The organism is Flavobacterium ustbae (genome assembly GCF_003946915.1).
Lineage (GTDB): Bacteria > Bacteroidota > Bacteroidia > Flavobacteriales > Flavobacteriaceae > Flavobacterium > Flavobacterium ustbae.
This window is the reverse complement of sequence record NZ_RPOC01000003.1, coordinates 288,358-346,028: the sequence shown is the minus strand read 5'-3', so window position 1 is coordinate 346,028 and position 57,671 is coordinate 288,358. Positions and strand designations below refer to the sequence as shown.

Sequence of the window (57,671 nt, the reverse complement as noted above, 5' to 3'; positions counted from 1 at the left end):
CAGATGGAAGTTACACACTAAGAAATCCGTTTGAGAATATTTTTGCCAATCCGATCGCGACTTTAAACGAGCGTCAAAATCAATCTATAACAGATCGTATTTTAGGAACAATTTATGGCGAATATGACATTTTGAAAAGCTTGGTTTTAAAAGTTTCTTTTGGAACCGATATGATTTTCAATAAAGAAAAAAGCTATTTGCCATCTAGTATTTACGAAGGTTCGATTAAAAATGGAGAAGGAAAAATTGGAACAGCAGATTCTAGAAGCTGGCTAAACGAAAATACACTGACGTACACAACTGTATTTGGCGAAAAACACCGTTTAAACGCTTTGGCGGGTTATACACAGCAAAGTTCTACAAGAGAATATGTTACATCTGGATCACAGCAATATGTAAATGATATTACGGGTTATTACAGTTTGCAAAGTGGAAATATTGCTTTAATGCCAACTTCTGGAGAAAGCACTTGGGCATTAAACTCTTATTTAACGAGGGTAAATTACAACTACGATTCGAAGTATTTTTTAACCGGAAGTTTGAGAGCCGATGGTTCTTCTCGTTTCGGAAAAGACAATAAATGGGGCTACTTCCCTTCTGTTGCGGCAGCGTGGCAAATTAGCTCAGAAAATTTCTTTGCTCCTGTAAAAGATGTCATTAACAGTTTGAAAATTAGAACTAGTTGGGGAGCTACTGGAAATCAGGAAATCGGAGAATATCAGTCTTTGTCTACTTTGACAAGTGTGAAATATCTTTTTGGCGATCAGATTTATACTGGTTTTACGCCTACGCGAATTGCAAACGACAATCTAGGCTGGGAATTAACCAATCAGTTTGATGCTGGAGTTGACGTTGGATTTTTTAATGATAAACTGAATTTAACGGTTGATGTATACCGCAAAACGACTAAAGATTTATTGCTAGATGTTCAGCTTCCATACACTACTGGATTTACTTCTTCTTTGCAGAATTTTGGTTCTGTACAAAATCAGGGAATTGAATTTGGTTTGAATGCTTCTCTTGGAAATACTGCTTTTTCTTGGACTTCAAACTTCAATATTGCATTCAACCAAAATAAAATTATAGCGCTAGGAAATGGTGCCGAATTTTACACTTTCGGAAATTATATTTTAAAAGTCGGTCAGTCTCTTGGAACTTTTTACGGAGCCGTTACAGACGGAATTCTGCAAACTGACGAAGACGCAACAAAAGGCGTTTATACTGGAAATGCAACTCCAAAAGCCGGTGATCGTTTGTATAAAGATATTAATGGAGATGGCGCTTTTACCACTGCGGCAGATAGAACAAGCATTGGCGACGCACAGCCAGACTTTGTTTTTGGTTTCTCGAATAACTTCACTTACCGAGGTTTTGAATTAGCAATTTTGGTAAATGGTTCTGTTGGAAATAAAATCCTTAACGGAAACTTACAAGCGCTAGAATTGTACAACGGACAGCAAAATGCCTCGACTTCAGCTTTAGATGCTTGGACACCAACAAATCCGAGTAATACAACGCCGAGAGCAAAATTAGATCCTGCACCAGTTTTCTCAAATCGATTTGTGGAAGACGGTTCATTCGTTCGTGTAAAAAACATCACGTTAAGCTATAATCTTCCGAAAAAAATATCTGAAAAATTAAGATTGACGGCAGTAAAATTCCGTGTCGTTGGAGAAAACTTATTGACATGGACAAAATACACAGGTTACGATCCCGAAGTTACCAACGGAACAACGATTTCTCCAGGAACAGATACTGGAATTTATCCAGCATCTAAAACAATTTCAGGCGGTTTAAGCGTAACATTCTAAAAGATTTATCATGAAAAAGACCCTTATATTCAGTTTCGCGGCGCTCGTTTTAATAAGCGCCTGCAATTCTCTAGACGAAGATCCAAAAGCTTTTATTTCGTCTACCAATTTTTATAAAACAACCGAAGATGCAGATGCAGCGGTTATTGCCATTCATAATGCGATCAACAGTTCTACGCATACTTTATACAATCGATTAATTCAGATTTCGACCGAAATGGCAACCGACGATTATGAAGCGGGACCAAGAGCTAGAAATGCGCATGTTAGAGCTTTATCTAACTTGACTCACGATGCATCCAACGATCGTATGATTGAGTTATGGAGACAAAGTTATGACGGAATTAATAGAGCCAATGTTGCGATTGATAATATTGGCAAAAACCCAAATCTGAACTCACAAAAAGACAAAGATCTGATTAATGAAGCGAAGTTTTTAAGAGCACTTTTGTATTTCAATTTGGTAAGATGGTTTGGCGATGTGCCGCTCGTTTTGCACGAAACTACCGTTTTATCGTCTGAAGTTATCAATGTAAGCAACACGCCAGAAGCAGAAGTTTACACCCAAATTGAAAACGATTTGATTGATGCAGAAGCCCTTCCTGTAGTGCAGCAAAATAAAGGCCGAGTTACCGCTGGAGCTGCAAAAAGTATTTTAGCGAAAGTGTATTTGACAGAAAAGAAATGGCAGAAAGCAGCCGAAAAAAGTAAAGAAATCATCGATAGTAAAGTTTATGATCTATTCGAAAATTATGCTGATGTTTTTAATGTAGCCACTAAAAACGGAAAAGAACATATTTTTTCTGCTCAGTTTAAAGGTTTAACCAACTGGAACGGAAATATGCTGGCTTCTACGGCTGCACCAACTTCTGTTCCTGGAATTGCTGGCGATCAAGCCGATGCTTTGCACAAAGAAGGTGGACTTTTTGAAGCTTTCGCTGAAACCGACAAAAGAAAGTACATCACTTTTGCTGTAGAATTTGTGAGCCCGACCGACGGAAAGACGTATAAAGTTACACCACATTTCAATAAATATTTTGATCCTGCAACGCCAACTTCGCCTGGGCAATCTTCTAAAAATACACCAATTATACGATTTGCAGAAGTGTTGCTGATTTACGCAGAAGCGCTAAACGAGCAAAACAACGGACCAACTCCAGAAGCTTATGCGGCGGTTGACCGCGTGAGAACAAGAGCAGGAATTCCGTTGTTAGCAGAAACTTCACCAGCATTAAGTCAGGATGATTTTAGAGAAGCAGTTTTTGAAGAAAGAAGAAAAGAATTGGTTTATGAATATCAGCGCTGGTTTGATTTGGCTAGAAGAGGTTCTGATTATTTTGTAGCAAAATTAAAAGCAGCAGGAAAAACCAATGCACAGCCCAAACACGTTCACTTTCCGATTCCACAAAGAGAATTGGATTTGAATCCGAATTTGAAGCAGGTTCCGGCTTGGAGGCAATAATTTTTTTGCCACAGATTACACGGATTAAATGGATTAAAAAATCTGTTAAATCTGCTAAATCTGCGAGAGCAAATTTAAACACATAGAAACATAGATCATAATCCTGCGTAGAGGCGTTTCACTTGTTTTTAATGCACATAGATTATAAAGATTAAATAGATAAAAAAATCTGCCAAATCTGCTAAATCTGCGAGCGAAAATTTAAACACATAGAAACATAGATCATAATGCTACTTAGGGGTGTTTCACTAAAGATTAAATAGATAAAAAATCTGCCAAATCTGCTAAATCTGCGAGAGCAAATTTAAACACATAGAGACATAGTTTATAATGCTGCGTAAAGGCGTTTGACTTGTTTGAATGCACATAGATTATAAGATTAAATAGATAAAAAAAATCTGCTAAATCTGCGAGAGAAAATTTAAACACATAGAAACATAGATTATAATGCTGCATAGAGGCGTTTGACTTGTTTGAATGTACATAGATTATAAGATTAAATAGATAAAAAAAATCTGCGAAATCTGCGAGAGAAAATTTAAACACATAGAAACATAGATCATAATGCTGCATAGAGGCATTTCACTAGTTTGAATGCACATAGCCCAATGATGAAAAATAAATCCAAATGAGATTTAGCTAACAGATCTATGTGTGGAGAAATGAATTTCTCTTTTGTATTCTTTTCAAAAGCAAAAAAATCTATGTCTCTATGTGTTTCAAAAATATTTTAACGAATTAAAAATATACAAACAGTAAATTATAAAATAAGATGAATAAAAAATTAAACATTTTATTCTCAGTCTTGCTGACGGGAATAATAGGTGCTGTTGAAATCGATGCCCAAAACGCATCTTCAAAACCAAACGTAATTTTAATCATGGTTGATGATATGGGTTATTCAGATTTAGGAAACTACGGATCTGAAATTAAGACTCCAAATCTAGACCGTCTAGCCAAAGAAGGAACACGTCTTCGTGAATTTTACAACAACTCGATTTGTGCGCCTACAAGAGCTTCTTTATTAACGGGACAATATCAGCACAAAGCGGGTGTGGGTTATTTTGATGTCAATTTAGGTTTGCCGGCTTATCAAGGTTATCTAAACAAAGAATCTCTAACTCTAGGAGAAGTTTTCCGTTCGGGAGGTTATAGCACTTTAATGTCTGGAAAATGGCACGTTGGATCGGAAGATCAAGCGCAATGGCCGAATCAAAGGGGTTTTGATAAATTTTACGGAATCTTAAAAGGTGCAGCAAATTATTTTGATACCAAACCGCTTCCTTTCGGAAAAACGGCTTATCCTGTAAAAATGATTCGCAACAATGAAGAATTACATCCAAAAGATGACTCATATTACTTTACAGATGAAATCGGAAACAATGCGGTTACTTTCTTAGAAGAACAAAACAAAGAAAACAAGCCTTTCTTCTTGTATTTGGCTTTTACGGCGCCACACTGGCCATTGCAGGCAAAACAAGTTGACATTGCCAAATACAGAGGCAAATTTGATGAAGGCTGGGATGTTTTAAGAGAAAAAAGAATTAAAAAATTAAGAGAAAACGGGATTTTACTTCCCAACCAAACCATTGCTCCACGCGATCCAGAAGTTCCAGAATGGGACAAATTAACGTATGACGAAAAACAATTTTGGAAAGCTAAAATGGAAGTTTATGCTGCAATGGTAGACAATATGGATCAAAACGTGGGTAAAATTTTAGACAAATTAAAAGCATTGAAAAAAGACAAAAACACGCTGATTGTCTTCATTGCTGACAATGGAGCTCAAGGCGGATTTAATACTTACAATCCGTTAAAAAGAGGTTTAGTTCGTAACGATGGACCAATTGGTTCTTCTGGATCTTTTGATTATCAGGAACAAAACTGGGCGTATTTATCGAATACTCCGTTACAGGATTATAAAAACAATATGCACGAAGGCGGATTCAGTTCTCCGTTTATCGCTTGGTATCCTTCAAAAATTAAAGCAGGAAGAATCGATAAAGGAACAGGACACATCATTGACCTTGCTCCTACTTTTTACGAATTGGCTGGAATTGAATATCCAAAAACGCTCAACGGCGTAAACTCTAACCCGTTGGCAGGAAAAAGTCTATTGCCAGTTTTATTTGACAACGCTTCTGAAGTAAATCGAGGCGCTCCAATATTCTGGGAAAGAGCTGGAAATAGAGCTGTGAGAGAAGGAAAATGGAAATTGGTTTCGATCTACCCTTCTTACCAATGGGAACTTTACGATCTTGAAGCAGACCGTGGTGAAACAACAAATGTGGCTGCTCAGAACGCAGGAATTGTAAACGATCTTTCGGCTAAATATTTTGACTGGGCAGATAAAACAGGAGTTGTAGAATACAGCAAATTCAAACAAAGAAACGAGCTGATTCCTGGAGCTGCTGCTAAAAAATAATTGCTTTTTTTGATATTTTAGCAATTATGAAAAAAGCGGTTACCGAATAAGTAACCGCTTTTAAAAAAAATGGTGTCTACAAAAAAAAGCAGCAATTGAATTTGCTGCTTTTTCTATTTTAAATCTCAAAAGAGAACTTCTTAGTTTTTAAATTCATTCAAAGATTTCTCGATAATCTCCAAACATTCGTGAATTTGTTCTTCGGTCATTACCAAAGGCGGTGCGAATCTAATTTTGTTTCCGTGTGTTGGTTTTGCTAATAATCCGTTGTCTCTAAATTTCAAGCAAATTTCCCAAGCCAAATCTGAGTCTTCTCCACTATTAATCACAATTGCATTTAATAAACCTTTACCACGAACTAAAGTGATTAAGTCATTTCTTTCTGCAATTTCGTTTAATCCTTTTCTTAAAATAATTCCTAAACGTTCCGCATTTTCTGCCAGTTTTTCATCTTTTACCACTTCTAAAGCAGCAATCGCAACAGCCGCCGCAACTGGGTTTCCTCCAAAAGTAGAGCCATGCTGTCCTGGTTTAATAACGTTCATGATTTCGTTATTACATAAAACAGCAGAAACTGGATAAACTCCGCCAGAAATTGCTTTTCCTAAAATTAAAACATCTGGCTGCACATTTTCGTGATGAACAGCTAACAATTTGCCTGTTCTTGCAATTCCAGTCTGAACCTCATCTGCAATAAAAAGTACATTATGCTTTTCGCAAAGGGCTTTCGCTTTCGCTAAATAACCTTCAGAAGGCACATAAACTCCAGCTTCACCTTGAATTGGCTCAACCAAAAATCCAGCAATATTTTTTGATGAATTTAAAGCGTTTTCTAGCGCTTCCAAATTATCATATTCAATTTTAATAAATCCGTCAGTAAACGGTCCGAAGTTTTTACGTGCTGTTTCATCATTTGAAAATGAGATAATTGTCGTCGTTCTTCCGTGAAAATTATTCTCGCACACAATGATCTGCGCTTGGTTTTCTGGAATTCCTTTTACTTCATAAGCCCATTTTCTAGAAATCTTTAAAGCTGTTTCAACCGCTTCTGCTCCCGTATTCATTGGAAGCACTTTATCGAAACCAAAATATTTCGTTACGTATTCTTCGTAGTTTCCTAATTTATCATTGTAAAAAGCACGAGAAGTCAAAGTCAGTTTTTGCGCTTGTTCCACCATTGCATTCACAATTTTGGGGTGGCAATGTCCTTGATTCACTGCAGAATAAGCAGATAAAAAATCGTAATATTTCTTTCCGTCAACATCCCAAACATATACGCCTTCTCCACGTTCTAAAACTACAGGTAGCGGATGATAATTATGAGCTCCATATTTGTTTTCTTTTTCAATCAAAACTTCAGATTTTGACGAAAGTGTTTTGTCTGTACTTATCATAATATGCTTTTTATTTCTGCAAAAATATCAAAATTAAATTAAAAACAGGTTTTAAATTCAAATTTTGACTTATAAATAACAAATTACAAGTCAAAACATATATTTTTAAACTACAAAAAAGTAAATTTCCTTTAACAGAAATATTCTTTATCTGAATGTTTAAAAAAATAATTACTTTTATGAATCACAAAAACGCAATTTTAAACGATTTTTTACTGCATGGAATTATTAGACGAATTTGATATTAGCATTATTAAAGAACTGGAAAAAGACGGAAGAATGGCTTTTTCTGCAATCGCTGCTAATTTAAAAATATCAAATACAATGGTGCATCAGCGTATTAACAGAATGATTGAACAAGGTGTAATTGGCGGAATCAAACCGATTATTCAAGAAAAAAAAATAGGCTACGATTGGGCTTCTTTCACAGGAATTACGCTAAACAAAGATTCAGATTCTGATCGTATTATTGAAGCGCTTAAAGAAATTCCAGAAATAACAGAATGTTATTATGTAACAGGTTCTTTTACGCTTTACATTAAAATTATTGCCAAAAATCACGAACATATGCGCCGAATTCTTTACGAAAAAATCGACGGAATTCCAGGCATTGCCAAAACCGATTCTATTGTAGAACTGGGTTGCGCTTTTAAGCGAAATATATCGTTATAAAGAAGAAAAACAGTCTTTTAAAATATTCGTTACAAACCTCACAAGAATTTAGTTGTGAGGTTTTTTTGTAACATAATATTTCTGATATTTGTTAAAAATTAAAGAATTCATGAAAAACTCTATAATCATTTTATTCAGTGCAATCTTATTTTCTAATCTTATGAATGCGCAATTAAAACCCGTAAAATATAGCGAAGGAAGCCAGCAGTTAAATGGCTTATTTATAAAATCTACTAAAAAAAGCACCAATAACCCTGGAATCTTATTGTTGCCAGCCTGGCTCGGAATTGACAATGCCTCAAAAGGAATCGCAGAAGAATTATCTAAACTAGGTTATCACGTCTTTATCGCTGATATCTATGGCGAAGGAAACTATCCTAAAAATACAGGCGAAGCGGGAAAACAAGCTGGGTTTTACAAACAAAATTATGAAGCTTATCAAAAAAGAATTGATATTGCTTTACATGAACTTATAAAGCTAGGAGCCAATGCCGATAATATTGTTGCTATAGGCTATTGTTTTGGCGGAACTGGAGTTTTAGAAGCTGCCAGAGGCGATTTAAAACTTAAAGGTGTCGCTTCATTTCACGGCGGTTTAGGAAAAGATGCCAGCAGAAAAACAGAAATCATTAATACAAAAGTTTTAATCTGTCATGGCGCTGACGATCCGTTTGTTTCTAAAGACGAAATTGCATCCTTTCAACAAGAAATGCATGATTCTAAAGCGGACTGGCAAATGATTTATTATGCCAATTCCGTACACTCTTTTACAAATCCAGAAGCAGGAAACGATAATTCTAAAGGCGCTGCCTACAATCCAGTCGCAGCTAAAAGATCGTTTGATCATTTACAGCTCTTTTTAAATGAAGTCCTGAAAAAATAAACCAAAAACTGCCTAGAAAACAAACCAAAAAACCAATGTCACACAGTAAAATTAGAGAAGATAAAACCTGCTTGAACTGCAGGCACGTTGTTGAGCAAAAATTTTGTCCTAACTGCGGACAAGAAAACAGCGATTCTAGAAAGACTTTTCATCATTTATTTGTTCATTTTTTTGAAGATTTAACGCATTATGAAAATGCATTTTGGAAAACCATCAAAAACTTACTTTTTAAGCCTTCAACCTTAACTAAAGAATATCTCTCTGGAAAGCGTTTGTCTTATTTGGCACCAGTTCGTCTTTATATCTTTATCAGTTTTATCACTTTTCTTTTAATTGCTTTATTTCCAAACAATTTAACTGATGAGCTAACAAAAAACGAGAAAGAAATTACATCCAGTTTTGAAAAAGAAGCCGCAAAAGAAAAGAAAAACTGGAAAGAAAAATCATATTTGAAATCGAAAGTAGTAGACAAGTCCTATTTTCAATTAAAACCAATGAAAGAAATTGATTCAATTCAGAAATATGGAAAGGAAAGCGAAAAGCTAAATGCAACATCCTATTGGTTCTATGAAAAAGCCGTTCATGTAACTGAAAAATATACAAAAAAAGAAATCATCATAAAATTCATAGAATCTTTCTTTCATAATCTACCCAAAATTCTATTTATTATTATGCCCTTTTTTGCCTTTTTCTTGTGGCTTTTTCATAACAAAAAAAGATGGTATTATTTTGATCATGGCATTTTTACGCTTCATTATTTTTCGTTCTTGCTTCTTATTTTTCTCATTATGTTTATAATTGACAGAATTATTGGTCTTGCTGGAAAAGGTAGTCCGCTGTTATATATATCTGCAATTACCAACTTTGTAGGAACAATTTGGATGTGCTACTACTTTTATCCTGCCCATCATCGTTTTTATGGCGAATCTAGAATAGTATCGTTTGTTAAAAGCGTATTGCTTTTTATAATAAACTCACTTTTTATTCTATTTTTACTCACCGTTTACGTTCTTTACACATTTATTAATTTACACTAACTATCTAGAATGAAAAAATTACTCATTTTATTTTTAATCGTTACTGCGTACTCTTGCAAAACTACGCAGTCAACAGCATCCAAAGACAATTCGGATCCTTCAAAATACATTAAGGCTATTAGCGAAAAAGATCTTAAAAAAATGCTTTACACTATTGCTTCTGACGAAATGGAAGGCCGCGAAACGGGTTCTAAAGGACAGAAAAAAGCGGGTCTTTACATGATCGAGCAATACAAAAAAAATGGCATCTCTTTTCCTAAAGGAGCTCCAGATTATTATCAGCATGTGCCTGCCGCTTTTTTGAACGCAAAACGTAACGAAAATCTTCCTGATTCTGAAAATATCTGGGCTTATATTGAAGGTTCTGAAAAACCAGATGAAGTACTTGTAATTTCTGCACATTATGATCACATTGGAATTAAAAACGGCGAAATCTATAATGGTGCTGATGATGATGGTTCTGGAACTGTTGCACTTATTGAAATGGCTAAAGCTTTTGCTAAAGCGAAAAAACAAGGGCACGGACCAAAACGTTCAATTCTATTTCTTCATGTAACTGGTGAAGAACACGGTTTACACGGATCTCGTTTCTATTCTGAAAATCCGTTATTCCCTATTGCAAATACAATTGCCGATATTAACATTGACATGATCGGACGTCGCGATGTAGTGCATTCTAATACAAACAATTATGTGTATGTAATTGGTGCAGATAGACTTTCGTCTGATTTACACAATGCTGTTGTAGATCAAAATGAGAAATACATCAAAATGGACTTAGATTACAAATTTAACGACCCTAAAGATCCAAACCATTTCTACGAGCGTTCTGATCACTATAACTTTGCAAAACATGGCATTCCATCTGTTTTCTTCTTTAACGGAGTTCACGAAGATTACCACGGAAAAGACGATATTCCAGAAAAAATTGAATACGACGCCCTAACCAAAAGAACTAAACTTGCTTTTGTTGTAGCTTGGGATTTGGCTAATAGAGAAAATAGACCGGTAGTTGATAAAAAATAAGGTTCTGAGGTACAAAGGTGCAAAGGTGTTTTTGTAACTGTATAAAAAAAGGATGAATTCAGAAATTTCTGAACTCATCCTTTTCTTATTTTTATTAAAACTCTGCATGAAGTTAAGAAACCTTTGCGCCTTTGCACCTCAGTCCCTTAGCACCTTCCCCTAGTCATTCATCGAAATCAAAAACTCTTCGTTGTTTTTGGTTTTCTTGAAACGGTCGTTTACAAAATCCATTGATTCTACTGGGTTCATATCTGATAGATATTTACGCATGATCCACATTCTTTGTAATGTTTTTTCGTCTAATAATAAATCGTCTCGACGTGTACTAGACGATGTAAGATCGATTGCAGGGAAAATACGTTTATTGGCTATCTTACGGTCTAATTGTAATTCCATGTTACCAGTTCCTTTAAATTCTTCGAAGATAACTTCGTCCATTTTAGAACCTGTTTCTGTTAATGCAGTTGCGATAATACTTAAAGATCCACCGTTTTCTACATTTCTAGCCGCTCCAAAGAAACGTTTTGGTTTTTGCAATGCATTGGCATCAACACCACCACTTAACACTTTTCCAGAAGCTGGTTGAACCGTATTATAAGCTCTTGCCAAACGTGTAATCGAATCTAATAAAATCACTACATCGTGACCGCATTCTACTAAACGTTTTGCTTTTTCTAATACAATGTTGGCAATTTTTACGTGCTCTTGCGGCTCTCTGTCGAAAGTTGAAGCGATAACTTCACCGCGAACACTTCTTTGCATATCTGTAACTTCCTCTGGACGCTCGTCAATAAGAAGAACAATCAAATAAACTTCAGGATGGTTGGCTGCAATTGCGTTTGCAATATCTTTAAGAAGCATTGTTTTACCCGTTTTAGGCTGTGCAACGATCATACCACGCTGTCCTTTTCCTATTGGTGAAAACAAATCAATAATTCTTGTTGAAATAGAACTGCCTTTTTCGGCTAGTTTAAATTTTTCTGAAGGAAAAACGGGTGTCAAGTGTTCGAAAGAAACTCTATCTCGAACGACTTGCGGATCGTGTCCGTTAATTTTTAATACACGAACTAAAGGAAAAAACTTCTCACCTTCTTTTGGCGGGCGAACCACTCCTTTTACAGTATCTCCGGTTTTTAAACCAAACAATCTGATTTGTGAAGTTGATAAATAAATATCATCTGGAGAAGCTAAATAATTATAATCTGATGAACGTAAAAATCCGTAACCGTCTGGCATCATTTCTAAAACGCCTTCACTTTCAATAATTCCGTCAAATTCAAAATCTGAATCTCTAAAGTTATTATTGTTCTTTTTATTCTTGTGGTTAGGATTTTGATTATTGTGATTTCCGTTACCATTGCCATTCCCGTTCTGATTTTGGTTCTGATTCGGGTTTTGATTTTGGTTCTGGTTTTTATTCTGATTCGGATTGATCTTTTTAGCAGGAGCTATTGGTGGAGTTTTTTCAGCTGTTTCGGCTGTTGGTTCAGAAACAATTGATTCTGATGGAGCTAATTCTGCAACTTCTTCAGGAGCTACTTCCTTTACTATTTCTTTCTCCTTTTTCAGCGCTACTTTCTTCTCGTATGCCTGTTTATTAAATTTTACAGCTTTAGATTCTCTTTTTGCTGCTGTTTTATTTTCCTGTACTGCTTCTGCTTCAGTTGCCGTTTCTGCAATTGGCTGAACTGTTTCAGCAGTATCGTTATTTTGAACAGTTTCCTCTACTTTATCAAATTCTAAAACAGGAGTATTTTTTGTATTTGCTGCTTTTGGTTTTGCTGGTGCAATTCTAGCGCGTTTTGGTTTTTCTTCTTTAGCTTCAGAAACTGCTGTTGTTTGTGGAGCTTCAGCTGGTGCATTAGATGCTTCTTGGTGTGCTAAAATCTGACTAATTAAAGTCTCTTTTTTTACACCAGTAATCTTTATTGTTTTAGCTAACTTAGCTATTTCTTGAAGCTCAGCAAGCTTCATTTCTTTTAATGCAGAAATATCAAACATGAATGTTCTATGAATTTAATTATTTTAAGGAATACTGTAAAAAGAATAGGTAGATAATTAATTTGAATTGACCGCAGTATGAAGTGCTTACGGTATTATGATGCAATAATACGAATAAAATTTTATCATACAATAGTATTTTAAAAAAAGAAAATATATTTTTGTAAAACATTTTTAGACCATGATACAAAGAATTCAAACTGTATATATTTTTTTGGCTTTTGCTGTAACAGGCATTTTAATGCTTTTTGTTCCGCTTTGGACAACTAGTGCAGGCAAGCCTTTCTTTTTTATGCAGGATCAGCTTTATACTGTTTTATTAGGTTTAACAACCATGCTTAGTATTATTAGTATAATTTCATTTAAAAAGAGACAAAATCAGTTTGTTTTAAACAGACTGAACATCATATTAAATTTAATTTTATTAGGATTATTTGTATATCGATCACTAAATTTATCTGGAGGGACTGAGGTCTCTGAGAAAGGTATTGGGATGTTCATGCCGATTGTTGCTATCGTGTTATTAGTTTTAGCTAATAAGGCCATCAAAAAGGACGAAGATCTTGTAAAATCTGTTGATCGTTTGAGGTAAACCTATAAACTTAGTTTATTTTGTGCGAAGAAAAACCCGAATCTATATTCGGGTTTTTTTTATACCTTATTGTATTACAAATCAAACTTAAAGAGTACAATAAACATTTGATTTACGTCGTAAATTTGTATTTTCAAATTCAAATAATCATGACACCAAAAATAAGGATTCATCTTGCAGATGATCATCAGGTATTAATTGATGGTCTTTCAAACTTGCTGCAAACCGTTTCAAACTTTGAAGTGGCCGGAACTTCTTTGGATGGCACTACTGTTTATGATGATGTTATAAAAGACAAGGCCGACGTTTTAATTTTAGACATCAGCATGCCGAAAAAAGACGGCATTGAAACGCTGAAAGAATTTAATGAAACACAATTACCTTGCAAAGTCATTATTTTATCCAGCTATGATGATCTAAAAATTATTAAAGAGGTAATGAAGTTAGGCGCAAAAGGTTATTTGACTAAAAATTGTGCTGGCGAAAACATTATTGAAGCTGTCGAAGCCGTTTATCAAGGTCAGGAATATTTTAGCGATGCTGTTAGAGAAAAAATTTTCAACACTTTCAAAGACAATCCAAAACTCAATCCGAATGTTATTATAGAAAATCCGATTTTGAGTCCGCGTGAGCTTGAAATCATTATTTTGATCGCTTTAGAATACAGCGGAAAAGAAATTAGCGAAAAACTTTTTATCAGTTCGCACACTGTCGAAACTCATCGCAAAAACATAATGAAGAAACTCAATATTAAAAGTACAATTGGTTTGGTAAAATATGCTTTAAAAAACAATTTGATTAATCCTTAAAAAATTATTTTAATGTTTGGTTTCAATTTTTTTATCTCCTTACTGTTATTTTTTGCCGTTAATGGCACTAGCATAGCGCAGCTAAATGATACCGCAAACATAAAAACGCAGAATACGCAAATTTACAGTACAGCCACACCAAATAATAGTAGTAAATCTGAACAGCTTCAAAATAAAAAAATTGTTAGTTTAACTATTTTACTTACTGTTATTGTTTTTCTTCTATTTTACTTTTTATACCAAAACAATAAACTAAAGCAAAAAATAAAACGCAAGGATACCAAGCAAAAAATCCTTCTCAACATTATTAATTCGGGCATTGATTCTCAAGAAGTAGAACGAAAAAAAATCGCTTCTTTTCTGCACGACAACATCAATTCGCTATTATCTTCAGCTGGCTTACATTTGAATACTTTTACAGCACAGCATGACATAAAATCGGACGAAATACAGAAAGCAAAAACCATCCTATCTGAAGCACATGAACTTTTGCGAGACATGTCTCACGATCTTGTTCCGTCACTTTTGGTTCGTTTTGGATTAATTTACGCTTTAGAAGATTTATGTGAAAAAAACTCCAACTCGGCAATTGAATTTGTTTTTTCAAGCTCTATTCAGACAAGCAAAAGGTATACTGAAAAATTCGAAATGAAAATCTATTTTATTGTAAGCGAATTATTCAGCAATATCACCAAACATAGCAAAGCTAAGAAGGCAAAACTTTCTTTGACTGAAAAAGACAATCTGCTAATACTACGCATTTACGATGACGGAATTGGTTTTAAAACTCAAAAACTAAACGATGTAGAAGGTTTTGGGTTAAACAGAATTAGAGCGCGAATTAAAAAATATAAAGGGAATATATCTATTATATCTAAAGAAAATCAGGGCACAAAAATAAAAATTCAGATTCCGTTGCCACATTAATTATTTTGCTCCTATTTCGACAATTTCTAAATCTTTGATTTTATCATTGTCAATTACAAATCGAAGCATCGTTCTTACCTTGTGAAAACCGCTTTTTCCCGCTGCGCCTGGATTCATGTGCAATAGATTGTTCTTTTTATCAAACATGACTTTCAAAATATGCGAATGTCCGCAGATAAACAGCTTTGGCGGATTTAGAGCCAACTCTTCCCTAACATTCGTATTGTATTTTCCTGGATAACCTCCGATATGTGTAATCCAAACTGAAACATTTTCGCATGAAAAACGATTGTTTAACGGAAATTCTAATCTTGCTTTTGCATCATCGATATTACCGTAAACTGCCCTTAAGGGTTTTAGCTTTTTAATTGTATCAGTAACCGTTAAATCTCCAATATCTCCCGCATGCCAGACTTCATCTGCCTGAGCAACATATTTTAAAATAGTATCGTCTATATGGCTGTGAGTATCGGAAAGCAGTAGGATTTTTTTCATTTTTTTTAGAGAGACAAAGGTTCAAAGTGGCAAAGGTACAAAGTTTTTTTTCTGCCACGAAGATGCAAAGTCACGAAGATTTTTATTGTAGAGACGCACCGCAGTGCGTCTAACATTAGATTAGAAAATGATGGATATCACCAAAAATCCAATCTGGCGTGAGACGCACTGCAGTGCGCCTCTACAATCCAAAACACAAAAAACCTTTGTTACTTTGTTACTTTGAACCTTTGCCACTTAAAGAAAAACCTTAGAACCTTAGCACCTCAGAATCTTAGCATCTTTAAAAAAACCTTTGTACCTTTGTCACTTTGAACCTTTGAACCTCAATTGTGAGATATTTTATTCAATTTGCTTATAACGGAACACCTTATCATGGCTGGCAAATACAGCCAAACGCTTCTTCAGTTCAGGAAACTTTAAATAAGGCTTTTTCGGTTTTATTAAATGAAACTATCAGCATTATGGGGGCTGGCAGAACAGATACTGGCGTTCATGCTACCGAAATGTTTGGCCATTTTGATACAGAAAAAAACTTAGATATTCCGGTTTTAATTCATAAACTAAATTCGTATTTACCGAAAGATATTGCCATTTTTGATATTATTCTGGTTCATGATGAAGCACATTGCCGATTTGACGCAAAAAAAAGAACGTATGAATATCATATTAATATCGTTAAAAATCCGTTTTTACAGGAATTGAGCTGGTATGTTACGCAGAAATTAGATGTTAGCTTAATGAACGAAGCTGCTCAATTGTTATTGAAACATACCGATTTTCAGTGTTTTTCAAAAGTTCATACTGATGTCAACACGTTCGATTGCACGATTTTTGAGGCTTACTGGAAACAAGATAATGGAAAACTGATTTTTACCATTTCGGCAAATCGGTTTTTACGAAATATGGTTCGCGCTATTGTTGGTACTTTGATTAATATCGGTTTAAAGAAAATTTCTTTAGTAGATTTTGAAGATATCATTGCCAGCAAAAGCAGAGAAAAAGCAGGATTTTCGGTTCCGGCACATGGTTTATATTTAACCAAAATAGAGTACGATTACATAAATAGCCCTGATTGAAGTGAAAAGCTTTTTTGAAAAAAATATAGTTTTTGTGTTTTGATAAAGCGACCAACGGAAGCTCTTAGCAAAACAGTACAAAAACATATTTTTGAAAAAAACTTGTAACGGAAAGCAGGAAACAGCTCCTAAAAATAAATGAAAGCAAAAGCATTCGATACTGGATTATTCAAACGAATATTAAAATATACGCGCCCTTATAAATGGCGTTATTATGGCGTAATCCTATTTGCCATTTCGCTGTCTATTTTTGCCGCTCTTCGTCCTTATTTACTAAAAGAAACGGTAGATGGTTACATTAAGACTCATGATAAAATGGGTTTACTGATGTACATAATTTTAATGGGAGTAGTTTTGCTGATGGAGGTTTTTTCTCAGTTTTACTTTGTTTACTGGGCAAACTGGCTTGGTCAGGATATTGTAAAAGATATTAGAACGAAACTTTTTAAGCACATTTTGAGTTTCAGAATGAAATATTTTGATCTCGTTCCAGTTGGTCAATTGGTGACACGTGCTGTTTCGGATATTGAATCGATTGCTAGAATTTTCAGTCAAGGTTTGTTTATGATTATAAGCGATTTGATGAAAATGGTTGTGGTCTTGATTTTTATGTTTTACATGAACTGGAAACTGACTTGGATTGTCATAGTTGCAATGCCGATTCTGGTTTATATTACCAGAATTTTTCAGCGTAAAATGCAGGTCGCTTTTGAAGAAGTAAGAACGCAGATTGCCAACATGAACTCGTTTGTACAAGAACGTGTTACGGGAATGAAAATCGTACAGCTTTTTAACCGAGAAAAAATTGAAGCCGAAAACTTTAAAGAAATCAATAACAAACACAGAGTCGCTTGGATTAAGACGATTTTGTACAACTCGATCTTCTTCCCAATTGCCGATATTATTTCGTCTATTACTTTAGGATTGGTTGTCGTTTATGGTGGGTTCCGAATATTAAACGGCGATCATTTTACGACTTTTGGAGATTTATTTTCATACACGATGTTTATCGGAATGCTGTTTAATCCGTTGAGACAAATTGCAGATAAATTTAACGAGATGCAATTAGGAATGATTGCTGCCAATCGTGTTTTTGACATTATCGACACGCAAGATCACATTCAAGATACCGGAACAATTGAGGCTCCCGTTTTTAACGGAAAAATTGATTTCAAAGACGTTCGTTTCAGCTATATTCCAGAAGAAGAAGTTATTAAGGGAATCGATTTATCGGTTTCGGCTGGACAGACTGTTGCTATTGTGGGTTCTACAGGTGCTGGAAAATCTACTATTATTAATTTACTGAATCGTTTTTACGAAATTAATAGTGGGACAATCTGCATTGACGGTGAAAATATCGAAAACTACACTTTGGCTTCGTTAAGAAAACAAATTGCTGTCGTTTTGCAGGATGTATTTTTGTTTGCCGACACGATTTATAATAATATCACTTTGCACAATCCAGAAATAACAAGAGACAAAGTAATTGATGCGGCGAAGAAAATTGGTGTTCATGATTTTATTATGAATCTGCCAGATAATTATGATTTTGATGTAAAAGAGCGCGGTGTTATGCTTTCGTCTGGACAGCGCCAATTGATCGCTTTTTTACGATCATATGTTAGTAATCCAAGTATTTTGATTTTGGACGAAGCGACTTCTTCTATCGATACGTATTCTGAAGAAATGATTCAGCGTGCGACAGAAACGATTACAAAAGGAAGAACTTCGATTATTATTGCGCACAGATTAGCAACAATTGTAAATGCAGATCAAATTGTGGTGATGGATAAGGGATTGATTGTTGAACAAGGAACGCATCAGGAATTATTGCAAAAAACTGATGGGTACTATAAAAATTTATATGACTCGCAATTTGCCGTAGCAAATTAAGTCATGACGATACTTTTTGAAATTTAGAATAAAAAATATTACTTCTCGACGCGCGTTCTTAATATACGTTATTGTTTCGATTCTGATTACCGTTTTATCTGTTTATATTTTAAGTAATCTGATTACTGATCTAACCGAAAAAGCGAATGAAGATGCATCGCTGCGTACTTTGGTTAAAAAACAGGAATTCATGTCTCAGGAATTTTCAAAATTTCTGGAGCAGGAAAAAAAGATAGCGCATGTTCTAAAAATAAGCAACTCTAATAATCTTGATAATAATCTGCAACTTATGTCTCAGTTGCAAGACAACAGCAGATTGGTCGAGAATACTTGGTTTCAGATTAATGAAAATCCTATTCAGTACGGAAGCAAAACAATTTCTAGCGCGACCAAAAATGATATAAAAACTTTTTTGCAGCAAAATAAAAAAGCACAACATATAAGTACTGTTGTTCGTCATGGAAAAGAATTGGTTTGGCGCATTTACTTCAAACTAATTTCAGATGACAATACTGTTGTCAAATATGGTTACGACATTAATTTAGGATTACTGCATACTTATTTTTCTAAAACAGACAAAACGGCTTCTAACTATGCTTTTGTTTTTGACAAAAAAGGAACTTGTGTCTACCATCCAGAAGTTGCTTTTATTGGAAAAAACATCTTTAAAATTTCTTCGTTCAATCCTTCTGACACTATTTTTAGCGAAAAAGAAGATTTTGTAAAAAGAGTTACAATGTCTGAGTTTTTGAAACTGGATGTTATACGTTATACTCAAAAACTAGATGTTAAAAATTCGAACTGGTTTATCTGCGTTAATTTTCCGAAAATCTTTGTAGACGAAAACGTCGCGGTTATTAAAAAGTATTCAACTTTAACGTATTCGATTACGACTATAATGTTGTTATTGATTTTCTATCTTTTCTCATACGCTAATAGACGCGCATACCGAGAAAAAGGAATTGTGATACAAGAGAAAAACAAACTCTTAGTCGAAAACGAAAAAATCATCAAAGAGAAAGCACTAATCCAGCTGCAACAATTAAAAGAACAAATTAACCCGCACTTTTTGTTTAATTCGCTCAACTCGCTTTATATGCTTATCGGAAGCGATATTAAAGTGGCGCAGAAATTTACATTGAATTTATCTCGCATTTATCGTTATTTAATTGATCCACCAGAAAAGAACATTGTTCCTTTGAAGGACGAACTTTTATTTATCGAAAAATACATCTTTTTACAGCAGACTCGTTTTAAAGACGAACTATTCTTTTCTATAGAAATCGAAAACGAAACTGCTTTAAACAAACACATCCCCTATCTATCTTTTCAGATTGCGGTAGAAAATGCTATTAAGCATAATACTGCCACTCAGGAAAGTCCCTTAACTACAAAAATCCTGATTCAAGAAAACCAGGTAATCATCAGCAACAATCTTCAGAAGAAATTGGCTGCAGAACCGAGTACTAAATTTGGGTTAAACTACCTAAAGAGTATTTACAACTATTATTCGAAAAACGATTTTAAGACATCAGAAAAAGATGGCTATTTTGTTTGTATTCTTCCATTAATAAACATTCACTCCTAAAAAAAAGCCACTCACTCCTTTTTGTTTTTTTCCTTAACTAAAATAAAATAGTTTCGGATCGAAAATTAACCTAAACTTAACATCTGATGAAGGAAAAATCATTCCTGCATAATTTGGTAACAATTTGCATACTTTTATTATTATTATCACCGCTTACTGTTCAATCTCAAAAGAAAAAGAAGAACAAAAAAGAAGATACAACTGAAATTAAAAAAGATTCTACCGATTCTAAAAAAGGTAAAAAATACGGAGACCTTGTAAAAAAAGGCGTTGTTAAAAAAGGACTTTTCAATATTATTCAGGTTAAAACCGACGTTTATTTCGAAATTCAAGACAGTTTATTCCAAAGAGAATTTTTAGTTGTAAACAAATTATCTCAAGTTCCTTTTCAGGTAAACGAAGCCGGTTTAAACAAAGGAATGAATTATGAAAACAAGATTATCAGTTTTTATAAAGATACCATTGCAAAGAAAGTTTGGGTAAAATCGTATGTGCCAAAAGTTTCTTCGCCAAAAGAAGATGCCATTACACAATCGGTTCAAAATAATTTTGCAGAATCTATTATTGAAGTTTTTGATATTGAAACAAAAAATAATGATTCGACAGCTGTTGTAATTAAAGTAAATAAGATTTTTGACGGAAAACAAAAAAGCTTCAATGATGTTTTGAGCAACATTGGTTTTGGCGGTTCTGTAAAATCTGAGCTTTCTTATATTGAAAGTTTAAAATCTTTTCCAAAAAATATTATTGTAAAATCGCAATTGACTACTTCTGTTAGCGAAGGCGGTCCTGCATTGTCTGTAACTCTTGGAGTTACAAGCAACATTATTTTATTGGATAAAATTCCAATGAAACCTCGTTTTTCTGACAACAGAATTGGTTTCTTCACAGAAAAACACTGGTATTTTGCCGACTCTCAACAGGCAATGCTAGAAAAAGAATTAATAACACGCTGGCGTTTAGAACCTAAAAAGGAAGACGAAGAGCGTTATTTAAAAGGCGAATTAGTAGAGCCGAAAAAACCAATCGTTTATTACATCGACCCGTCTACTCCAAAACAATGGAGAAAGTATATTATTGATGGCGTATACGATTGGCAGGCAGCTTTTGAAAAGGCAGGATTTAAAAATGCCATAATTGCAAAAGAACCTACTGAACAAGATTTGGATTTTGATATTGACGATGTACGCTATTCTGTAATTACGTATGCCGCGTCTCCAAAATCAAACGCGATGGGGCCTTCTGTGGTTGACCCGAGAAGCGGTGAAATTATCGAATCTGATATTATCTGGTGGCATAATGTTATGACTTCGCTTCAAAGTTGGATGCGTATTCAGACTGGACCAATCGATCCGAAAGCTAGAGGAAATAAATTTAGTGACGAACATATGGGAGAGGCAATTCGTTTTGTTTCTTCTCACGAAGTGGGCCATACTTTTGGTCTGAAACATAATATGGGTTCTTCTTTTGCTTATGATGTAGAATCTTTGCGTTCTAAAGAATTTACAGCAAAAATGGGCGGAACTGCTCCATCTATTATGGATTACGCACGCTACAATTATGTAGCTCAGCCAGAAGACAGTGTAACGGTCATTACTCCAAAAATTGGAGAATATGATAAATATGCTATTGAATGGGGTTACAGATGGTATTCGCCTAACGAAAACGAGACAGCAAAACTAAACGCCTTAATTACAAAACATCAAAATGACCCCATTTATTTCTATGGCCAGCAGCAGGAAAATATTGTTGATCCGCGTTCACAATCAGAAGATTTAGGAAACGATGCCGTAAAAGCAAGCGAATACGGTTTAAAAAATCTTAAACGCGTTGTCGATAATATCTTAAACTGGACTTACGATAAAGATCAGTCGTATTATGAAACCGGAAAACTATACATCGGAGCTATTGGGCAATGGCAGATGTACAATCGCCACGTAATGAACAATATCGGCGGTATTTACTTGAACACTACTGTTCATGGTGACAATAAACAAAGTTATGTTCCAGTTCCTGCAGCAATGCAAAAAAGAGCCACAGATTATTTAACTAAAAATGTTACCACAATACCTCATTGGTTATTTTTTAATGACATTTTAGACAAAACCAATCCGTTGAAAGATTCTCCTCTTGGGCCTTACGAATATACGCCTTATACGCTTTCGAGAGAGTTACAGTACAATGTTTTATATGATTTATTTAGTGATGATCGTTTGCTTCGAATGACAGAAAATGAATTGTATCAGCGAAATAAATCCAAAGATCCTGTTTTTACCGTAAATGACTTATTTAAAAAAATGCATCAAAGTGTTTTTGCGGGAACAATTCAAAACAAATCTTTGAGCATTTTGGAAAGAATGACACAGAAAAATTATGTAGATGTTTTAATCGTTTCAACCAACAAATTATTTGAAAAAACAGATGGCAAAAAAACGCTGGAAATTCAGCAGACTTTAAACATGCCGCATCTATGCAGTTATTTAGACAATGCTCACATGGCACGAAATATTAATCAATCTTCATTAAAAAGGGTTACCGAAGTGACTTCTGATAAAAAAGGAGAACTCAACAAAATCCTTCAATTATTAAAAACCAAAAAAAGTACTGGGGATCAATCTACCCAAAACCATTACCGCGATTTGATCCAACGAATCGAAAAAGCTCTAAATAATACAACCTTTTAATACACAACCAAAAACATGACAAAAATTTTACAAGCCTTACTGCTATTCCTGGCCATCGCAGGATATTCGCAGGAATCTCGAACTATTTCGGGTATTGTTTTAGACGAAACTGACAAATCTCCAGTTCCAGGAGCATCAATTTTCGTAGAAAACAATTCTATCTCTAATAAAACAGCTATGGCTGGAATTATTCAAAGCTCAAGCATCGGAACTACTTCAGATTTTGATGGTAAGTTTCAATTAAAAGTACCTAAAAATGTTACTGCTTTAAGAATAACATTTATGGGATACAAATCCTATACTTTAGATTTATCTTCTTCTCAAAAAGAATATACAATCAGTTTAAAATCTGAAGTTGGAAAACTTCAGGAAGTTGTAGTAACGGGTTACCAAAAAATAGAAAAAAGAAAGCTTACCTCTGCAATTGCAAAAGTAGACATGGCTTCTATTCAACAAGCAGGAGTTGCAAGTGTCGATCAAATGTTATTAGGACAGGTTGCGGGAGTTGTTGTAACTACGGAATCTGGAGCACCAGGAGCGCCAGCTAAAATTAGAATTAGAGGAACTGCTTCTCTTAACGGTTCACAAGATCCTCTTTGGGTTTTGGACGGTTTGCCATTAGAAAGCCAGGATGTTCCTAAAAACTACGATAAAGACAATATCGATTTATTGGCAAATTATTCTATCGCTGGCTTAAATCCTGATGATATTAAAGATATTACCATTTTAAAAGATGCTGCTGCAACTTCTATTTATGGAGCACGTGCTGCAAACGGAGTAATTGTAATTACGACTAAAAAAGGAAAAAGTGGTAAAATGACAATTAATGTTAACACCAATACTTTTATCAATCTAAAACCAGATTTCGACAAATTGAATTTGATGAATGCTTCTCAAAAAGTTGATTTTGAACTGGGTCTGGCGAGTCGTTCCGATTTGACCTACAGAGATACCAATGGTGAGATCGCTCGTATTTTGAATGGAGCTAATGAATTAAACACTTTCAGAACTGGCGGATTCTCTTCTTTAAGTCCGGCTACACAAAATGCTATCAATACTTTAAGAAACAATAATTTTAACTGGGGGAACTTAATTTACCAAAATGCAATCAATACGCAGCACGGTTTAAGTATGTCTGGTGGTGGCGAAAAATCAGATTACTATTTCTCTGCAGGTTTTTATGATGAGCAGGGAACTACTATCGGAACTGGTTTCAAACGTTACAATTTAACTTTAAAAAACAACTACGAAGTATCAGACCGATTTAAAGTTGGCGTTGGACTTTTCGGTTCAGAGTCTATCAAAAACTCTTACGTGACAGATGTTAGCACAAATACGAATCCTGCAAATTACACCAGAAACGTAAATCCGTACCTGACACCTTATAATGCTGACGGAAGTTATAAATATGACCAAGATATCACTGGATATTCTGATCGTTACATTCCATTTAATATTTTAGAAGAAAGAGCCAATACTTCTTACGATCTAAAAACAAGAGCCATAAAAGCGATTTTAGATGCCGAGTATAAAATTACAGATCATTTAAAAGCAAGTAGCCAGCTCGGTCTTCAGTTGGACCATAATTCTTCTGAGAAATTTGCTGGTCAAAATAGTTACTACACTAGAAGATATAGAGAAACATCACGTTATTTTTCTAATGGCAGTTTCAATTACTTCCTTCCAAATGGTGGTGTAATTGAAAATAATAATAACGACTTTTTTCAATACAATTTAAAGACAACCCTTAATTATTCGAATGTTTTTGCTGATAAACACGAGGTTGAAGTTATGGTTGGTAATGAATTAAGAAGAAATTACCAAACTTCTATTTTTACAAAAGGATTCGGTTTTGATGAAAATACATTGACAACGCAGCAAATTGTTTTCCCAAATGCTGACATGGCAAACAACCCAGAATACAGAACATACCGAAAGGTACAAACTGAAAGTGCATTTGCTTCTTTCTTTGCAACGGCATCTTATACTTACAACAGAAAATATACTGTCTTCGGAAGTGCACGCTATGATGGTTCAGATTTATTTGGTGTAGATCCAAAATACAAATATTTACCGCTTTGGTCGGCTTCTGGTGCATGGTTGGTTTCTCAAGAAAACTTCTTAAGAGACAGCAATGTTGTCTCAAACCTAAGATTACGCGGTTCTTACGGTTTACAAGGAAATATCGACAAAAACACTTCTCCATTTGTTGTAGGAGAAAACAAAACTACAACTATTCTTCCGGGACAGACAGAACCGACGATTGTAGTGGTTAGTCCTCCGAACGAAAAATTACGTTGGGAAAAAACTACAAGTACGAACTTTGGTGCAGACCTAGGATTGTTTCATAACCGTATTAGTATTATTGCTGATGTTTATGGAAGAAAAAGTACCGATTTATTAGGCAATAGAGCATTACCGGTAGAAAATGGTTTTGAATTTACAAACATGAACTGGGCTCAGGTAACCAATAAAGGTTTTGAACTTTCTATTGCAACAAAAAATATTGACCGTCCAAATTTTAAATGGACTACCAATTTTAACCTTGCACAAAACAAAAGCAATGTTGATCGTATAGAAGTTCGAGATACTGATTATATGCCAAGCAGAGAAGGTCGTCCTGTAAATGCAATTTTCGGATTTAAAACAAACGGAATCGATGAAAACGGAAATCCATTATTCGTTAACAAAAAAGGAGAAACTGTAAACAGCCAGACTTTCTTCGGATTGTATGATGTTTTAGCAGACATATTCCCAGGAGAGTTTTCTCAATCTAACTTATCGGCGGCAGAATTTAGAGATTTATTTACTTATTTAGGAGATAGAGATCCTAAATTTACAGGAGGTATTACCAATACTTTCAAAGTAGGCAACTTTGATTTAGCAGTTGTGGCTTCGTTTACTTTAAACCAAACTATGGTAGAAACACCGCCTTATTACGGAGCTGAAGTTGACAGAGGATTTAACTATTCGACTAGAATTTTAAATGCGTGGTCACCAACTAACACCTCTTCAAACCTGCCAGGTATTACAAGCCAGACTTCTGGAACAGGAGATTCTTGGATGGCTTACCAGTGGTATTCGGGAGGAAATCAAATTAAAACAATGAACTATCTGGATACATGGGTTCATGAAATGAGTTATATGAGATTAAATAGCATGCGTTTAGGTTATACATTCCCAAAGGCATTTACAGATCAAATTAACATTTCAAGTATCAGACTTAATGTTGAAGCTAGAAACTTATTTGTAATCAGTTCAGATTTCAAAGGGTACTTTGATCCTGAAACTTACGGAAATATTTATTCTCAGCCAGTTCCTAAATCATTTACGCTAGGATGTAATGTTACTTTTTAATACTATCAAAAGATGAAAAAATACTCAAAATATATATTGTTTTTTATCGCAGCGCTAACCGTAAGCAGCTGCGATGATTATCTGGATGTAACGCCTATTGGTAAAGTAATTCCAGAAACATTACCACAGTTTCGTGCCGTTTTAACAACAGGATATTCCGTTTATCCGCAACATAAATCATTGACTGAAGTTCGTGCAGACGGACTTACAATGAATGAATTTAGCGATGACTTTATCTATTACAAAGACATCTATACTTGGAAAGATTCTAATCCAGACAAGATTACAACTTCTTTTCAATATAAGAATTTATATAATGTCATTTTTTATACGAATGTTTTAATCAATGAAGCTTCTAAAAAAATCGAAACTTCTGCAGAAAGAGATCAATTAATTGGAGAAGCTTACGCTTTAAGAGCTATGGCTTATTTTGATTTGGTTAATCTTTTTGCAAAACCTTACAATGCCACAACTGCAGCAAGCGACAAAGCAGTGCCATTGGCATTAGAGATCGATTTGGAACAGGCTTTTATTCCTGAAACTGTAGAAGTAATTTACAACCAAATTATTTCTGACACCAATGAAGCAGAAAAATTGCTTAATGTCGTATCGCAGCCAAAAGGATTAAATTACCGTTTTTCAAAATCTTCTTTATACAGTTTAGAAAGCCGTATTTACTTGTACCAAAAACAGTGGCAAAAATCTCTTGACGCAGCAAACAAAGCATTGGCAATCAAGAATGATTTAGTTGATTTAAATGCAACAAAAGTTTTGGCTAACCGATATGATGGCTTAGAATCTATCTTAGCGCTTGAAAACACCTTTATCAACAGTTTGAAAGCGACATCATATGCTTCTCCAGACTTAATTGCTACCTACAACAAAACGACAGATTTACGTCATTCGCTTTACTTTTTAGCAAGCGGGAGCCGTTTTAGAATCCAAAAAGGTGGAGAAGATGCTCAAAAATGTTCTTTTAGAACTTCTGAATTATATTTAACAAAAGCAGAAACGTTATTGGAGTTAAATAATGTAGCCGATGCCAAAACTACTGTATTAGATTTTATTTCAAAACGATACAATCCTTCTGGTCTTGCACAGCTTACCACTTCTGTTAATGGAATGAATGCAACTGATCTGGCAACATTTATTGGTGACGAAAGACGCCGTGAATTTGCTGCAGAAGGACATCGTTGGTTTGACTTAAGAAGAACTACTCAAAAACAAATCGTTCATACTGTAGATGGAAACGATTATACATTGATACAAAATGATCCGCGTTACACGATAATTTATCCAGCAGACGCGAGATTGAACAATCCCAATCTATAATACACCTATTTTTTTTTTAAAAGGTTCAGTTTTTACAGCTGAACCTTTTTTTTATAAAATACATACAAGAAAATGCTCAGTTTATTGCGAATACGAATTACTGAAATTATCTTTGCAGCATAACCGGTTCTAATTTCCCTAAAAATGAAAATTGCCATTGTAGAAGATGAGCATCTTGCTTCAAGCTATCTAAAATCAATTTTAGAACAGCAGGACGTTTTATCGATTGCAACAATCAGCGTTTTAAAATCGGTAAAAGAAGCCGTTGTTTTTTTTAGCGAAAACAAAGTCGATCTCGCTTTTATGGACATTCATTTAGGCGATGGAAAAAGTCTCGAAATTTTCGAAAAAACCACTATTACCTGCCCTGTAATTTTCATCACGGCTTACGATTCTTACGCCATTTCGGTTTTCAAACATTTTACAATCGACTATCTCTTAAAACCATTTGAAGAAGACGAATTATTGGAAGCGCTTCAAAAATTCAAAAAAATAAAAGATAGCTTTAACAGCAATACTACCCTTGAATCTTTAGTTGCAATAGAAAATCCAGAAAGCAATAAAATTCAGCGTCATTTCTTAGTAAATCACGGTTATAAAATGATTTCTATTAACGAAAGTGAAATCACCTATTTTTCGGCAACAGGAAAACACCTTTTTATTCATATAAAATCAGGAAACAGCTATTTATACAATAGTACTTTAACGGATATTATAAATAGCCTAGATCCTTTTAATTTCTTTAAAGTAAACCGAAAGTATATTGTTACCCGAAACAGCATTAAAGAAGTACTTAAACATTCTAACCAAAAGATCGAATTGATTTTGACGGTTCCTCCAGCAGAATCTGACGCAATTTTCATTAGTAAAAAGGAAATTAATAATTTTAAAAACTGGCTAGATAAGTAATTTAATCATTATTTGGCTATAAATTTACACTGGTTTCCTAAATTAAAAAACTGCACTATTCACAAATTGTGATTTAAAATCCGACTAAAAACTGTCAAAAACACTTTAAAACGTTAAATTAGCGTTATAGAAATCATAAAATTGACCTTTCACAATCAGTCAGATAGCAGGATTTTTTCGTTTATTATTTATCTTTGAGAATATAGAAATCAAATGTAAAAGAAAATGCCACAAAATAGATTTTATCCTGATGAAAAATTCAAAGAAATAGAAATAAACGCCTCATTACAATTAAGATATGCCATTTCGAACAGAGGTCGATTAATAAGTTTTACCGACGAAATTGAAAACGGCCGCATTCTAAAAGGCGGTTTAAGCGACGGATATCCAACTTTCCGTTTTAAGGTAAAAAAAGACGATAAAATCGTTAATAAATATCTTTTTTTATACAAATTAGTTGCTCATTATTTCATTCCGAAAGAATCTGAAGAGCAGACGTATGTTCTGCATTTGGATTATAATAGAGCCAACGATGACGTACGCAATCTTCGCTGGGCAACCAAACAAGAAATGATGGCGCACAGCCGTAAAAGTCCGCGCGTTATCCAAGCCAAAAAGAACTTAATAGAACACAATCTTAAAGCAGATGGGCGAAAATTAACCACCACAAAAGTGATGTTAATCAAAAAAATCCTTGCAAGACCAGAACAAAAAACGCGTCTTAAAATGATTGCCAAACAATTTGGCGTAAGCGAAATGCAAATCAGAAGAATCGCCAGCGGAGAAAACTGGGGACATGTTAAGATTTAAAAATTTTGTTTCAAAGTTTCAGGTTTAAAGTTTCAGGTTTAAAGTTGTTACGCGAAGTCGAAGTCCACAAAAAAAATAGTTTGCCACGAATTGCACAAATTTCCACTAATTACTATAAAATTCGTGTTGATTTGGTGTAATTCGTGGCAAAAACATTTTAACCTAAAACTTAAAACCTAAAATTTCTAATTCGTGCAATTTGTTGCAAAAAACGTTTTCGGTCAGAAACTTGAAACCTGAAACTTGAAACAAACAAAAACAAACCCGAAAAATTAAAATAAATCCTTAAATTCGCAATCACAAATAACAAAAGAATAAATCGAAATATGAGTTTCGGAAATACAAACTTCATTTTCGATAGTTAATACTAAAAGCAAAAAAAATGAAATACGACGTTATTGTTTTAGGAAGTGGTCCTGGAGGATATGTAACAGCGATTAGAGCTTCTCAATTAGGCTTTAAAGTAGCTGTAGTAGAAAAAGAAAATCTTGGTGGAGTTTGCCTTAACTGGGGTTGTATCCCGACAAAAGCGCTTTTAAAATCTGCACAGGTTTTTGATTACCTTAAACACGCTTCTGACTACGGATTGAAAGTTTCTGAATTTGATAAAGATTTCCCTGCAGTTATTCAGCGTAGCCGTGGTGTTGCAGAAGGAATGAGCAAAGGAGTTCAATTCTTAATGAAAAAAAACAAAATTGACGTTATCGAAGGTTTTGGAAAACTAAAACCAGGAAAAAAACTTGACGTTACTGATAAAGACAATAAAGTTACAGAATATAGCGCTGATCATATTATCATCGCAACTGGTGCTCGTTCTCGTGAGTTACCAAACTTACCTCAAGATGGTGTAAAAGTAATTGGATACCGTCAGGCAATGACATTACCAACTCAACCAAAATCTATGATTATTGTAGGTTCTGGAGCAATTGGAGTTGAGTTTGCTCACTTCTACAACTCAATGGGAACAGACGTTACCATCGTAGAATTTATGCCAAACATTGTTCCTGTAGAAGACGAAGACGTTTCTAAACAAATGGAGCGTTCTATGAAGAAAGCGGGTGTAAAAATCATGACTAACTCTTCTGTAGAAAAAATTGATACTTCTGGAAACGGAGTAAAAGCAACTGTAAAAACAGCAAAAGGAGAAGAAATCTTAGAAGCTGATATCGTACTTTCTGCAGTTGGAATCAAAACAAACATCGAAAACATCGGATTAGAAGAAGTTGGTATCGCTGTTGACAGAGATAAAATCTTAGTAAACGCTTACAACCAAACTAATATTCCAGGATACTACGCAATTGGAGACGTTACTCCAGGTCAAGCTTTAGCACACGTTGCTTCTGCTGAAGGAATTAACTGTGTAGAAAAAATTAAAGGTTTACACGTTGACCCAATCGATTACGGAAACATTCCTGGTTGTACTTATGCAACTCCAGAAATTGCTTCTGTTGGTTTAACAGAAAAACAAGCAAAAGAAAAAGGTTACGAATTAAAAATTGGTAAATTCCCATTCTCAGCTTCTGGAAAAGCAAAAGCTGCTGGAGCTGCTGACGGATTCGTAAAAGTTATCTTCGATGCTAAATACGGAGAATGGTTAGGATGCCACATGATTGGTGCTGGTGTTACAGATATGATTGCTGAAGCAGTTGTAGCTCGTAAACTAGAAACTACTGGTCACGAAATCTTAAAAGCTGTTCACCCTCACCCAACAATGAGCGAGGCTGTTATGGAAGCTGTAGCTGATGCTTACGGCGAAGTAATTCACTTGTAAAATATACGATGTAAAGATTCTTCTTTACGGAGTTATATATAATTTTCAATTTATAAAATCCGATTTGCGAAAGTGAATCGGATTTTTTTGTTTTTGTCATTTCTATTATGCTATTTTTTTAGGAGCTAATCCCGCTATACGTTTCACCCGAGCGATAGCGAACTGACGAAGTAATCTTTTTTATTTTTAAAGAAAAAATAAAAAAGGATTTCCACTTCTATCGAGGCTAGTGCAAATCATTTTCATAAAAAAATATTGTTTAACTTTGATTCTCAGCGAAGTCAAAGAACAATCAAGAAACTCGGTAAAAAAATCAACCAAAATCAGAATTCCAGAGGAATGAAATATTTATGGTTTCATTACATACCAAGTACAAAAGCTCCAGCGGAGCGACACATTCTTTATCTAAATTATGAAGTATGCCGCTCCGCTGGAGCTCTTCAAATCAGGTTAATTATTTCCTATACATATTTCGTCCCGCTGGGACTTTTAAGAATAAATTTTATTGAAGAATTTATTCTACATTTACAGAGGTTCAAAGTAACCCATTATCTAATTGACTAATTTCCAAATCATCTAATTAAAAAATGACCACCGATATAATAGAAGTAAACAATTTCATTGTATTGATTGAGCAGTCCAATTCTGATAAAGAATTTGTGCAAAAATGCGAGATTGATGGCGATGCCGTTGGTTTTGCTTTTTATGGTTCTGGAAATGTCGAATTAGAGATTAAACACAACGACCAGACTAAATACTTAACCAATACAACCGGTTTGGCGATTTCTTTCTTCGGAAATCAGAAAGTTGGTTTTGCTCATAAAATTGCTCCAGAAAAACCTTTGCAGTCGATCAGTGTTTTTGCAAAGCTAAAAACCATTCAGAATTTGCCTCAAACAGAAAAAGAAATTTTCGAAAAGCAATTACCCGAATTGGTCAATCCGAATGCACATTTCGTAAAAGGCCCTACCCTATTTATGAGTTTAGAAATGCAATTGGCTGTTCAAAAAATATTCAATACGACGTATTCTGGCAACACAAGACTTTTGTTTTTGAAAAGTCAGGTAAATGAATTACTGGCACATTTTTTTGCTCTTTTATCTGAAGAAAAGAAAATGGAGCAACTTACAGAAAAAGACAAAGAAAAACTTTTTCAGGCAAAAGATATTGTGTCCACAAACTATTCTAAGCCGCCAACTATCACAGAACTTTCTAAATTAATTGGATTAAACAGCAATAAGTTAAAAAAGAACTTCAAAGAATTGTTCGGTATTCCAGTTTACAAGTTTATTCACGAAGAACGTCTTAATAAAGCTTACGAATTACTCTGCAACAGCGAAAAAACTGTACAAGAAGCGGCTTGGGATGTAGGCTACGAAAGTTTAAGTTCTTTCTCCAATGCCTTTCAGAAAAAATTCGGATCACGACCAAACGAAGTTCGAAAACAATTCCTTTCAAACAAATCTTAATTCTTTTCCAACAAATGATTTGATGATGATTAGCGCAACTTTGTCCTATCATTAATTCAAAAATCATTAATCATGGAAACTAACAAAATCTTATTGATCGGCGGTAACGGAAAAACAGGCCGAAGAGTTGCAAATTTATTACAAGATACTTCCAATGTCGAAGTGAGAATTGGATCAAGGTCTGCCAATATTCCGTTTGATTGGGAAAAACCAGAAACTTGGACTGAAGCCATAAAAGACATCAATACGGTATACATTACTTTTCAGCCCGATTTGGCTGTTCCATTTGCTACAGAAGCTATTCAGAAATTTACTCTTTTAGCCACAAAACTTGGCGTTAAAAAAATGGTGCTGCTTTCTGGAAGAGGCGAAAAAGAAGCGCAAATCTGTGAAGAAATCGTAAAAGCAACAGCACAAAACTGGACGATTGTAAGAGCAAGCTGGTTCAATCAAAACTTTAGCGAAAGCTTTTTTCTAGAACCTATTTTAGCTGGATATGTAGCATTGCCAAGAGCCGAAACGCTTGAACCTTTTACAGATGCCGATGATATTGCCGAAGTAGTTAAAGAAGCATTATTAAACGAAAAGCACAACGAAAAAACCTACGATTTAACAGGTCCGCAATTGCTTACTTTTAAACAGGCTGTGGCAGAAATAGCTAAAATCACAGAAAGGAATATTATTTTTCAAGCGCTGGAATTAGAAGAATACATTGCAATGCTTCGCGAATATAAAGTTTCTGAAGACGAAATTTGGCTTATCAATTATTTATTTTCAGAAGTTCTTGACGGCCGAAATTCCAGCATTACCAATGATATTGAACAAATTCTAGGACGAAAAGCAGCCACCTTCTCAGAATACGTTCAGAGAACCGCTCAAACTGGAATTTGGAACGAAGTAAATCAGCTGTCATGAAATATTTCAGAGCCATTCTCTCTGGATTAATACTCTGGATTTGTGTCGCAGTTTCTTTTTTCATACTAGAACATACGCCTGTTATAAAAGAATCATTAAGCATGCAAACCTTTATTATTTGTATATTAATTGTCTTCTATTCATTAGCGGGAGCTGCTTTCTATTATAAAAAAGGAAATACAATGCCAGGATTTAAAGTTGGACTAATTATGTCTCTTACCGCAATTCTTATGGATATTTTGATATTTGTTCCTTTAGTAGAAATTCCGAAAGGCAATACATATCAAGACTTTTTCAGCAATCCATTATTATGGATATTGGCCACTTTAAATGTAGCAATAGTATATTTATATTGGAAAAAGAAATTTAAAATTAAATAATTGTAAAAACAGATTTTAAATTATAATCCGGCTTGCAGAAGTAAGTCGGGTTATTTATCTTACAAAAAATATAAAATTTAGAATCATGTCTGATACAAAAATATTCTACGCCGACGGAGAAAATCCGAAAATGATCGAAGCGTACAAAAAAGCTCAAGAAACTTTTAAATATTTCTGGAGAGAACTATCTTGGGAATACAGAAGAATAGTTCCGGGATTGGACGTTGCTTGTGTAAAATTGGCTTTCACAGAAGAAATAGACGGACAAATTGAAGTCGAACATATGTGGATTAATGATGTAAACTTTGATGGCGAAAATATATACGGAATTCTGGTGAATGACCCAGACGTTCTGACAAACGTAAGTAACGGAGACGAAATTGCAATTCCCGTAAATCAAATTAGCGATTGGTTATTTGCTTCTCAAGGAAAAACTTACGGAGCTTTTACCATTCATGCTATGCGTTCTGAAATGAGTGACGATGAAAGAGCTGCTCACGACGAAGCTTGGGGATTAGAATTTGGAGATTTTAATGATATTCAGATCGTTTTTGAACAGAAAGAAAAACCTGAGAATCTAATCGAACACCCAATGAGCAAAAACATGAAAGAAAGCCTAATCGAGTTCCTGAAAAATAATCCAGAAGAAGTAAACGGACAAGACGATTTGGGCTATACTTTTTTACACCGCGAAGTGATTGCAGGAAACCAGAGTTCTGTCGAAGTGATTTTGGAACATGGTGCAGATAAAAATGCCATAACCAATAGCGGAAAAACAGCTTTAGATTTTGCTAAAGAACTAAAATGGGATCATTTACTTCCTCTTCTCCAATAAAAATTCAAAATTCCGGTTTACTGTACAAACCGGAATTTTTTTATACTTTTTATGCACAATAAATAGTAATTTTTCATCACAATTTAAAGACCGATTTTAAATAATAAAGCTCTAATTTTGCAGCGCCCATAATAAATCTGTCATGAAAAAATTAGTGTTCTTTTTAACAATTGCTCTTTTTTTAACATATTGTGTTTCAGCGCAAACAAAGCCTGCCAATCCATCTATTTTTGCAAAATCGTATGATTATGTAAATGATTTCGAAAAAATTCTGACTCCAAATCAAATTAAAGAATTAAATGACTTTTTAAAATCTAGCGAAGAAAAAACAAAAATTAAATTGCTTGTTGTTACAACGTCCTCGATAAATCCTTACACCGACTTAACCGATTATTCGATGGATTTGGACAAATACCTGCTTTCTCAATTAAAAATTGACACTTCGATTTTAATTGTAATCAGCAAACAGCTTAGATCAATTCAGGTACAGGGAGTTGATAAAATCCGTGCTAAAATGAGCGATCAGGAAATGACGGATATAATTTCAACCTATTCCATTCCCGAATTAAAAAAAGGAGATTACTACAAAGGTTTGCAACAAGCTACATTACAGCTGATAAAAAAAGTGGAGTAAAACCAATCAATTATTTAGAAACCAAATAATTACAAAGTGTATTCGCAATATTAAAAATACTTTTATTTAATAAAATAAAAGCTTATTGAGGCCATTCAAAAGCTCTAACGGAAATAATTTTGCCAAGTTATTTAACAAATTAAAAACTTGAAAAATGAAAAAAGTTATTCTATATGGACTTCTGGCGCTAATTATTATTGGTTCTTTATTTAGTTGTCAAAATAAACAAGATCAGAATGCCTCTGCTGATAACGCTACTCAATCTGATCCTGTAAAAGAATTAATCGAAGGAAACAACAGATTCTTAGAAGGAAAATCAAATCATCCGCATCAAGACAAGAAAACGGTTCTTGCCAATCAAGACGGACAAAAGCCATTTGCTGTTATTGTAACTTGCTCAGACAGTAGGGTTTCGCCAGAAATTGTTTTTGACCAAGGAATTGGCGATTTATTTGTAATACGTAACGCTGGAAATCTGATTTCAGACATTGATATGGGTAGTATCGAATATGCAGTAGAACATTTAGACACTAAACTTATAATCATTCTTGGACATACAGAATGTGGCGCCGTTAAAGCATATATCAATGATAAAGATGGAGCTTATAAAAAACACTTCAATCACATCGATAATATTGTTGAAACAATTGCGAACGAAAAAGAAGAAATTGATGCTGATAAAGTTACCCCAAAAGCCAACAATTATTTAGGAGCAATTGATGCCAATATTAAACACTCTGCTAAAATGGTTCAGGATAATCCAATTGTAAAAGAACACAAAGCAACTATCATTTCTATGCGATACGATGTACATACAGGAAAAGTTGTGCAGTTGTAAAAAAAATTAATAAAAAGTAAAAAATCCGATTTTGTATGAAATCGGATTTTTTTTTGAAAATTATCAAAACTTAAAATACTCTTTACAGTAAAATCCATATCTTGTCTCTAGTAAAAATTCAAATGATGACATTAGAAGAGTATAAAAAAGAATTTTCTGAAGATGATGCAGTGGGATGGCTAGAAATCGACAAAGAATTCGATCGCCTTTATCCTGGTCAAGAACCCAAACACTTTGCTCCAGCTATAAGTTATATGCTGGGTGGAGATAATCCGCTTGACGGCGTAAGCTATTATGAAAGCAAAAAACAAGAAGATCATTATCATTTTATAACCTACGGATTTTCTGAGTTGTATTATGATGAGGAAAAAGCGAATGGCGATTTTAGCAAATGGGGTTTTGAACTTACTTTTAGATTAAAACCTTTTGAAGCTGATAACGAAAACCCAAGCTGGGCGGTGGCGCTATTGCAGAATATTGCCAAATATGTTTTTAGTTCTGGAAAATGGTTTGAAGAGTTTCATTACATGCCTGCAAATGGGCCAATCCGATTGGGTACAGAAACTGATATTACGGCACTCCTTTTTATAAACGATCCAGAAATCGAAAAAAAGCAGACGCCGCACGGAGAAGTTTCTTTTTTACAAATTGTCGGAATTACGGGAGAAGAATACAACGCTATACTCGAAAATCAAATAACGGTTGAAGAATTGGTCGATAAATTGAAAGAAAATAATGCTTTATTAATTACCGATTTAAATCGAAAAAACAAGGCTTAATTCATTTCTAAAATGATACGCATAATAGAATTTAGAGAAATCGATTTACAGTCTTTAAGAGCACTATTCTTAAACGAAAGACAGTGTACCTTTTTAGAACAAGACACATCTGAATTTAAACTCGAAGATTTTGACAAACAAACGCAGGGAGAATATGTTCTAACGGCTTTTCTAGATGATATTCTTGTTGGATTTATTTCGATCTGGATGCCAAACAACTTTATTCATCATCTTTACATTGATACTAAATATCAGGGAAAAAACATTGGCACCGAATTATTAAAAGCAGCAATACAGAAAACTACATTTCCTATTACCTTAAAATGCCTTGAAAGCAATTCCAAAGCAATTGAATTTTATATAAAAAAAGGATTTAAAGAAAAATCTAAAGGGCATTCGAGCAACGGAACTTATATTTTATTTGAGTTAACCAAAGAGATTGTATAACCCAAAAAATACTAAAAAATGAATCCGATTCAAGATTATAACAATTCTCAGACAGCAGAAAATAAAGCAATCTGCGATGCTCTTTATACCATAATTAGTAAAAATCTTTCTGAAGCCGAAAACAAAATTTGGCACGCGCATCCGGTTTGGTTTTTAGATGGAAATCCGATTGTAGGTTACAGCAAATTAAAAGATTCTGTTAGGTTACTTTTCTGGAGCGGACAATCTTTTGATGAAGAAGAACTTCAAAACGAAGGTTCTTTTAAAGCAGCTGAAAAACGTTATACAAATACCGATCAAATAAACGAACAAGATCTGAAACGCTGGCTCGAAAAAGGGAGAGAAATTCAATGGGATTATAAAAATATTGTCAAACGAAAAGGCATTCTCATTCGTTTAAAATAGCTTTAAAACAACATAAAGCTTTTGATTATAAGAAAGTTTTGTGTCAGAAAAATTTGTATTTTAGTAACGTCAAAACGCTAACCTAAAACCTTATAAATCATGCTAAAACAACTAATTTTTATTTTTGTTTTTTGCTTCGGAATTCAATTGAATGCGCAGGAATTTGGTTTTACTAAACCAGATTATAAAGCAATCGAAAAAGAAATCTCCGATAAAAATTCAAAATTCTTTTATCCAAAATTGATGGAAAGGCTAGTAAAAAACGATACGCTTTTAACTACCGAAGAATATCGACATTTATATCTTGGGTATGTTTTTCAGCCTAAATACAATGCCTTTTGGACAGCTCCAGATGATGAAAAGCTTCGCACTTATTATAATAAAGAGAAGCTTGAAGTTCAAGATTATGATGAGATTATCAAACTAGCCAATAATTCTATAACCGAATTTCCATTTGACTTGCGACAGCTTAATTACCTGTCCTACATTTATCACTTAAAAGGCGACGAAGAAGCCGCAAAAGTGACTTCTTATAAATTTCACAGTATTATGAATGTAATTCTTTCTTCTGGTGACGGAAAGAATTGCGAAACCGGTTTTCATGTTTTAATGGTCGATCACGAATATATTTTGCTCAACCTTTTTGAAATCGAATCGAAAGGGCAGTCACTTGTTGGTGATTGTGATTATCTAAGCTTTGAAAAAGGAGTTTACAAAGTAGACGGAATTTATTTTAATATCGAAAAAATGCTGGAAAACGAACGAAAAGCACTTCGCTAAATACTTTTTAAAATATAAAACTAAGAAGCTTCTGCAAATTGTAACGCAGAAGCTTTTTTTGATAAAAATTATTTATTTATTGTTTATCAATAAATTTTTATTATTTTAGCAGCATTAATTTTAATATTGACTGTTATGGAAATTAAAATTGGAACACCGCAGATTCTAAAAATCCTGAATATTTTATCATGGATTATTTTTGTCGGCTTATGCGTAGAAGCTGGCATGTATCTTTTTAACGGAGTTTACACAATGACGGTAAATTCGTATAACGCACGTTTTCTTAATTTGCTAGATTTATACAATTACAATGCTAGTTATTATATTCAAGAAATATGTTTTATTAGTATTGTCGCCGTGTTAAAAGCAATAATGTTTTATCTGATTGTCAAAATGTTGCATGAAAAGAAATTAAATATCGAAAAACCATTTACGGCAGAAACAGGACGCTTTATAGCTTATCTTTCGTATTTGGCTTTCGGGATTGGTTTATTTTCTTACTGGGCTTTCAAATTCAACAATTGGCTCATTATGAATGGTGTAAAACTTCCTTCTTTAGAATCACTTAATCTTGAAGGCCACAGTATTTGGATTTTTATGGCAATTGTAATGTTTGTTATCGGGCAGATTTTTAAAAGAGGAATCGAAATTCAATCTGAAATTGATTTAACCATTTAAACGAAAAAGTATGCCTATTATAGTAAATTTAGACGTCATGATGGCTAAAAGAAAAATGTCATTAAACGAACTTTCAGAAAAAGTAGACCTTACCTTATCCAATCTTTCCATATTAAAAACGGGCAAAGCAAAAGCTATCCGTTTTAGTACACTCGAAGCCATCTGCAAAGTTTTGGATTGCCAGCCTGGAGATATTTTAGAATTTTCTGAAGAATAATTTTATTTCAATTTAATTCGTATTTTCGTACAAATTAAACATTTTTAAAATAGCTTAAAATCTAGAAATGAATATTTTAATTGTTTACGCGCATCCGAGCAAAAAATCGTATACTTTTCAAGTTTTAGAAAGAATAAAACTTGCCTTAGCCGAAGAGAACTGGAATGTTACTATTTCTGATTTGTACGCATCGAGTTTTGCCAGCGATATGTCTGAGGAAGAATACGAGCGTGAAGGCTTTGCAAAAACAGAACTTCCGATTCCTGCAGATGTTTTAGCAGAACAAGAAAAAATAGAAAAAGCAGATTGCATTATCTTTTTATATCCCGTTTGGTGGAGCGATTGCCCTGCAAAACTAAAAGGCTGGTTTGACCGCGTATATTCTGTTGGATATGCTTACGGACAAAATGAAACTTCTAGAAAAATGAAAACAATTCCGTACGGACTTGTAATTTGCACGGCAGGACATCCGAATGATTTTCTTCATGAAATTGAAATGGCGCAAAGCATGGAAAAAATTATGCTAGAAGATAGGCTTGGAAAACGTTTTACAAATAAAGAAATGATTATTCTGGGCGGAACTTTAAACCTTGAAAATGTAATGGATAAACATTTTGATGTGATTAATAAAATACCAGAAAAAATTAAAAAAGTTTTTTGATTAAAATTCCAAAATTTGAAATTCCAAATTCCAAAAAAAATCTAAAATCTAAAATCAGAAATCTTAAATAGCACTTGTCCGAAACACACCTTAAAATTGTCTTTTAACGCCTTAATTAATTGATTTTTAGATTGTAATTTTACTTTACTAATTTAAAAATCAATTAATTATGAATACGCAAGATTTTACCACAACTATACTTGTCAATCAATCACAAGAAGAAGTTTTTAAAGCAATTCAAAATGTTCGTGGCTGGTGGTCTGAAGAAATTGAAGGAAAAACAGCAAATAAAGGAGATGAATTTAAGTATCATTATGAAGATGTTCACCGTTGTAAAATAAAGTTGATTGAAGTCATTCCAAATCAGAAAATCGTTTGGTTGATCGAAGAAAATTATTTCAGTTTTACAAAAGACGACAAAGAATGGACCAATACAACTGCAGTTTTTGCTATTTCGAAAGAAAATGACAAAACGAAACTCACTTTTACCCATGTTGGTTTGGTTCCAGAATACGAATGTTTTGAAGTTTGCAAATCGGGTTGGACAAATTACATTCAGAATAGTTTAAAGAAACTTATTGAAACAGGAAAAGGCGAACCTAATTCTACCGGAAAACCTCAAACGGAAGCCGAAAGAAAATTATCAACAAGAGAATAAATTTCATAAATACGCTAAATAAAACTTTGGCGTAGATCTTAGTCCAATAAAAACAGAAGCATTTAATTTTATAAATTTAGAATTCTTTTCTGCAAAATTTATAAAGCTTAATTTTATAACTTAGTTTGCTATTAAATCCTGAATCATGACTAAGAAAGAAATCGCTAAAAACTTCCTGAAATTGGCAGCAAAAGGGCATTCTCACGAAGGCTTTCGATTGTATGTCGGGAAAAATTTTAAACATCATAATGCCCATTTCAAAGGCGATGCAGAAACGTTAATGCTTGCTATGGAAGAGTCTGCCAGAGCAAATCCGAACAAGGTTTTTAAAATTCACCATATTTTAGAAGATGGCAATTTGGTCGCTGTACATTCGCATCTCAAACAGATACCTTCAGACATTGGTTTTGCGGTTGTACATATTCTAAAATTTGATGGCGACAAAATTATCGAACTCTGGGATTTAGGGCAGCCCGTACCCAAAGATTCCATAAACGAAAACGGAATGTTTTAATTTACAGTTCCAGTTAAGATCTTCAACAAACAACAAACAACAAACAACAAACCATAAACCTTTCCAAACATCACAATGAATTCCATTTTTAGATTCTCTGCATTACTAGCTGTCTTTTTTCTATTTTCAAATTGGAATTCTTTCGCTCAAAAAAATGCAACAATTGCTCCCCAGATTGACAGTGTTTTAAGCAATTCTTCTCCAAAATTTAATGGAACAATTTTAATTTCTAAAAACGGAAAATCAATTTACAGTAAAGCTGTGGGTTTTGCAGATTTTGATAAAAAGGCACCTTTAAAAATGGACAGCCAGTTTGAAATCATGTCGAATACAAGGCAAATTACTGCAGTTTTGATTATGAAAGAAGTCGAGCAGGGAAAAATAGATTTGCAAGTTCCCATTAGAAAATATCTGCCGAATCTAAAGCAAAGCTGGGCAGATTCTATTACTACTCATCAGTTGTTAAATCATACACACGGAATTGTAGATCTGAATAAACCTTTGGCTTTTAAACCCGGAAGCCAATTTAAATATGGCAATGAAGGTTATCCTTTTCTAGGTTTGATTATTGAATCTGTTTCTAATAAAACGTATGCAGAAATGGCAAGCGCTCTTTTTAAAAAGCTTAAAATGAATAATACTTTTTGTTATTCTGAAGGCAATACTCAAAATTTGGTTACAGGTTATATGAATGAAAATAATAAGATAGAAAAAGCTGAAAATTCTTTGATTACTCCAGAAAAAGTTCCGTCTGCCGGCATTGTTTCAACTGCAAATGATTTATTGATTTGGAACAACAATCTGCATAAAGGAAAAATCTTAAAACCCGAAACCTATCAATTAATGCTACAATATAATATTCTGGCACAGCATAATGTTTTTGGAAAAGAAAAAATAGGTTACGGTTACGGACTTAGAATTGTAGATAAAGAATCGCCTAAATATTATGGACACACTGGTCTCGGCAATGGATTTTCTTCTGTAAATTTGTATTTTCCTGTAAGCGATGTGAGTATGATTGTGTTAGAAAATGAAATGAACGCAAATTCTGATTTGTTTTATAAAACTGGAATTACAATCAAAAACCTGCTTTTGAAAAGTGATTTATTCAATCAAAAACAATAAAAATGGCGACTAATAAAACAACCGAAACTTCCAACAGCGTTACCGATTTTATAAATGCCGTAGAAAATGAAGCAAAAAGAAACGATGCTTTTGAATTGGTAAAAATAATGCAGAACATCACGGGTTTTGAACCCAAAATGTGGGGCCCAAGTATTGTTGGTTTTGGAAGTTATCATTACAAATACGATAGCGGACACGAAGGCGACGCGCCTTTAGCTGGGTTCTCTCCAAGAAAAGCAGCCATGACGGTCTATTTTTATTTGCCAGAAGAAAACAGAGAAGAACTTTTATCTCAACTCGGAAAACATACCTCTTCTAAAGCCTGCATTTACATTAAAAAATTAGCGGACATTGATATTGAAATCTTAAAAAAGATAATTTTACGTTCAATGGAATACACCCAAAATTTATATCCTTCCAAATAAAATGACCACATTCTTAATTCTGATATTTCTACTAATACTTGCCGTTTACCTGTTTTTGCAACATCCTAAATTTGGAAAAGCACCGTCTGGCGAAAGACTGATACAAATTCAAAACTCGCCTCAATATAAAAACGGAAAATTCGAAAACCAGAATTTTACTCCAGATCTTGCTGAAGGTGCGAGTTATTCTAAAGTTTTTTATGATTTTTTCTTTAAAAAAGTAGAAAAAAAAATTCCGACAGATTTAATTCCTTCTGTAAAAACCAATTTACTTGAACTTTCTTTAGATCAGGATATTTTGGTTTGGTTCGGGCATTCGTCATACTTTATTCAATTGGAAGGAAAACGCTTTTTAATCGATCCCGTTTTCAGCGGAAACGCCTCTCCTATTCCAGGAACCACAAAATCTTTTAAAGGGTCTGATATTTATACGGTTGATGATCTTCCAGAAATAGATTATCTACTAATTACACACGATCATTACGATCATTTGGATTATGAAACGATTTTAAAACTAAAACCTAAAACCAAACAGATTATTACTGCACTTGGCGTGGGCTCGCATTTTGAATTCTGGGGTTTCCCTGCAGCAATAATTATCGAAAAAGACTGGTACAGCACAATTCAATTAGATGAAAATCTTACGATTCATACCGCTCCATCAAGACATTTTTCGGGCAGAGGTTTTAAAAGATGCAATACACTTTGGACTTCTTTTATTTTAGAAAGCAACGATTTTAAAATGTACTTGGGCGGAGACAGCGGTTACGATTCGCATTTTGCTGAAATTGGTGAAAAATACGGCCCTTTTGATATTGCTTTAATTGACAATGGACAATACAACCAGAGCTGGAAATACATTCATAATCTGCCAGAAGATGTCATAAAGGCAATGAAAGACCTGAAAGCAAAGAGAGTTTTTCCGGTTCATTCTTCAAAATTTGCATTATCGCTTCACGCTTGGGACGAACCTTTGAAAAAAGTAACTGAATTGAATAGTTTGTCTGAAAATCCAATTCCATTAATCACGCCTAAGATAGGCGAAGCAGTCGAACTGAAAAATGAAAAGCAAGAGTTTAAACAGTGGTGGCTTAACATTCGATAGGTTTAAGCAACAAAGGCTTTTTTTAAGAAACAAAGGCTCAAAGAAACAAAGGTTCAAAGTGAAGTAGAAGGAAAAACTTGAAACCTGAAACCTGAAACCTGAAACCTGAAACAAAAAACTAAAAATGAAACCAAAAATATACTATTCTGCAATTGCATTTCTCTTAACAATAACCCTATTTTCTCAAAATACCTACGTGTTTTTAGGATCTTACAATCGTGATAAAACAGCTGAAGCTATTCAAGTTTATCAATTAGACACAATAAGCGGAAAACTAACCAAATTTACTTCTGTTAAAAACATTGTGAATCCGTCTTATTTGACCGTTTCTCCAAACGGAAAATATGTTTATGCCTGTACTGATACCAAAACTCCAAATGCGGGAAGCGTAAGCAGTTTTGAATTTAATCCATCATCCAAAACTTTGACTTTTTTAAACAGCCAAAGAAGCGGTGGAGAAAATCCCGTTTATGTCAGCGTTCATAAAAACGGAAAATGGCTAGCCAATGCCAATTATACAGAAGGCAGCGTTTCGGTTTTTCCTATTTTAGAAAACGGCAAAATCGATTCGATTGCGCAGAATTTTCAATATACAGACGGAAGCTTTAATAAAGAGAGACAAACCAAATCTCATGTGCATTCGGCCGTGTTTTCTCCGCAAGGTGATTATTTGTTTCTACCCGATTTAGGAGCCGATAAAATTCGCTGTTATGCTTTTGATGAAAATCAGAAAAAGCCTTTGTCAGAAACTGCAAATCCGTTTACGAAAACTGATTTAGAAGCTGGGCCAAGACATTTTACTTTTCACCCCAATCAAAAATGGGGATATTGCATTGAAGAAATGGCAGGACAAATAAGCGTTTACAGTTATGAAAATGGCGTTTTAACTAAAATTCAGCGCATTGCCACACATACTGATGAAATAAAAGAAGGTTTTGAAAGCTCTGATATTCACATTTCTCCCGATGGAAAGTTTCTATATGCAACCAACCGCGGCAAAGAAAATAACATTGCCATTTTTTCTATTGACGAAAACGGATTGCTGAAAAACATTGGTTATCAATCTACTTTAGGAAAACATCCGCGAGTTTTTGCTCTTGACGAAAGCGGAAAATTTTTAGTAGCATCGAATGTTCTAACCGGAAATGTTGTTGTTTTTAAAAGAGATTCTAAAACAGGATTATTGAAGAAAACAGGAAAACAGATTAAAATGGAAAATGTTTCTTGTGTACAGATTAAAAGAATCTAAAAATTAGCCTTTAACTAAAAAACAAAAAATGCAAACATCAAACTTCAACTTACAGCCCGATTTCTTAGAAAACGAAATTTCAAAGTTAATTCCGTTAGAAGAAAAACATTTTGAAGCCTTATTTGAAGCCGCTTCCGACCCATTAATTTGGGAACAAAATCCAGTTAAAGATCGTTATACGAAAGAAGGTTTTAAAACTTTTTTTGATATAATAATTACAAAAGGTTCTTTTTTAATTCTCGACAAACAGACTAGTGAAGTAATGGGAACAACAAGTTTTTACGATTACAATCCAGAAAAATCAAATGTCGGAATTGGCTATACTTTTATTACCAGAAAATATTGGGGCGGACCTTACAATAATTCAAACAAAAAATTAATGATGGATTATGCTTTTCAGCATGTAGATTCAGTACTTTTTCATGTTGGATCAGAAAATTTCCGTTCGCAAAAAGCGGTTTTAAAGCTTGGAGCAGAAAAAGTAAATGATCTTACATTTAACATAAATGGCGTAGAAGTTCCGTATTTTGAATATGAATTGAAGAAAAAAAGATAATAAAATTATGAGTTATGAATTATTAATTATTAGTCGAAAAGCAAACTGATATCCGTTAAAATTCATAATTTATAATTCATAATTCATAATTCATAATTCATAATTCATAACTCATAATTCATAACTTATAATTTAAAAGAATGAAAAGAATAACCGTTTTCTGTGCTTCTAGTTTTGGCACTGAAAAAATTTACGAAGAACAAGCTACTGCTTTGGGTAAAACTTTGGCTGAGCAAAATATAGAAGTCGTTTACGGTGGCGCAAATGTAGGCTTAATGGGCGCTGTTGCGGACGGAGCTTTGAACGCTGGCGGAAAAGTAATTGGGGTTTTGCCTAATTTTTTAAGATCGAAAGAAATTGCGCATTTAGGTTTAACTGAATTAATTTTGGTGGAAAGCATGCACGAAAGAAAAACCAAAATGAATGATTTATGCGATGGCGTAATTGCGCTTCCGGGCGGTTTTGGTACTCTAGAAGAACTTTTCGAAATGCTAACTTGGGCGCAATTAGGATTACATAAAAAACCAATTGCAATTCTTAACACAGATGGTTTTTACGATTCGCTGATCGAATTGCTGCAAACCATGACAGTAAAAGGACTATTGAAGGAAGTCAATCAAAAAATGCTTTTGGTAAGCGATACTATCGACGATTTATTAGAACAAATGAAAAATTACACGGCGCCAACTGTTGGAAAATGGATTGATAAAAAAGAAGTTTAATACGTAGAAATACGCTTTGAAGTGAAAGAGGTTCTTATATCTTTGCGAGGAATTTTAACTAACCTCAAATCAAATAATGAAAATAAAATTGCTATTAATCTTTGCGCTTATTCTTTCTTTTAAATCCTATTCTCAAATTGTTTTTGAAAAAGGATACATAATCGACAATAATGATAATAAAATTGATTGTTTAATTGAAAACATTGACTGGAATAACAATCCGACAGAAATTCAATATAAACTAAATGAACAAGGAGAAAATAGTCTCGCTAATATTCAAAATATTAAAGGATTTGGCATTTATAATGAATCAAAATATGAACGATTCAATATTGATATCGATCGGTCATCTTCAGAATTAAGAGAGATGAAATTTGAAAATTATCCAGTCTTTAAGAAAGAGATACTTTTCTTGAGAGTTATTGTTGAAGGCAAAGCCACTTTATATGAATATATTGATGGGAATTTGGTCCGATATTTTTACAAAATTGACCAAAATCCTGTTCAACAATTGGTTTTTAAAACGTATAAAATTCAGCAAGATCAAGTTGGAATAAACAATCAATTTAGACAGCAATTGTGGGCTAATCTACAATGCGCTGAAATTGGTATAGTTGAAGTAGAAAAGTTAAAATACAAAGCAGAAGAACTCACTAATTTTTTTACAAAATACAATAAGTGTCAAAACTCAAATTTAACAATTTATCACGATCAAACTAAAAAAGACCTATTTAACCTTAACATTAGAACAGGAATTACAAATTCTAATTTAACTATTTCAAATCAATCGCCTTTTAATTTTAGCAATAGAATTGGTTTTAGATTAGGTCTTGAAGCAGAGTTTATCCTTCCGTTTAATAAAAATAAATGGGCTATATTATTTGAACCAACTTATCATAGTTTTTCAACAGGAAACACATTAGAAACTGAAAAAGCAAAAATCATTTATAACACTATTGAGCTTCCTGTAGGTTTTAGATATTATATGTTTGTTAATGACAAATCAAAATTCTTTGCCAATACCCAATATGTCATTATGCAGGCGGTTAATTCTACACTTCATTTTGAAGGTAATAAGTACAAGAACAGCGAAAGGCAAATATTACCTAATAGCAGTCTTTTCTTTGGTGCAGGTTACAATTTTAGAGGAAAGTATAGTGCCGAATTAAGAATGAATTTTAAAAAGAATATTCTAGATAACTACTTTTCAGATTCTTCAACATACCGTTCTTTTTCTCTAGTTTTAGGCTACACGTTGATTTAACTCTTTACAAACCAATAAATTATCCTTAAATTATAAATAATGAAAATAAAATTACTATTACTTTTTGCTCTTATTCTTTCTTTTAAATCCTATTCTCAAATTGTATTTGAAAAAGGATATTTCATTGACAACAACGACAAAAAGACAAACTGTTTAATTAAAAATATTGACTGGAGTAACAATCCATCAGAAATTCAATATAAATTAGATGAACAAGATCAGCCGATTACAATTTCTATTCAACAAATAAAAAGCTTTGAAATTGAAAATCAGTCCAAATACGAGCGATTTACTGTAGATATAGACAAATCTACTAGTGTAATAAGCAACATGAGCTATGATAAAAATCCTGAGTTCAAAAAAGAAACCGTCCTATTGAAAGTTTTACTAGAAGGAAAAGCAAGTTTATATGAATATGTTTTCGGTAATACTACGCGTTATTTTTTTAAAACAGATTCAGTAGAAATTAATCAATTAGTTTTCAAATCTTATAAAACTTCTGAAGAACAGATTGCACAAAATAAGCAATATAAACAGCAATTGTGGATGGCTTTAAAATGTGATAATATTGTTATTGCTGATGTCGAAAAACTTACTTATAGAAAAAATAGTTTGTTGAAATTTTTTACAAAATACAATGAATGCAACAATTCAAAATACACCATTTTTAAATCTAATGAAAAAAGAGATTTATTCAATTTAAACATTAGACCAGGAATTACCAGCTCCGTAATATCAATTAGCAATCCTTCAATGTCAACACCTGATTATGATAGAGACTTTGACAATAAAATTGGATTCCGTTTTGGTGTTGAAGCTGAATTGTTTTTACCATTTAATAAAAACAAATGGGCTGTAATTTTTGAACCGACTTACGTAGGAGGATATAAAGCAGAAAAATCAAGACTTGATTCAAGAACAAATGAAGAATTGAAAGGAAACATTCAATACAACGCAATCGAATTGCCTCTTGGAATACGATACTACATGTTTTTAAATAATGATTCAAGTGTTTTTCTAAACGGCCAAATCGTTATGGATCAAGCAATAAATTCAGAAGCATATCTGGAGTATTCTTCACAAAGGAACACTACTCTTGAACTAAAACCAACTACAAGCTTTGCGTTTGGGTTAGGATATAAATTTAAACAAAAGTACAGTGTAGAATTTAGAGCAAATCTAGGAAAGAATGTAGTTGCAAATTATAGAGAATGGAATTCCAACTATAAGTCATTCGCTTTAACTTTTGGTTATTCAATATTTTAAAAAATCAACGATACAGAGAAAAAGAGCTTTACATAATTTGTAAAGCTTTTTTTTATTCCATTTAGTTTTTCCTTAAATTAGAGCTTTTAAAAATTTATATGCATTTCAGCATTTTCATCAAATACCTAACAAACCACATCTAACCTAAAAGAAATGAAAACAGAAAATAACAAATTTGCTAAAGCCGAAATGCTGATTCGAAAACCTGTTTCAGAAGTTTTTCAGGCTTTTATTGATCCTCAGATTACGAGTAAATTTTGGTTTACTAAAGGATCTGGAAAATTAGAAGAAAATCAGAAAACGGAATGGACTTGGGAAATGTATGGCTTTTCGCTTTCAGTAAAGACGCTTGTTCTTCAAGAAAATAAAAAGATTGTCATCGAATGGGGAAATCCAGACGAACTTACTCTAGTAGAATGGGTTTTTAGTCCGTTGAATGAAAACGAAACTTTTGTGAGTATTACCAATTCTGGTTTTCAAGGAGATGCAGATAAAATAATCGATCAGGTTCGTAATTCAACTGAAGGTTTTACTTTGGTTTTAGCTGGAGCAAAAGCTTATTTAGAGCATCATTTGCAATTAAATCTGGTTTTGGATCGCTTTCCTAAGGGGCTTGCTTAATAGTGTTTTTAATACTTTGTGATTTTTTAACCGCAGAGCACGCAAAGGTTCTACGCAGAGAACGCGAAGTTTTTTTTGAGAATCATTAAAAATGAAAAGTTCACAAAGCTTTGTCTACACAAAGTTTATCTAGATAAAGCTTTGCGAACTTAATATATAGATTCTGCTTAGTCTCCCAATTAAAATATCTTAGCGAACTTTGCGTAAAAATTAACCACAAAGTTTTTTACGCAAAGAAAACTTGAAACATTAAACTTGAAACATTAAACTTCAAACAAAAAATCATGGACATTAAAAAACCCGAAAATATAGACGAATACATTGGTGGATTTCCAAACGATGTTCAGGAAATTTTGGAGAAAGTTAGAATGACAATTCAAAAAGCAGCTCCAGATGCCAAAGAAAAAATCAGTTATTCTATGCCAGCTTTTGACCAAAATGGAATTGTCGTTTATTTTGCTGCTTATAAAAACCATATCGGACTTTATGCTTTACCAACTGGACACGAAGCTTTTGCAACAAAACTTTCTAAATACAAATCTGGAAAAGGCTCTGTTCAGTTTCCACTAAAAGATCCAATGCCTTATGATTTAATCGCTGAAATCGTTAAATTTAGAGTCAAAGAAAATCTGGAAAAAGTAAAAAAGAAATAACCCAAATGAATTTAACCGAACATTACAACGAGCTTTATAAATCATCTTCTGAAACCATTTCATCAGGAAAATATTCCATCGATTCTGAGCTTAAAAATGAGTCAGATTCTCGTTTTGGAATTACGTTGCTTATTCGCCCAAATGATGAAATTAAAGCCAATATTGAAGACTTTATTAGCGAATTGAAAAAAGCGGAGCCTGAACAGTATTTTTATCCGGATTCAGATATTCATATTACGGTTATGTCAATTATTTCTTGTTCTTCAGATTTCAATTTAAATCAGATTTCGCCAAACGAATATATTGAAGTGATTTGCAGAAGTCTTGTTGATGTTGAGAAAATCCAAATTCAGTTTAAAGGAATTACCGCTTCTCCATCTGCCTTCATGATTCAGGGATTTCCAAGTGATGAAACTTTGAATAATTTGAGAAATAGACTTCGTGAAAATTTTAAAAATTCAGAATTACAGCAAAGTATAGATAGTCGTTATTCTATATTTGCGGCACATGCTACTGTTATGCGTTTTCAGGAAAAACTTCAAGACACAAAAAAACTAATAGAAATAGCAGAAAAATTCCGTGATTATGATTTCGGAACTTTTGAAGTCAAAAAGTTAGAATTGGTTTATAATGACTGGTATCAGCGTAAAAGTACAACGCGCGTTTTAGGGGATTTTGGATTGAGGTAATTTTTTTTGCCACTAATTTCACCAATTCTTTTTTTCTTTATTTAAACTTTCCAAAATGCCATAAAACCCCAGAAGGATCATGAAGAAAACATTCGCTTCCCCAATCTTCATAACGGATTGGCGTTAGTTTTACATCATATTTTTCAGTAAGATTTAAAGCTAAGAGTTCGCTGTAATAACGCTCCACATCATCGACTTCAAGAAAAATCATGGTATTTTCGATCCAGTTTTTATCGTAATAATCCTGAAGATAAAAAGCAATTTCTCCCGTTTTAAAAACAGACATTTTTGAATCTAAAACCGTTTCTTCAAATCCTAAATCGCGATAAAAACTTCTTGAGATTTCGAAATTTTTAGAACCTATAAATGGTCGAATTGATTTTGCGTTGTGATTCATTTTATTACAAATTTATGTCGCTATAATAAATTAAAAACCATTTATTATTAATCAGTTTAAATTGTCTTTCTACTTCAAAACCACTGTCTGGAATCCAGAATTTTTCTGTTATTAAAGTATCCGTTTTTACTAATGAATGCTGGTAGTCTTCAATTGCAGTATTTTCAGCTACTGGAACAGCTTGAAACTGCCAGTTCTTTCTTGTCCAATTGTATTGCTCAAAACCAGAAACATGTTTTCCTCCAATAGGAAAATCAACTCTCGAAACCTGAAAAAGAGAATCAGAATGAAACTTTTTATTGAATTCTTCAAAATTCTCTGGCAATTCTTTTTTCGTGGGTTTTGTAATGCTATCACTATTAACCACAACTTCAGAATTTAAATTTGTCTCTTCTTTAGCTCTATTGCAATTCAAAGAAATAAAAGCAAAAACCAAAACAGGAAAAATAGTTGAGATTTTCATGAAGGTATTATTTAATTTTTCTTCAAAATACTTCCCAAACCACGACCAATCTGCTCAATGGCTTCGATTCCTTTGGTTAAAGGCGAAGCTGTAAAATCTTCGTAGGCATCCATCGCACTTTCTTTTCTGTCGTCATGTGGATAAACCAAGATTACATTGTTTTCGCTAAATGCTTTTTCAAATTTTGAAGGCAGTCTATCAAAGATAGATTGATACGAAACCGAACCTTTTCTTGATAAATTGAAAACCACTAAATCTGTTGGTTTTATTTCATCTGTAATAGCCTCAAAATCTTCCCAGTCTATTACGCTTTTAAATCCTAATTTTGCATTCAGTTTTAAATTATTCGCTATTTGCTGAATCATCTGATGTGTATTATATTCCGCATAAACAACAATTGGAATACTTAATTCCTGAGACAAACGGCACATTTTCTGCAACAATAATTGAAATCCGATTCCTCTTTCTGAAAATGGCGGACAGATAAAAACCAATCTTTTTTCTTCAATAAAATTTCTTTGAAACCTGCAGATAAACAAATTCTTATCGACATTGTTAATAATCGAATCTACATTTTCTCCAAAAATTTTATCAATAAATCCAGTCTTTCTTGGCCAGCCAACAATCACGATATCCGACATGATTTCTTTGGAAGTTCTCGCAATTCCGCTCGCTGGATTATGGTCAATTCTGGCAATGGTATTAATTTTCACTTCTGAAGCTGATCCTTGAATTACAAATTTATCAGCAGCTTTTCTGTATTTTAAAATGTTCTTTTCTGCCTGATTATTATTGGGAACAATAGTCAATAACGTAACCGGATTTGACGATTTTTTGTCTTTTATTAAAAGTGCAAAATCCAATAAACTTGCAGCCGCAGAAGTTTTTGCTAGCGGAATTAATATATGCTCATCTAAAATCTGATCTTTTCCTGCATCTTGCGGTGAAATTTCTTCCTCACAAATCGCAATTTTTTTGGCTGCTTTTTCTGTGGCAAAAGAAGCTACAATACACGTAATCAGAATTAGGATAATGGTTCCGTTTAAGATATTTTCATCTAAAATTTTTGCTTTATACCCCACCAAAATTACCGCTAAAGTAGCTGCGGCGTGCGCACTGCTCAATCCGAAAATAAGCTGTCTTTCGGTTCTAGTATATTTAAAAACAATTTGAGTAAAAAATGCAGCAATCCATTTTCCAAAAATTGCCACAACACTCAAAGTTCCTGCCACAATCAAAGCTGTTGGTCCGCTTAAAATAACGCTTACATCAACTAACATTCCCACAGAAATCAGGAAAAACGGAATAAACAATGAATTCCCGATAAATTCAATTCTGTTCATTAAAGCAGAAGAATGCGGAATAAGCGGATTTAATGCCAAACCTGCAACGAAAGCACCAATAATTGGCTCTACTCCTGCTACTTCGGCCAAAAACGCGGCAAAGAAAACTACCGAAAGCACAAAAATATAATGGGCATGTTTCTCACTTTCTAATTTTTTGAAAAACCATTTGGCAACACGCGGAATAATTACAAACATTATGGCAGAAAAAATGGCTAAGGAAACTATCAGCTTAACCCAAAAAGCCTGAGTTAAATTGCCTTGGCTGCTTCCCATAATTACGGCTAGAATAATCAAAACCGCAGTATCGGTCAAAATAGTTCCGCCGACTGTAATAGCAACCGCTTGATTTTTGGCAATTCCTAATTTACTCACAATCGGATAGGCAACCAAAGTATGTGTCGCAAACATGCTCGCCGTTAAGAAACTGGCATTAAAATCGTATTGAAGCAAATAAAAACAAACTGGAAATCCGATTGAAAGCGGCAGAATAAAGGTAAAAAAACCGAAAAGCAAACTCTTATTTCTGTTGGCTTTAAACTCATTCATATCCAGTTCTAGTCCCGCAATAAACATAATATACAAAAGGCCGATTGTCGAAAATAAATCAACAGCAGAATTTTTTGCTAAAATATTTAATCCGTGTGGGCCAATTACAACACCAGAAATAATAAGTCCGATAATTCCTGGAATATTGATCTTTTTTAATAAAATCGGCGAAAGCAGAATTATAAAAAGTATTAATGAAAATATCAATACAGGATTGCTTAGTGGTAATTCGAATTCTTGTAATAGATGTCTGAAAAATTCTATCATAGGGTAACTTTATCTTCTTGTGGTATTCATATTTGTAAAAAGACATTTTCAGAATTAAAACAAAAATCCATGAAGTATTAATATTAAGGAATCAAGTATTTATTCTAACTCGTTCTTTTACAAAAATACCTAAAAAACGTGAACTTTTTACGCAAACTGCATATTAAGGCCTTAAATTTATTTCGTTGCCAAATTATTAAATTTTAATATTTATTTTAACAAATACGCAAGATTAACATTAAAAAAGAAATCTTCATTGCATTATTCGATTATCTTTGTCTTAACAAAAATTGAACAATGGAAGAATGTATCTCTGTTTTTGATATGCTTAAAATTGGCGTTGGTCCTTCAAGCTCCCATACTTTGGGACCGTGGCGCGCTGCCGAACGCTTTCTGGAAGAACTGAAAGAAGAAGCAATTTTAGACGATATCACAAGGGTAAAAGTCGATTTATATGGCTCGCTTTCTTTAACTGGAAAAGGCCACGCAACAGATCTTGCCGTAATGCTCGGACTGAGCGGACAAGATCCTGAATACATTCCTGTGGAAGATATTGCCGGAATTATTAAAAAAATCGAAACCACAAACGAAATCAATTTGGGGAACCAGAAAGTGATTCCGTTCTTTTTTCTTCAAGACATTGTTTTCAATAAAGATTTTCTTCCTTTTCATGCCAACGGCTTGAAATTTACGGCTTACAAATCTGATGATTCTGAATATGAATCGACTTTTTATTCTATCGGAGGCGGATTTGTTGTTAAAGAAGAACGCACCAATGCTAAAATAAAGGAAGTTATAAAATGTGCTTTTCCTTACCCAGTTCAAAATGCTGCTGAATTGCTGAATTATACGATTAAAGAAAACAAATCGATTTCTGAAATTGTATATGAAAATGAAATTTCGATGCGTCCAGAAGCCGAAGTGCATTCTGAATTAATGCGCATCTGGAACACAATGCTGGAGTGCATGTACATTGGCTGTCATTCTGAAGGAATTCTTCCTGGCGGGCTTCATGTACGCAGAAGAGCTTTTGATATGCACCAAAACCTAATTGGATTATCAAATTATACCGATCCGCAAAGCTGGCTAGAAGAAATTAGAAAAACTGAGGTGAAATTTCGCCAGATCTTAAAATGGGTAAGCTGTTTTGCACTTGCCGTGAATGAAGTAAATGCGTCTCTAGGACGTGTGGTTACTGCTCCAACTAATGGAAGTTCTGGAGTAATTCCGGCAGTTTTAATGTATTATATGGTGATCGAAAATCACAACGCAGGCGAAAAAGAAATCAAACAATTTTTGATGGTTGCAGGCGAAATTGGAAGTATCTTCAAAAAAGGATCAACTATTTCTGCAGCAATGGGCGGGTGCCAAGCTGAGATTGGCGTTTCGTCTTCTATGGCCGCTGGTGCGCTTTGCGAATTAATGGGCGGAACTCCTGCTCAGGTTTTAATGGCGGCAGAAATCGCTATGGAACATCATTTAGGTTTAACCTGCGATCCTATTGGCGGACTGGTTCAGATTCCGTGTATCGAAAGAAACACAATGGGCGCCATTAAAGCAATAAATGCTGCTGAGTTGGCTCTCGAAACTGATTCTAAAAATGCTAAAGTTCCACTAGACAAAGTGATTAACACGATGTGGGAAACTGCAAAAGATATGAATTCTAAATACAAAGAAACTTCTGAAGGAGGTCTTGCAATTGCCGTAAATATGGCTGATTGCTAAAACTTTTTAAGCCACAGATTAAAGGATTAAAATGATTTTTTCATGCAGATTTAAAAAATTTGACAGATTTATTTTAAATTTATAATAATCTGCTTTCATTTTGTAAATCTGCGTAAAGAAAAAAAATCCGCGAAATCTTTTTAATCTGTGGCAAAAAACAAAATCAAATTCATGAAAAAACTTTACTTTTTACTCTTTTTCTGTTCTATTTTACTGCATTCTCAAGAACGTTATTTTCTAAATTCTGATACAAGACTTTTTATTTCTCCAAATACAAATGCCGATTTTTTAGGCTTTTTAAAATATGGAGCTCAAGTTCTATTATTGTCTGAAAATGAAAATGGCTGGTACAAAATACAAGCAGATAATTTGAACAAAGGATATGTACAAGAGAAATACGTAGCCAAAAGTCTCAATGCTAAAGATGTAAAAACTAAAGATCCAAAAAACCCAATTCTTGAAGGTGGCGATGCTTACTATGGCGGAAATCATCTTTTTATTCTTGCTGCCGGATTAAAAGCCAGAGTTTTACCAGATAAAAACTCAAAAATTAGAGAAATTCTATTTACAGGAGATCCCGTTGCTGTAAATTATCTTCCTTTAAATCCTGAGGAATGGGTTAATATTAGCGGAAGTCTGAATGAAGAATCTGCAAAATATACATTGAGAAAATTTCTTGGTACGAGACCTGATTTTGATACTTTATTGAATGATTTCGACACATTAGATAAAAACGCTCTTTCTGAACGTAAAACAGTAAGTGAAAGAATTGTAGAATTGGCCTGGAATAGTGATTATTCTAAATTAACTCCTGCCTATCAAAGATATTATGAAGTTGTCGAGAAACTCAATGATCCAAAATTACTTGCTGAAACCGAACTCAATATGGTTTTAGCGAAGGCATTATCCAATCATAAATTGCCTGAACAAATCATTTCATTCACACAAAAAGCACATTATTCGCTTAAAGGTTTTAAAACAAAATCGGTAACAATTTCGCAAACTGATTTAATTAAAATAATGGGAAATCCAGCAAAAAAAGCACGAATTTCAGACGAATGCGGGATTTACTTAAGTGATTTATTTTATTACTACCCTGACTTAGAGGTTTCTGTTGATGAAAAACAAAAACAAGGAGAAATCATAAAAGTTTACATTACTAAAAACAATAAATTTATAATAAATCAGAATGCGGATTTAGATCATACGCTGTCTGAAAAAGCTTTCATCGAAAAATATGGAACTTATATTGAAGCTTCTCTAAAATCACCGCACAATTACTCTATTGTAATGGAAGACAGCCAATTTCGCTTAGAATTCAAAGACGGCAAACTATTTTCTGTCGAAATATTCTATTATTGCTGATTCCCATTTTACAATTATTCAATACTTTTACAATATCAAATAAACAAGAAAATGTCAGTAGCAAAAAAAGATTATAAAAGAATCACAACAAAGTCATTAATTGAAATGAAAAGCAACGGAGAAAAAATCTCGATGCTTACTGCGTATGATTATACAATGGCGAAAATTGTTGATACCGCTGGTGTTGACGTAATTTTAGTTGGTGATTCGGCATCAAATGTAATGGCTGGTCACGAAACGACTTTGCCGATTACTTTAGATCAAATGATTTATCATGCTTCTTCTGTGGTTCGTGCTGTAGAAAGAGGTTTGGTTGTCGTTGATTTGCCTTTTGGAAGTTACCAGTCTGACCCAAAAGAAGCTTTGCGTTCTTCGATCAGAATTATGAAAGAAAGTGGTGCTCATGCGGTAAAATTAGAAGGCGGAAAAGAAATTAAAGAATCGATCAAAAAAATATTGCATGCTGGAATTCCAGTTATGGGACACTTAGGTTTAACGCCTCAGTCCATTTACAAATTTGGAACTTACAGTGTTCGTGCAAAAGAAGAAGAAGAGGCTGAAAAGCTTATTGAAGATGCTCAAATGCTTGAAAAAATAGGCTGTTTTGCTGTTGTTCTTGAAAAAATACCAGCTCAATTGGCTAAAAAAGTAGCAGAAAGCATTTCTATCCCTGTAATCGGAATTGGAGCTGGTGGCGGTGTTGACGGTCAGGTTTTAGTA

54 protein-coding genes (2 of these 54 only partly in view) are annotated in these 57,671 nt (G+C 33.7%); 48 read left to right on the top strand and 6 right to left on the bottom strand.

Translation table 11 applies throughout. The features are described 5' to 3' along the window. The 3 genes from EG814_RS07180 to EG814_RS07170 all read left to right on the top strand — a co-directional run. A protein-coding gene (locus EG814_RS07180) for a SusC/RagA family TonB-linked outer membrane protein (RefSeq protein ID WP_125720362.1) crosses the window boundary here: on the top strand, positions 1-1,811 show its 3' portion. 1,237 nt of this gene lie to the left of the window's left edge; only the last 1,811 of its 3,048 coding nucleotides appear in the window; its start codon lies off the left edge, out of view; it ends in the stop codon at positions 1,809-1,811. Positions 1,812-1,821: 10 nt separating this feature from the next. Continuing rightward, positions 1,822-3,273 (top strand): RagB/SusD family nutrient uptake outer membrane protein, encoded by a 1,452-nt coding sequence (locus EG814_RS07175; RefSeq protein ID WP_125720360.1) that lies wholly within the window; start codon positions 1,822-1,824, stop codon positions 3,271-3,273. A gap of 772 nt (positions 3,274-4,045) precedes the next feature. Beyond that, positions 4,046-5,698, top strand: a complete 1,653-nt coding sequence (locus EG814_RS07170) for an arylsulfatase (RefSeq protein WP_125720358.1) — start codon at positions 4,046-4,048, stop codon at positions 5,696-5,698. A 140-nt stretch (positions 5,699-5,838) separates the two neighbouring features. Here the strand turns inward: EG814_RS07170 and rocD are convergent, their stop codons facing one another. Further along, positions 5,839-7,092: an ornithine--oxo-acid transaminase gene (gene rocD / locus EG814_RS07165; RefSeq protein ID WP_164515285.1), complete on the bottom strand. Its 1,254-nt coding sequence runs from the start codon at positions 7,090-7,092 to the stop codon at positions 5,839-5,841. A gap of 219 nt (positions 7,093-7,311) precedes the next feature. Between rocD and EG814_RS07160 the strand changes: the two genes are divergently transcribed. From EG814_RS07160 to EG814_RS07145, 4 genes are all read left to right on the top strand, one after another. Beyond that, positions 7,312-7,764 (top strand): Lrp/AsnC family transcriptional regulator, encoded by a 453-nt coding sequence (locus EG814_RS07160; protein ID WP_057116602.1) that lies wholly within the window; start codon positions 7,312-7,314, stop codon positions 7,762-7,764. Positions 7,765-7,873: 109 nt separating this feature from the next. Next, a complete protein-coding gene (locus EG814_RS07155; protein ID WP_125720356.1) occupies positions 7,874-8,647 on the top strand; it encodes a dienelactone hydrolase family protein in 774 nt (257 codons plus the stop codon). A gap of 35 nt (positions 8,648-8,682) precedes the next feature. After that, positions 8,683-9,684, top strand: coding sequence for a DUF3667 domain-containing protein (locus EG814_RS07150; RefSeq protein ID WP_125720354.1), 1,002 nt, complete (start codon positions 8,683-8,685; stop codon positions 9,682-9,684). A 9-nt stretch (positions 9,685-9,693) separates the two neighbouring features. Further along, positions 9,694-10,710: a M28 family peptidase gene (locus tag EG814_RS07145; protein ID WP_125720352.1), complete on the top strand. Its 1,017-nt coding sequence runs from the start codon at positions 9,694-9,696 to the stop codon at positions 10,708-10,710. Between the two features lie 159 nt (positions 10,711-10,869). Here EG814_RS07145 and rho read toward each other — a convergent pair whose 3' ends face one another. Next, positions 10,870-12,711, bottom strand: coding sequence for a transcription termination factor Rho (rho, locus tag EG814_RS07140; RefSeq protein ID WP_125720350.1), 1,842 nt, complete (start codon positions 12,709-12,711; stop codon positions 10,870-10,872). A 181-nt stretch (positions 12,712-12,892) separates the two neighbouring features. Here rho and EG814_RS07135 point away from each other — a divergent pair, with 181 nt between their 5' ends. From EG814_RS07135 to EG814_RS07125, 3 genes are all read left to right on the top strand, one after another. Then, positions 12,893-13,303, top strand: coding sequence for a DUF4293 domain-containing protein (locus EG814_RS07135; RefSeq protein ID WP_125720348.1), 411 nt, complete (start codon positions 12,893-12,895; stop codon positions 13,301-13,303). 149 nt (positions 13,304-13,452) lie between these two features. Continuing rightward, entirely contained in the window at positions 13,453-14,112 is a 660-nt protein-coding gene (locus EG814_RS07130) for a response regulator transcription factor (protein WP_125720346.1), read from the top strand. Between the two features lie 12 nt (positions 14,113-14,124). After that, the gene (locus EG814_RS07125; RefSeq protein WP_125720344.1) at positions 14,125-15,039 is read left to right on the top strand and encodes a sensor histidine kinase; all 915 of its coding nucleotides are present in this window, start codon (positions 14,125-14,127) and stop codon (positions 15,037-15,039) included. Here the strand turns inward: EG814_RS07125 and EG814_RS07120 are convergent, their stop codons facing one another. Continuing rightward, positions 15,040-15,534: a metallophosphoesterase family protein gene (locus EG814_RS07120; RefSeq protein ID WP_125720342.1), complete on the bottom strand. Its 495-nt coding sequence runs from the start codon at positions 15,532-15,534 to the stop codon at positions 15,040-15,042. It abuts the gene before it with no gap. 332 nt (positions 15,535-15,866) lie between these two features. Here EG814_RS07120 and truA point away from each other — a divergent pair, with 332 nt between their 5' ends. The 35 genes from truA (at position 15,867) to EG814_RS06945 (ending at position 50,842) form a co-directional block, all read left to right on the top strand. After that, the gene (gene truA, locus EG814_RS07115; RefSeq protein WP_125720340.1) at positions 15,867-16,613 is read left to right on the top strand and encodes a tRNA pseudouridine(38-40) synthase TruA; all 747 of its coding nucleotides are present in this window, start codon (positions 15,867-15,869) and stop codon (positions 16,611-16,613) included. Positions 16,614-16,751: 138 nt separating this feature from the next. Next, on the top strand, positions 16,752-18,506 hold the full coding sequence (locus tag EG814_RS07110; RefSeq protein ID WP_125720339.1) for an ABC transporter ATP-binding protein: 1,755 nt from the start codon (positions 16,752-16,754) through the stop codon (positions 18,504-18,506). Between the two features lie 16 nt (positions 18,507-18,522). Then, complete coding sequence (locus tag EG814_RS07105; protein ID WP_125720337.1) at positions 18,523-20,094, top strand: histidine kinase; 1,572 nt, start codon at positions 18,523-18,525, stop codon at positions 20,092-20,094. Positions 20,095-20,180: 86 nt separating this feature from the next. Further along, positions 20,181-22,778, top strand: coding sequence for a zinc-dependent metalloprotease (locus EG814_RS07100; protein ID WP_125720335.1), 2,598 nt, complete (start codon positions 20,181-20,183; stop codon positions 22,776-22,778). Between the two features lie 15 nt (positions 22,779-22,793). Next, positions 22,794-26,135: a SusC/RagA family TonB-linked outer membrane protein gene (locus EG814_RS07095; RefSeq protein WP_125720333.1), complete on the top strand. Its 3,342-nt coding sequence runs from the start codon at positions 22,794-22,796 to the stop codon at positions 26,133-26,135. A 12-nt stretch (positions 26,136-26,147) separates the two neighbouring features. Next, the gene (locus EG814_RS07090; RefSeq protein ID WP_125720331.1) at positions 26,148-27,467 is read left to right on the top strand and encodes a RagB/SusD family nutrient uptake outer membrane protein; all 1,320 of its coding nucleotides are present in this window, start codon (positions 26,148-26,150) and stop codon (positions 27,465-27,467) included. 144 nt (positions 27,468-27,611) lie between these two features. Continuing rightward, complete coding sequence (locus EG814_RS07085; protein ID WP_125720329.1) at positions 27,612-28,376, top strand: LytR/AlgR family response regulator transcription factor; 765 nt, start codon at positions 27,612-27,614, stop codon at positions 28,374-28,376. 225 nt (positions 28,377-28,601) lie between these two features. Continuing rightward, positions 28,602-29,186: an NUMOD4 domain-containing protein gene (locus EG814_RS07080; RefSeq protein ID WP_125720327.1), complete on the top strand. Its 585-nt coding sequence runs from the start codon at positions 28,602-28,604 to the stop codon at positions 29,184-29,186. Between the two features lie 382 nt (positions 29,187-29,568). Then, positions 29,569-30,957, top strand: a complete 1,389-nt coding sequence (gene lpdA / locus EG814_RS07075; protein WP_125720325.1) for a dihydrolipoyl dehydrogenase — start codon at positions 29,569-29,571, stop codon at positions 30,955-30,957. Between the two features lie 587 nt (positions 30,958-31,544). Then, positions 31,545-32,426 (top strand): AraC family transcriptional regulator, encoded by an 882-nt coding sequence (locus tag EG814_RS07070; RefSeq protein ID WP_125720323.1) that lies wholly within the window; start codon positions 31,545-31,547, stop codon positions 32,424-32,426. Positions 32,427-32,498: 72 nt separating this feature from the next. Next, a complete protein-coding gene (locus tag EG814_RS07065) occupies positions 32,499-33,341 on the top strand; it encodes an SDR family oxidoreductase (protein WP_125720321.1) in 843 nt (280 codons plus the stop codon). Next, a complete protein-coding gene (locus EG814_RS07060) occupies positions 33,338-33,721 on the top strand; it encodes a DUF5367 family protein (protein ID WP_125720319.1) in 384 nt (127 codons plus the stop codon). Before EG814_RS07065 ends, EG814_RS07060 begins: the two co-directional genes overlap by 4 nt. Before the next feature lie 85 nt (positions 33,722-33,806). Beyond that, positions 33,807-34,556 carry a DUF2314 domain-containing protein gene (locus tag EG814_RS07055; RefSeq protein ID WP_125720317.1) on the top strand — a complete coding sequence of 250 codons (750 nt, stop codon included), beginning with the start codon at positions 33,807-33,809 and terminating at the stop codon, positions 34,554-34,556. A gap of 142 nt (positions 34,557-34,698) precedes the next feature. Then, positions 34,699-35,190, top strand: a complete 492-nt coding sequence (locus tag EG814_RS07050; protein ID WP_125720315.1) for a TPM domain-containing protein — start codon at positions 34,699-34,701, stop codon at positions 35,188-35,190. Between the two features lie 154 nt (positions 35,191-35,344). After that, positions 35,345-36,028, top strand: coding sequence for a carbonic anhydrase (locus EG814_RS07045; protein ID WP_125720313.1), 684 nt, complete (start codon positions 35,345-35,347; stop codon positions 36,026-36,028). A gap of 125 nt (positions 36,029-36,153) precedes the next feature. Continuing rightward, a complete protein-coding gene (locus EG814_RS07040; RefSeq protein ID WP_125720430.1) occupies positions 36,154-36,807 on the top strand; it encodes a suppressor of fused domain protein in 654 nt (217 codons plus the stop codon). 12 nt (positions 36,808-36,819) lie between these two features. Continuing rightward, positions 36,820-37,254, top strand: coding sequence for a GNAT family N-acetyltransferase (locus EG814_RS07035; protein ID WP_125720311.1), 435 nt, complete (start codon positions 36,820-36,822; stop codon positions 37,252-37,254). A gap of 18 nt (positions 37,255-37,272) precedes the next feature. Continuing rightward, on the top strand, positions 37,273-37,659 hold the full coding sequence (locus tag EG814_RS07030; protein WP_125720309.1) for a DUF1801 domain-containing protein: 387 nt from the start codon (positions 37,273-37,275) through the stop codon (positions 37,657-37,659). Positions 37,660-37,758: 99 nt separating this feature from the next. Continuing rightward, positions 37,759-38,439 (top strand): DUF4919 domain-containing protein, encoded by a 681-nt coding sequence (locus EG814_RS07025; RefSeq protein ID WP_125720307.1) that lies wholly within the window; start codon positions 37,759-37,761, stop codon positions 38,437-38,439. A gap of 135 nt (positions 38,440-38,574) precedes the next feature. Further along, positions 38,575-39,117, top strand: coding sequence for a DUF2975 domain-containing protein (locus tag EG814_RS07020; protein ID WP_125720305.1), 543 nt, complete (start codon positions 38,575-38,577; stop codon positions 39,115-39,117). A 10-nt stretch (positions 39,118-39,127) separates the two neighbouring features. After that, positions 39,128-39,334 (top strand): helix-turn-helix domain-containing protein, encoded by a 207-nt coding sequence (locus EG814_RS07015; protein WP_057116634.1) that lies wholly within the window; start codon positions 39,128-39,130, stop codon positions 39,332-39,334. A gap of 67 nt (positions 39,335-39,401) precedes the next feature. Further along, positions 39,402-39,995 (top strand): NAD(P)H-dependent oxidoreductase, encoded by a 594-nt coding sequence (locus EG814_RS07010; RefSeq protein ID WP_125720303.1) that lies wholly within the window; start codon positions 39,402-39,404, stop codon positions 39,993-39,995. A gap of 169 nt (positions 39,996-40,164) precedes the next feature. Then, on the top strand, positions 40,165-40,653 hold the full coding sequence (locus tag EG814_RS07005) for an SRPBCC family protein (protein WP_125720301.1): 489 nt from the start codon (positions 40,165-40,167) through the stop codon (positions 40,651-40,653). 145 nt (positions 40,654-40,798) lie between these two features. Beyond that, entirely contained in the window at positions 40,799-41,167 is a 369-nt protein-coding gene (locus EG814_RS07000) for a nuclear transport factor 2 family protein (protein WP_125720299.1), read from the top strand. Positions 41,168-41,242: 75 nt separating this feature from the next. Continuing rightward, positions 41,243-42,292 carry a serine hydrolase domain-containing protein gene (locus EG814_RS06995; protein WP_125720297.1) on the top strand — a complete coding sequence of 350 codons (1,050 nt, stop codon included), beginning with the start codon at positions 41,243-41,245 and terminating at the stop codon, positions 42,290-42,292. A gap of 2 nt (positions 42,293-42,294) precedes the next feature. Continuing rightward, entirely contained in the window at positions 42,295-42,717 is a 423-nt protein-coding gene (locus EG814_RS06990) for a DUF1801 domain-containing protein (RefSeq protein ID WP_125720295.1), read from the top strand. A gap of 1 nt (position 42,718) precedes the next feature. Then, positions 42,719-43,822: an MBL fold metallo-hydrolase gene (locus tag EG814_RS06985; RefSeq protein ID WP_125720293.1), complete on the top strand. Its 1,104-nt coding sequence runs from the start codon at positions 42,719-42,721 to the stop codon at positions 43,820-43,822. A gap of 124 nt (positions 43,823-43,946) precedes the next feature. Then, a complete protein-coding gene (locus EG814_RS06980) occupies positions 43,947-45,071 on the top strand; it encodes a lactonase family protein (RefSeq protein WP_125720291.1) in 1,125 nt (374 codons plus the stop codon). A 28-nt stretch (positions 45,072-45,099) separates the two neighbouring features. Further along, positions 45,100-45,627 (top strand): GNAT family N-acetyltransferase, encoded by a 528-nt coding sequence (locus EG814_RS06975; protein WP_125720289.1) that lies wholly within the window; start codon positions 45,100-45,102, stop codon positions 45,625-45,627. Between the two features lie 140 nt (positions 45,628-45,767). Further along, positions 45,768-46,349 carry an LOG family protein gene (locus EG814_RS06970; RefSeq protein WP_125720287.1) on the top strand — a complete coding sequence of 194 codons (582 nt, stop codon included), beginning with the start codon at positions 45,768-45,770 and terminating at the stop codon, positions 46,347-46,349. 76 nt (positions 46,350-46,425) lie between these two features. Then, positions 46,426-47,613: a porin family protein gene (locus EG814_RS06965; protein ID WP_125720285.1), complete on the top strand. Its 1,188-nt coding sequence runs from the start codon at positions 46,426-46,428 to the stop codon at positions 47,611-47,613. A 39-nt stretch (positions 47,614-47,652) separates the two neighbouring features. Further along, complete coding sequence (locus EG814_RS06960) at positions 47,653-48,879, top strand: porin family protein (protein WP_125720283.1); 1,227 nt, start codon at positions 47,653-47,655, stop codon at positions 48,877-48,879. 153 nt (positions 48,880-49,032) lie between these two features. Then, positions 49,033-49,500 (top strand): SRPBCC family protein, encoded by a 468-nt coding sequence (locus EG814_RS06955; protein WP_125720281.1) that lies wholly within the window; start codon positions 49,033-49,035, stop codon positions 49,498-49,500. A 284-nt stretch (positions 49,501-49,784) separates the two neighbouring features. Further along, positions 49,785-50,153 (top strand): iron chaperone, encoded by a 369-nt coding sequence (locus EG814_RS06950; protein ID WP_125720279.1) that lies wholly within the window; start codon positions 49,785-49,787, stop codon positions 50,151-50,153. Positions 50,154-50,158: 5 nt separating this feature from the next. After that, positions 50,159-50,842 carry a 2'-5' RNA ligase family protein gene (locus EG814_RS06945; RefSeq protein ID WP_125720277.1) on the top strand — a complete coding sequence of 228 codons (684 nt, stop codon included), beginning with the start codon at positions 50,159-50,161 and terminating at the stop codon, positions 50,840-50,842. A 37-nt stretch (positions 50,843-50,879) separates the two neighbouring features. On the opposite strand, the gene EG814_RS06940 is transcribed toward EG814_RS06945, so the two are convergent. The 3 genes from EG814_RS06940 to EG814_RS06930 are packed head-to-tail and all read right to left on the bottom strand — an operon-like array spanning position 50,880 to position 53,861. Beyond that, positions 50,880-51,239, bottom strand: coding sequence for a VOC family protein (locus EG814_RS06940; RefSeq protein ID WP_125720275.1), 360 nt, complete (start codon positions 51,237-51,239; stop codon positions 50,880-50,882). A gap of 4 nt (positions 51,240-51,243) precedes the next feature. Beyond that, positions 51,244-51,702 (bottom strand): hypothetical protein, encoded by a 459-nt coding sequence (locus EG814_RS06935; protein WP_125720273.1) that lies wholly within the window; start codon positions 51,700-51,702, stop codon positions 51,244-51,246. Positions 51,703-51,713: 11 nt separating this feature from the next. Further along, positions 51,714-53,861 carry a cation:proton antiporter gene (locus EG814_RS06930; RefSeq protein ID WP_125720271.1) on the bottom strand — a complete coding sequence of 716 codons (2,148 nt, stop codon included), beginning with the start codon at positions 53,859-53,861 and terminating at the stop codon, positions 51,714-51,716. Positions 53,862-54,158: 297 nt separating this feature from the next. Between EG814_RS06930 and EG814_RS06925 the strand changes: the two genes are divergently transcribed. The 3 genes from EG814_RS06925 to panB all read left to right on the top strand — a co-directional run. Next, positions 54,159-55,586: an L-serine ammonia-lyase gene (locus EG814_RS06925; RefSeq protein ID WP_125720269.1), complete on the top strand. Its 1,428-nt coding sequence runs from the start codon at positions 54,159-54,161 to the stop codon at positions 55,584-55,586. Positions 55,587-55,757: 171 nt separating this feature from the next. Further along, on the top strand, positions 55,758-56,951 hold the full coding sequence (locus EG814_RS06920; RefSeq protein WP_125720267.1) for an SH3 domain-containing protein: 1,194 nt from the start codon (positions 55,758-55,760) through the stop codon (positions 56,949-56,951). A gap of 51 nt (positions 56,952-57,002) precedes the next feature. Further along, positions 57,003-57,671, top strand: the 5' portion of a protein-coding gene (panB, locus tag EG814_RS06915) for a 3-methyl-2-oxobutanoate hydroxymethyltransferase (protein WP_125720265.1). Its footprint extends 150 nt past the window's final position; the window shows 669 of its 819 coding nt (coding positions 1-669); its start codon is at positions 57,003-57,005; the stop codon falls past the right edge of the window.

Excerpts from the sequence above, each read along its gene's own strand:
- EG814_RS07175 (WP_125720360.1), top strand. The coding sequence starts at position 1,822 with ATGAAAAAGACCCTTATATTCAGTTTCGCGGCGCTCGTTTTAATAAGC.
- EG814_RS07170 (WP_125720358.1), top strand. The coding sequence starts at position 4,046 with ATGAATAAAAAATTAAACATTTTATTCTCAGTCTTGCTGACGGGAATA.
- rocD (WP_164515285.1), bottom strand. The coding sequence starts at position 7,092 with ATGATAAGTACAGACAAAACACTTTCGTCAAAATCTGAAGTTTTGATT.
- EG814_RS07160 (WP_057116602.1), top strand. The coding sequence starts at position 7,312 with ATGGAATTATTAGACGAATTTGATATTAGCATTATTAAAGAACTGGAA.
- EG814_RS07155 (WP_125720356.1), top strand. The coding sequence starts at position 7,874 with ATGAAAAACTCTATAATCATTTTATTCAGTGCAATCTTATTTTCTAAT.
- EG814_RS07150 (WP_125720354.1), top strand. The coding sequence starts at position 8,683 with ATGTCACACAGTAAAATTAGAGAAGATAAAACCTGCTTGAACTGCAGG.
- EG814_RS07145 (WP_125720352.1), top strand. The coding sequence starts at position 9,694 with ATGAAAAAATTACTCATTTTATTTTTAATCGTTACTGCGTACTCTTGC.
- rho (WP_125720350.1), bottom strand. The coding sequence starts at position 12,711 with ATGTTTGATATTTCTGCATTAAAAGAAATGAAGCTTGCTGAGCTTCAA.
- EG814_RS07135 (WP_125720348.1), top strand. The coding sequence starts at position 12,893 with ATGATACAAAGAATTCAAACTGTATATATTTTTTTGGCTTTTGCTGTA.
- EG814_RS07130 (WP_125720346.1), top strand. The coding sequence starts at position 13,453 with ATGACACCAAAAATAAGGATTCATCTTGCAGATGATCATCAGGTATTA.
- EG814_RS07125 (WP_125720344.1), top strand. The coding sequence starts at position 14,125 with ATGTTTGGTTTCAATTTTTTTATCTCCTTACTGTTATTTTTTGCCGTT.
- EG814_RS07120 (WP_125720342.1), bottom strand. The coding sequence starts at position 15,534 with ATGAAAAAAATCCTACTGCTTTCCGATACTCACAGCCATATAGACGAT.
- EG814_RS07110 (WP_125720339.1), top strand. The coding sequence starts at position 16,752 with ATGAAAGCAAAAGCATTCGATACTGGATTATTCAAACGAATATTAAAA.
- EG814_RS07100 (WP_125720335.1), top strand. The coding sequence starts at position 20,181 with ATGAAGGAAAAATCATTCCTGCATAATTTGGTAACAATTTGCATACTT.
- EG814_RS07095 (WP_125720333.1), top strand. The coding sequence starts at position 22,794 with ATGACAAAAATTTTACAAGCCTTACTGCTATTCCTGGCCATCGCAGGA.
- EG814_RS07090 (WP_125720331.1), top strand. The coding sequence starts at position 26,148 with ATGAAAAAATACTCAAAATATATATTGTTTTTTATCGCAGCGCTAACC.
- EG814_RS07085 (WP_125720329.1), top strand. The coding sequence starts at position 27,612 with ATGAAAATTGCCATTGTAGAAGATGAGCATCTTGCTTCAAGCTATCTA.
- EG814_RS07080 (WP_125720327.1), top strand. The coding sequence starts at position 28,602 with ATGCCACAAAATAGATTTTATCCTGATGAAAAATTCAAAGAAATAGAA.
- lpdA (WP_125720325.1), top strand. The coding sequence starts at position 29,569 with ATGAAATACGACGTTATTGTTTTAGGAAGTGGTCCTGGAGGATATGTA.
- EG814_RS07070 (WP_125720323.1), top strand. The coding sequence starts at position 31,545 with ATGACCACCGATATAATAGAAGTAAACAATTTCATTGTATTGATTGAG.
- EG814_RS07065 (WP_125720321.1), top strand. The coding sequence starts at position 32,499 with ATGGAAACTAACAAAATCTTATTGATCGGCGGTAACGGAAAAACAGGC.
- EG814_RS07060 (WP_125720319.1), top strand. The coding sequence starts at position 33,338 with ATGAAATATTTCAGAGCCATTCTCTCTGGATTAATACTCTGGATTTGT.
- EG814_RS07055 (WP_125720317.1), top strand. The coding sequence starts at position 33,807 with ATGTCTGATACAAAAATATTCTACGCCGACGGAGAAAATCCGAAAATG.
- EG814_RS07050 (WP_125720315.1), top strand. The coding sequence starts at position 34,699 with ATGAAAAAATTAGTGTTCTTTTTAACAATTGCTCTTTTTTTAACATAT.
- EG814_RS07045 (WP_125720313.1), top strand. The coding sequence starts at position 35,345 with ATGAAAAAAGTTATTCTATATGGACTTCTGGCGCTAATTATTATTGGT.
- EG814_RS07040 (WP_125720430.1), top strand. The coding sequence starts at position 36,154 with ATGACATTAGAAGAGTATAAAAAAGAATTTTCTGAAGATGATGCAGTG.
- EG814_RS07035 (WP_125720311.1), top strand. The coding sequence starts at position 36,820 with ATGATACGCATAATAGAATTTAGAGAAATCGATTTACAGTCTTTAAGA.
- EG814_RS07030 (WP_125720309.1), top strand. The coding sequence starts at position 37,273 with ATGAATCCGATTCAAGATTATAACAATTCTCAGACAGCAGAAAATAAA.
- EG814_RS07025 (WP_125720307.1), top strand. The coding sequence starts at position 37,759 with ATGCTAAAACAACTAATTTTTATTTTTGTTTTTTGCTTCGGAATTCAA.
- EG814_RS07020 (WP_125720305.1), top strand. The coding sequence starts at position 38,575 with ATGGAAATTAAAATTGGAACACCGCAGATTCTAAAAATCCTGAATATT.
- EG814_RS07015 (WP_057116634.1), top strand. The coding sequence starts at position 39,128 with ATGCCTATTATAGTAAATTTAGACGTCATGATGGCTAAAAGAAAAATG.
- EG814_RS07010 (WP_125720303.1), top strand. The coding sequence starts at position 39,402 with ATGAATATTTTAATTGTTTACGCGCATCCGAGCAAAAAATCGTATACT.
- EG814_RS07005 (WP_125720301.1), top strand. The coding sequence starts at position 40,165 with ATGAATACGCAAGATTTTACCACAACTATACTTGTCAATCAATCACAA.
- EG814_RS07000 (WP_125720299.1), top strand. The coding sequence starts at position 40,799 with ATGACTAAGAAAGAAATCGCTAAAAACTTCCTGAAATTGGCAGCAAAA.
- EG814_RS06995 (WP_125720297.1), top strand. The coding sequence starts at position 41,243 with ATGAATTCCATTTTTAGATTCTCTGCATTACTAGCTGTCTTTTTTCTA.
- EG814_RS06990 (WP_125720295.1), top strand. The coding sequence starts at position 42,295 with ATGGCGACTAATAAAACAACCGAAACTTCCAACAGCGTTACCGATTTT.
- EG814_RS06985 (WP_125720293.1), top strand. The coding sequence starts at position 42,719 with ATGACCACATTCTTAATTCTGATATTTCTACTAATACTTGCCGTTTAC.
- EG814_RS06980 (WP_125720291.1), top strand. The coding sequence starts at position 43,947 with ATGAAACCAAAAATATACTATTCTGCAATTGCATTTCTCTTAACAATA.
- EG814_RS06975 (WP_125720289.1), top strand. The coding sequence starts at position 45,100 with ATGCAAACATCAAACTTCAACTTACAGCCCGATTTCTTAGAAAACGAA.
- EG814_RS06970 (WP_125720287.1), top strand. The coding sequence starts at position 45,768 with ATGAAAAGAATAACCGTTTTCTGTGCTTCTAGTTTTGGCACTGAAAAA.
- EG814_RS06965 (WP_125720285.1), top strand. The coding sequence starts at position 46,426 with ATGAAAATAAAATTGCTATTAATCTTTGCGCTTATTCTTTCTTTTAAA.
- EG814_RS06960 (WP_125720283.1), top strand. The coding sequence starts at position 47,653 with ATGAAAATAAAATTACTATTACTTTTTGCTCTTATTCTTTCTTTTAAA.
- EG814_RS06955 (WP_125720281.1), top strand. The coding sequence starts at position 49,033 with ATGAAAACAGAAAATAACAAATTTGCTAAAGCCGAAATGCTGATTCGA.
- EG814_RS06950 (WP_125720279.1), top strand. The coding sequence starts at position 49,785 with ATGGACATTAAAAAACCCGAAAATATAGACGAATACATTGGTGGATTT.
- EG814_RS06945 (WP_125720277.1), top strand. The coding sequence starts at position 50,159 with ATGAATTTAACCGAACATTACAACGAGCTTTATAAATCATCTTCTGAA.
- EG814_RS06940 (WP_125720275.1), bottom strand. The coding sequence starts at position 51,239 with ATGAATCACAACGCAAAATCAATTCGACCATTTATAGGTTCTAAAAAT.
- EG814_RS06935 (WP_125720273.1), bottom strand. The coding sequence starts at position 51,702 with ATGAAAATCTCAACTATTTTTCCTGTTTTGGTTTTTGCTTTTATTTCT.
- EG814_RS06930 (WP_125720271.1), bottom strand. The coding sequence starts at position 53,861 with ATGATAGAATTTTTCAGACATCTATTACAAGAATTCGAATTACCACTA.
- EG814_RS06925 (WP_125720269.1), top strand. The coding sequence starts at position 54,159 with ATGGAAGAATGTATCTCTGTTTTTGATATGCTTAAAATTGGCGTTGGT.
- EG814_RS06920 (WP_125720267.1), top strand. The coding sequence starts at position 55,758 with ATGAAAAAACTTTACTTTTTACTCTTTTTCTGTTCTATTTTACTGCAT.